General features: G+C 66.7%; 49 protein-coding genes, 3 tRNA genes and 1 pseudogene (1 of these 53 running past the window's edge). 25 read left to right on the top strand and 28 right to left on the bottom strand.

What is annotated here, in order from left to right; all coding sequences use genetic code 11:
- Together purF and purM are read left to right on the top strand one after the other, a co-directional pair.
- A protein-coding gene (gene purF / locus IHE57_RS11175) for an amidophosphoribosyltransferase (RefSeq protein WP_209325701.1) crosses the window boundary here: on the top strand, positions 1-136 show its 3' end. It extends 1,346 nt beyond the left edge of the window; 136 of the gene's 1,482 nt are visible here — the last part of the coding sequence; its start codon lies off the left edge, out of view; its stop codon occupies positions 134-136.
- Between the two features lies 1 nt (position 137).
- On the top strand, positions 138-1,235 hold the full coding sequence (purM, locus tag IHE57_RS11170; RefSeq protein WP_209325700.1) for a phosphoribosylformylglycinamidine cyclo-ligase: 1,098 nt from the start codon (positions 138-140) through the stop codon (positions 1,233-1,235).
- A gap of 265 nt (positions 1,236-1,500) precedes the next feature.
- On the opposite strand, the gene IHE57_RS11165 is transcribed toward purM, so the two are convergent.
- A complete protein-coding gene (locus tag IHE57_RS11165) occupies positions 1,501-1,713 on the bottom strand; it encodes a DUF3073 family protein (protein ID WP_209325699.1) in 213 nt (70 codons plus the stop codon).
- Between the two features lie 128 nt (positions 1,714-1,841).
- On the opposite strand from IHE57_RS11165, the gene IHE57_RS11160 reads away from it, so the two are divergent.
- From IHE57_RS11160 to IHE57_RS11150, 3 genes are all read left to right on the top strand, one after another.
- Positions 1,842-2,657, top strand: coding sequence for a DUF8083 family protein (locus tag IHE57_RS11160; RefSeq protein WP_209325698.1), 816 nt, complete (start codon positions 1,842-1,844; stop codon positions 2,655-2,657).
- 62 nt (positions 2,658-2,719) lie between these two features.
- On the top strand, positions 2,720-3,271 hold the full coding sequence (locus IHE57_RS11155) for a hypothetical protein (protein WP_209325697.1): 552 nt from the start codon (positions 2,720-2,722) through the stop codon (positions 3,269-3,271).
- Complete coding sequence (locus IHE57_RS11150) at positions 3,268-4,200, top strand: HTTM domain-containing protein (protein WP_343071900.1); 933 nt, start codon at positions 3,268-3,270, stop codon at positions 4,198-4,200. The genes IHE57_RS11155 and IHE57_RS11150 overlap by 4 nt, the downstream gene beginning before the upstream one ends.
- Positions 4,201-4,219: 19 nt before the next feature.
- Here IHE57_RS11150 and IHE57_RS11145 read toward each other — a convergent pair whose 3' ends face one another.
- Positions 4,220-5,116 carry an AraC family transcriptional regulator gene (locus IHE57_RS11145; protein WP_209325696.1) on the bottom strand — a complete coding sequence of 299 codons (897 nt, stop codon included), beginning with the start codon at positions 5,114-5,116 and terminating at the stop codon, positions 4,220-4,222.
- Between the two features lie 116 nt (positions 5,117-5,232).
- On the opposite strand from IHE57_RS11145, the gene IHE57_RS11140 reads away from it, so the two are divergent.
- Positions 5,233-6,498 (top strand): hypothetical protein, encoded by a 1,266-nt coding sequence (locus IHE57_RS11140; RefSeq protein WP_209325695.1) that lies wholly within the window; start codon positions 5,233-5,235, stop codon positions 6,496-6,498.
- Positions 6,499-6,512: 14 nt separating this feature from the next.
- Here the strand turns inward: IHE57_RS11140 and IHE57_RS11135 are convergent, their stop codons facing one another.
- On the bottom strand, positions 6,513-7,994 hold the full coding sequence (locus IHE57_RS11135; RefSeq protein WP_209373023.1) for a phytoene desaturase family protein: 1,482 nt from the start codon (positions 7,992-7,994) through the stop codon (positions 6,513-6,515).
- A 74-nt stretch (positions 7,995-8,068) separates the two neighbouring features.
- Here IHE57_RS11135 and IHE57_RS11130 point away from each other — a divergent pair, with 74 nt between their 5' ends.
- Positions 8,069-8,431, top strand: a complete 363-nt coding sequence (locus IHE57_RS11130; RefSeq protein WP_209325692.1) for a VOC family protein — start codon at positions 8,069-8,071, stop codon at positions 8,429-8,431.
- Positions 8,432-8,446: 15 nt separating this feature from the next.
- On the opposite strand, the gene IHE57_RS11125 is transcribed toward IHE57_RS11130, so the two are convergent.
- Entirely contained in the window at positions 8,447-9,880 is a 1,434-nt protein-coding gene (locus IHE57_RS11125) for an MFS transporter (protein WP_343071899.1), read from the bottom strand.
- A 251-nt stretch (positions 9,881-10,131) separates the two neighbouring features.
- Between IHE57_RS11125 and IHE57_RS11120 the strand changes: the two genes are divergently transcribed.
- The 4 genes from IHE57_RS11120 to IHE57_RS11105 all read left to right on the top strand — a co-directional run bounded on the left by IHE57_RS11120 (position 10,132) and on the right by IHE57_RS11105 (position 15,477).
- Positions 10,132-10,677 carry a HutD family protein gene (locus tag IHE57_RS11120; RefSeq protein WP_209325690.1) on the top strand — a complete coding sequence of 182 codons (546 nt, stop codon included), beginning with the start codon at positions 10,132-10,134 and terminating at the stop codon, positions 10,675-10,677.
- A 199-nt stretch (positions 10,678-10,876) separates the two neighbouring features.
- The gene (locus IHE57_RS11115; protein WP_209325689.1) at positions 10,877-12,193 is read left to right on the top strand and encodes a hypothetical protein; all 1,317 of its coding nucleotides are present in this window, start codon (positions 10,877-10,879) and stop codon (positions 12,191-12,193) included.
- A gap of 199 nt (positions 12,194-12,392) precedes the next feature.
- Entirely contained in the window at positions 12,393-13,877 is a 1,485-nt protein-coding gene (locus IHE57_RS11110; RefSeq protein ID WP_209325688.1) for a catalase, read from the top strand.
- Between the two features lie 121 nt (positions 13,878-13,998).
- Positions 13,999-15,477 carry a peptide MFS transporter gene (locus IHE57_RS11105; RefSeq protein WP_343071898.1) on the top strand — a complete coding sequence of 493 codons (1,479 nt, stop codon included), beginning with the start codon at positions 13,999-14,001 and terminating at the stop codon, positions 15,475-15,477.
- A 12-nt stretch (positions 15,478-15,489) separates the two neighbouring features.
- On the opposite strand, the gene IHE57_RS11100 is transcribed toward IHE57_RS11105, so the two are convergent.
- The gene (locus IHE57_RS11100; RefSeq protein ID WP_209325687.1) at positions 15,490-17,433 is read right to left on the bottom strand and encodes an aconitate hydratase; all 1,944 of its coding nucleotides are present in this window, start codon (positions 17,431-17,433) and stop codon (positions 15,490-15,492) included.
- A gap of 154 nt (positions 17,434-17,587) precedes the next feature.
- Here IHE57_RS11100 and IHE57_RS11095 point away from each other — a divergent pair, with 154 nt between their 5' ends.
- Positions 17,588-18,433: a DNA-formamidopyrimidine glycosylase family protein gene (locus IHE57_RS11095; RefSeq protein ID WP_209325686.1), complete on the top strand. Its 846-nt coding sequence runs from the start codon at positions 17,588-17,590 to the stop codon at positions 18,431-18,433.
- A 64-nt stretch (positions 18,434-18,497) separates the two neighbouring features.
- Here the strand turns inward: IHE57_RS11095 and IHE57_RS11090 are convergent, their stop codons facing one another.
- Complete coding sequence (locus IHE57_RS11090) at positions 18,498-19,205, bottom strand: TetR/AcrR family transcriptional regulator (protein WP_209325685.1); 708 nt, start codon at positions 19,203-19,205, stop codon at positions 18,498-18,500.
- 48 nt (positions 19,206-19,253) lie between these two features.
- Here IHE57_RS11090 and IHE57_RS11085 point away from each other — a divergent pair, with 48 nt between their 5' ends.
- From IHE57_RS11085 to IHE57_RS11070, 4 genes and pseudogenes are all read left to right on the top strand, one after another.
- Positions 19,254-20,618 (top strand): flavin-containing monooxygenase, encoded by a 1,365-nt coding sequence (locus IHE57_RS11085; RefSeq protein WP_209373021.1) that lies wholly within the window; start codon positions 19,254-19,256, stop codon positions 20,616-20,618.
- Positions 20,615-21,475: an SDR family oxidoreductase gene (locus IHE57_RS11080; protein WP_209325683.1), complete on the top strand. Its 861-nt coding sequence runs from the start codon at positions 20,615-20,617 to the stop codon at positions 21,473-21,475. The genes IHE57_RS11085 and IHE57_RS11080 overlap by 4 nt, the downstream gene beginning before the upstream one ends.
- Before the next feature lie 118 nt (positions 21,476-21,593).
- Positions 21,594-21,794 (top strand): annotated as a pseudogene (locus IHE57_RS11075) (aldo/keto reductase); the annotation flags it as partial.
- On the top strand, positions 21,760-22,104 hold the full coding sequence (locus IHE57_RS11070) for an aldo-keto reductase family protein (RefSeq protein WP_209325682.1): 345 nt from the start codon (positions 21,760-21,762) through the stop codon (positions 22,102-22,104). The pseudogene IHE57_RS11075 and the gene IHE57_RS11070, both read left to right, overlap by 35 nt.
- A 17-nt stretch (positions 22,105-22,121) precedes the next feature.
- On the opposite strand, the gene IHE57_RS11065 is transcribed toward IHE57_RS11070, so the two are convergent.
- On the bottom strand, positions 22,122-23,315 hold the full coding sequence (locus IHE57_RS11065; protein WP_209325681.1) for a threonine/serine exporter family protein: 1,194 nt from the start codon (positions 23,313-23,315) through the stop codon (positions 22,122-22,124).
- 316 nt (positions 23,316-23,631) lie between these two features.
- On the opposite strand from IHE57_RS11065, the gene IHE57_RS11060 reads away from it, so the two are divergent.
- Complete coding sequence (locus tag IHE57_RS11060) at positions 23,632-25,062, top strand: aldehyde dehydrogenase family protein (RefSeq protein ID WP_209373019.1); 1,431 nt, start codon at positions 23,632-23,634, stop codon at positions 25,060-25,062.
- Between the two features lie 42 nt (positions 25,063-25,104).
- On the opposite strand, the gene IHE57_RS11055 is transcribed toward IHE57_RS11060, so the two are convergent.
- Positions 25,105-25,995, bottom strand: a complete 891-nt coding sequence (locus tag IHE57_RS11055; protein ID WP_209325679.1) for a LysR family transcriptional regulator — start codon at positions 25,993-25,995, stop codon at positions 25,105-25,107.
- Between the two features lie 124 nt (positions 25,996-26,119).
- Here IHE57_RS11055 and IHE57_RS11050 point away from each other — a divergent pair, with 124 nt between their 5' ends.
- Entirely contained in the window at positions 26,120-27,310 is a 1,191-nt protein-coding gene (locus tag IHE57_RS11050; RefSeq protein WP_209325678.1) for an acyl-CoA dehydrogenase family protein, read from the top strand.
- A 100-nt stretch (positions 27,311-27,410) separates the two neighbouring features.
- Here the strand turns inward: IHE57_RS11050 and IHE57_RS11045 are convergent, their stop codons facing one another.
- Complete coding sequence (locus tag IHE57_RS11045; protein ID WP_209373017.1) at positions 27,411-28,310, bottom strand: oxidoreductase; 900 nt, start codon at positions 28,308-28,310, stop codon at positions 27,411-27,413.
- Positions 28,311-28,358: 48 nt separating this feature from the next.
- Here IHE57_RS11045 and IHE57_RS11040 point away from each other — a divergent pair, with 48 nt between their 5' ends.
- On the top strand, positions 28,359-30,050 hold the full coding sequence (locus tag IHE57_RS11040) for an ABC transporter transmembrane domain-containing protein (RefSeq protein ID WP_343071897.1): 1,692 nt from the start codon (positions 28,359-28,361) through the stop codon (positions 30,048-30,050).
- Positions 30,047-31,825 carry an ABC transporter ATP-binding protein gene (locus IHE57_RS11035; protein ID WP_209325676.1) on the top strand — a complete coding sequence of 593 codons (1,779 nt, stop codon included), beginning with the start codon at positions 30,047-30,049 and terminating at the stop codon, positions 31,823-31,825. The genes IHE57_RS11040 and IHE57_RS11035 overlap by 4 nt, the downstream gene beginning before the upstream one ends.
- A gap of 24 nt (positions 31,826-31,849) precedes the next feature.
- Here IHE57_RS11035 and mgtE read toward each other — a convergent pair whose 3' ends face one another.
- The 8 genes from mgtE to IHE57_RS10995 all read right to left on the bottom strand — a co-directional run bounded on the left by mgtE (position 31,850) and on the right by IHE57_RS10995 (position 38,390).
- Positions 31,850-33,217, bottom strand: a complete 1,368-nt coding sequence (mgtE, locus tag IHE57_RS11030; RefSeq protein WP_209325675.1) for a magnesium transporter — start codon at positions 33,215-33,217, stop codon at positions 31,850-31,852.
- Between the two features lie 78 nt (positions 33,218-33,295).
- Entirely contained in the window at positions 33,296-33,796 is a 501-nt protein-coding gene (locus IHE57_RS11025; RefSeq protein ID WP_209325674.1) for a hypothetical protein, read from the bottom strand.
- 67 nt (positions 33,797-33,863) lie between these two features.
- Positions 33,864-34,847: a patatin-like phospholipase family protein gene (locus tag IHE57_RS11020; protein ID WP_209325673.1), complete on the bottom strand. Its 984-nt coding sequence runs from the start codon at positions 34,845-34,847 to the stop codon at positions 33,864-33,866.
- Between the two features lie 78 nt (positions 34,848-34,925).
- Positions 34,926-35,765, bottom strand: a complete 840-nt coding sequence (locus IHE57_RS11015) for an SDR family oxidoreductase (protein ID WP_209325672.1) — start codon at positions 35,763-35,765, stop codon at positions 34,926-34,928.
- 155 nt (positions 35,766-35,920) lie between these two features.
- Complete coding sequence (acs, locus tag IHE57_RS11010) at positions 35,921-37,870, bottom strand: acetate--CoA ligase (protein WP_209373015.1); 1,950 nt, start codon at positions 37,868-37,870, stop codon at positions 35,921-35,923.
- 191 nt (positions 37,871-38,061) lie between these two features.
- A tRNA-Phe gene (locus tag IHE57_RS11005) sits at positions 38,062-38,137 on the bottom strand.
- Between the two features lie 69 nt (positions 38,138-38,206).
- Positions 38,207-38,280: transfer RNA gene (locus IHE57_RS11000), tRNA-Asp, on the bottom strand.
- Positions 38,281-38,317: 37 nt separating this feature from the next.
- Positions 38,318-38,390 (bottom strand) — tRNA-Glu (locus IHE57_RS10995).
- A gap of 164 nt (positions 38,391-38,554) precedes the next feature.
- Here IHE57_RS10995 and IHE57_RS10990 point away from each other — a divergent pair.
- Both IHE57_RS10990 and ybaK read left to right on the top strand, forming a co-directional pair.
- Complete coding sequence (locus IHE57_RS10990) at positions 38,555-38,902, top strand: metallopeptidase family protein (protein WP_209325670.1); 348 nt, start codon at positions 38,555-38,557, stop codon at positions 38,900-38,902.
- A 222-nt stretch (positions 38,903-39,124) separates the two neighbouring features.
- Positions 39,125-39,625, top strand: coding sequence for a Cys-tRNA(Pro) deacylase (ybaK, locus tag IHE57_RS10985; protein ID WP_209325669.1), 501 nt, complete (start codon positions 39,125-39,127; stop codon positions 39,623-39,625).
- Positions 39,626-39,658: 33 nt separating this feature from the next.
- On the opposite strand, the gene IHE57_RS10980 is transcribed toward ybaK, so the two are convergent.
- Positions 39,659-40,270, bottom strand: coding sequence for an IMPACT family protein (locus IHE57_RS10980; protein ID WP_209325668.1), 612 nt, complete (start codon positions 40,268-40,270; stop codon positions 39,659-39,661).
- Between the two features lie 89 nt (positions 40,271-40,359).
- On the opposite strand from IHE57_RS10980, the gene IHE57_RS10975 reads away from it, so the two are divergent.
- Positions 40,360-41,724, top strand: a complete 1,365-nt coding sequence (locus IHE57_RS10975) for an aspartate aminotransferase family protein (protein WP_209325667.1) — start codon at positions 40,360-40,362, stop codon at positions 41,722-41,724.
- A gap of 10 nt (positions 41,725-41,734) precedes the next feature.
- On the opposite strand, the gene IHE57_RS10970 is transcribed toward IHE57_RS10975, so the two are convergent.
- Positions 41,735-43,366 (bottom strand): amidohydrolase, encoded by a 1,632-nt coding sequence (locus IHE57_RS10970; RefSeq protein WP_209325666.1) that lies wholly within the window; start codon positions 43,364-43,366, stop codon positions 41,735-41,737.
- Positions 43,367-43,389: 23 nt separating this feature from the next.
- A complete protein-coding gene (locus tag IHE57_RS10965; protein WP_209325665.1) occupies positions 43,390-45,111 on the bottom strand; it encodes a thiamine pyrophosphate-dependent enzyme in 1,722 nt (573 codons plus the stop codon).
- Positions 45,112-45,284: 173 nt separating this feature from the next.
- Here IHE57_RS10965 and IHE57_RS10960 point away from each other — a divergent pair, with 173 nt between their 5' ends.
- The gene (locus IHE57_RS10960) at positions 45,285-48,098 is read left to right on the top strand and encodes an aminotransferase class I/II-fold pyridoxal phosphate-dependent enzyme (RefSeq protein WP_209325664.1); all 2,814 of its coding nucleotides are present in this window, start codon (positions 45,285-45,287) and stop codon (positions 48,096-48,098) included.
- A 242-nt stretch (positions 48,099-48,340) separates the two neighbouring features.
- On the opposite strand, the gene IHE57_RS10955 is transcribed toward IHE57_RS10960, so the two are convergent.
- Entirely contained in the window at positions 48,341-48,595 is a 255-nt protein-coding gene (locus IHE57_RS10955) for a hypothetical protein (RefSeq protein ID WP_209373013.1), read from the bottom strand.
- Between the two features lie 54 nt (positions 48,596-48,649).
- On the opposite strand from IHE57_RS10955, the gene IHE57_RS10950 reads away from it, so the two are divergent.
- Positions 48,650-48,907 (top strand): hypothetical protein, encoded by a 258-nt coding sequence (locus IHE57_RS10950; protein ID WP_209373011.1) that lies wholly within the window; start codon positions 48,650-48,652, stop codon positions 48,905-48,907.
- Here the strand turns inward: IHE57_RS10950 and IHE57_RS10945 are convergent.
- The 7 genes from IHE57_RS10945 to pcaDC form a co-directional block, all read right to left on the bottom strand.
- Positions 48,904-49,689, bottom strand: coding sequence for an amino acid ABC transporter ATP-binding protein (locus IHE57_RS10945; protein ID WP_216629761.1), 786 nt, complete (start codon positions 49,687-49,689; stop codon positions 48,904-48,906). The two genes, IHE57_RS10950 and IHE57_RS10945, sit on opposite strands and share 4 nt — an antisense overlap.
- Positions 49,689-50,483, bottom strand: coding sequence for an amino acid ABC transporter permease (locus tag IHE57_RS10940; RefSeq protein WP_209325732.1), 795 nt, complete (start codon positions 50,481-50,483; stop codon positions 49,689-49,691). The genes IHE57_RS10945 and IHE57_RS10940 overlap by 1 nt, the downstream gene beginning before the upstream one ends.
- Before the next feature lie 185 nt (positions 50,484-50,668).
- Positions 50,669-51,466, bottom strand: a complete 798-nt coding sequence (locus IHE57_RS10935) for a basic amino acid ABC transporter substrate-binding protein (protein WP_253720179.1) — start codon at positions 51,464-51,466, stop codon at positions 50,669-50,671.
- Between the two features lie 276 nt (positions 51,467-51,742).
- On the bottom strand, positions 51,743-53,185 hold the full coding sequence (locus IHE57_RS10930; RefSeq protein ID WP_209325662.1) for an MFS transporter: 1,443 nt from the start codon (positions 53,183-53,185) through the stop codon (positions 51,743-51,745).
- Between the two features lie 232 nt (positions 53,186-53,417).
- Positions 53,418-54,155 carry a peptidylprolyl isomerase gene (locus IHE57_RS10925; RefSeq protein ID WP_209325661.1) on the bottom strand — a complete coding sequence of 246 codons (738 nt, stop codon included), beginning with the start codon at positions 54,153-54,155 and terminating at the stop codon, positions 53,418-53,420.
- Positions 54,156-54,283: 128 nt separating this feature from the next.
- Positions 54,284-55,495, bottom strand: a complete 1,212-nt coding sequence (locus tag IHE57_RS10920) for an MFS transporter (RefSeq protein ID WP_209325660.1) — start codon at positions 55,493-55,495, stop codon at positions 54,284-54,286.
- A 135-nt stretch (positions 55,496-55,630) separates the two neighbouring features.
- Positions 55,631-56,956 (bottom strand): bifunctional 3-oxoadipate enol-lactonase/4-carboxymuconolactone decarboxylase PcaDC, encoded by a 1,326-nt coding sequence (pcaDC, locus tag IHE57_RS16835; RefSeq protein ID WP_209325659.1) that lies wholly within the window; start codon positions 56,954-56,956, stop codon positions 55,631-55,633.
- Positions 56,957-56,959: the final 3 nt, after the last annotated feature.

Raw genomic sequence — 56,959 nt, 5'->3', positions numbered from 1 at the left:
TGACTCCCTGGGCTATATCTCTCTGGACGGCATGATCGCCGCCACCCAACAGGATCGCAGTCAGCTGTGCACCGCCTGCTTCTCGGGCGAGTACCCGATTCCCGTCAACAACACCCCTGCCGACAAAGGATGCTGAGTTGAGTTCCGACGCGAACCCGAAGTCCACCACCTATGCCGCTGCCGGCGTCGACGTCGAGGCCGGAGACCGTGCCGTCGAACTGATGAAGACCGCCGTCGCGGCCACACACAACTCCCACGTGGTGGGCGGGACCGGCGGATTCGCCGGACTCTTCGACGTCTCCGTGCTCAAGGACTATGACCGTCCGCTGCTCGCCTCCTCCACCGACGGAGTGGGTACGAAGGTCGCCATCGCCCAGGCTCTGGATAAACACGACACCATCGGATATGACCTCGTGGGCATGGTCGTCGATGACATCATCGTCTGCGGCGCCCGGCCGCTGTTCATGACCGACTACATCGCCTGCGGCAAGGTCGTGGCCGAACGCATCGCCGACATCGTGCGCGGCATCGCCGACGCCTGCGCCAATGCCGGTGTGGCCCTCGTCGGCGGCGAGACCGCCGAGCACCCGGGGCTGCTCGGCGTCGACGAATACGATGTCGCCGGCGCTGCCACCGGCGTCGTCGAGGCCGCCGATCTGCTCGGACCAGAGAAGGTGCGCGACGGCGACGTCCTCATCGGCCTGCCGTCCTCGGGCATCCACTCCAACGGCTACTCGCTGGTCCGCCACATCATCGCCGAGGCAGGCTGGGGCCTGGACAGGCAGGTCGAGGAATTCGGCCGCACCCTCGGTGAAGAGCTGCTCGTTCCCACCCACGTCTACACCGGTGAGCTCGCCGCTCTCTTCGATGCTCTGCCCGGAGCCGTGCACTCGGTCTCCCATGTCACCGGTGGGGGACTGTCGGCCAATGTGGCCCGCGTGCTCCCGCAGGGCCTCGTGGCGAGGATGTCCCGTTCGTCCTGGGAGGTGCCGGCGGTGTTCTCGGTGCTCGGCGATCTGGGCGGAGTGCCGCAGGCAGACCGCGAACGCACCTGGAACCTCGGTGTCGGCATGGTGCTCGTCGTCGACCCGTCCGCGGTCGACGGTGTCATCGCCGCCAGCCCCGGGGCCTGGGTGCTCGGCGAAGTCTCCGCCGACGACGGTGCGCTGGCCGCCGATCCCTGCTACGTGCAGGGCGCCAAGGGCGTCGACGGCGGCGCCGCGATCCTCCAGTAGCCGCCGGCAACCGCCGTGCTTCGCAGGGTCTTGCGGGTCCGAGCGGCGTCTGAGCGGCGTCTTCCGGGAGCATCCCGCACCGATGCTTGCACACCCTCGTGTTCCTGCACGAGGGGGTGCGAACAGCGGTGCGGGATGCCCAAGCAGACGACTCGGCAGGAGTCTCGGCAGACGACTGAGGGCGGGAACCGCAGTCCCCGCCCTCAGTGGTGTCGATTCGTCGGCGTCTCAGCACTGTGCGGCTGGTGCCGGATGCGCCCTGCGCTCAGTCGTCTTCGTACTCGTCGTCATCGTCGACGTTGTACTTATCGGCGTAGGCGGAGTAGTCGGGATCATCGTCATATGGATCGGACGAGTCCGACTTGCGAGAATCGGAACCCAGTTCCTGCTGGAGTCGATCAAGGTCGGTATCCGGGCTGTAGTACTTGAGCTTCCGAGCTACCTTGATCTGCTTTGCCTTTGCGCGGCCGCGACCCACTGGCGTGACCCCCTCCGTCGTCATGTGGGGCGGATGGCCCCGGACTAGATCTCTGCTATGCGCTTAAATCCTACCTGTTCGCACTGGGAAGTTCCATTTTGCGAGCCGACCTTGGATAGGCTGAACCCATGGCCTACCGACGCGATTATGTTGTCACCCTGCGGATCTTCGAACCACTCGTGGTGCATTCCGAATTGCAAGACAGACAGGTGGAAGACAACCGCGCGCGCATCGAGGAGCAGATCTCCGAGGACGCCGACAAGCGCTTGATCTCCCTGCCTCCGAACCCTGTGGCCGATTCGTTCCGCCGCACTCCGATCTTCCTTCCCGCGTCTCAGACATCGGACGGAGTCGATCGCTTCTGCCCCGCGCAGGAGGACATCCGCGGATGGGAGGCGCTCGAGTCGCTGACCGAGCACACCTCGAAGGCGACCCTGGACATCATCGCTCCGAAGTCCGCGCGCAGGCGGGCGGCCAGCCGCCGCGCCGAGTGGCTGCAGGACGCGAAGGACACACGGATCTTCACTCGCGTCTCGGCCTGGGACGTGCCGCCGTCGTGGTGGCTGTTCTTCTCCCTGAACGAGGACCAGATCATCACCGACGAGACCGAGACCGGGCTGCGAGTGCTCATCCGCACGGATATCCTGGCCGCCTCGGCGCGGATGGAATGGGCATCGGAGACGATCTCGGACACTTCGAAGGTCGTCGACATGGTCGAGCAGACCGCGACCCTGGCCGAGTGGATCGACAGCTTCGATATGAACTCGATCCTCGAGCTCGACCTCGGCGGGATGAGCGATGTGCTGTGGCCGAGCGAGGCCCCTGAGCTCGTCGACTCCTGGGTGACTGCGCTGAGCAATGACGACACCGAGTCCGCGGTGGCAGCGTTCCAGAAATATGCGGCGGGGTGGGAGCAGCTCAACCTCTACGCGCGCGGCTCCTGATGAGGCGGGGCGCTACGATGGTCTGCGTACGATCGGCCCCGAGAGAATGATCCCCATAGCGCATGGACGAGAAGAAGCATCGGCTGCTGGCGAGGCGAGAGCCCGCAGGCACCGACGATGCCGACGACACCGGCGCGTCCGCTCGGCGGAGCGTGACGGTCCCACGTCACCGACCGCTGACCAGGCTCTCGATCGGGTGGCGGATCGGCGTGACCGCGGTCGCCCTCATCATCCTCACCTGCGGGCAGTTCCTCAACACCAACGACTTCTTCCCGCTCGGTTCGCTCACCCAGTACGCCACGGCCAAGGACCTCGATGGAACCGTGAATTCCACGTGCATCTCAGCCCGGTTCCCGGGTGAGGACGAGCCGCGTCGGCTCGCTTTCAACACCGCGACCGTCGGCATCGAGCGAGGCGACATCGAATCCCAGATCGATCGGGTCGTCTCCCACCCCGAACTCCTCCAGACCCTCGCCGACTCCTACGTCCGCCTGCATCCCGACGAGCCGAAGCCCGAGGAGATGATCCTCTGCCGCACCACCACCCAGCTGGAGAACGGCCGCAGCGTCGGCGAACCCACCCTCACGGAGCTCGCGAACTGGGAGGTCCGGTGAACGATCGGAGCCTGCCCGCGCCGCAGCCCCGCAGCGAAGCGCAGAACCCGTCGGGGACCCCGACGCTGACCACCGCCGAGGCGGGGCGCCGGAACCGCTTCCTGCGCTGGTTCATGCCCGAGATCCCCCTGGCCCGCGTCGCCGTGTTCCGAGTCTTCATCTACGTCTTCATCATCATCGACGTGCTCACGATCTCCGGTGACGTCATCCCGCACGGATGGACTCCTGAGCTCTACCAGCCGCTGTGGCTGGCACGGTTCCTCCACATCCCGCCCGTGAGCGTCCTCGGCGCGCAGATCCTGCTGGCCGTGATCATCGTCTCCGCGCTCCTGGCCGCGATCGGAATCCTCCAGCGCCTCAGCGGCTGGATCGCCGCACTCAGCTTCGGTACCTGGATGCTCTACACCCAGGGGTACGGCTACGTCGCCCACGACCACATGGCGCTCGTCATCGCAGCCCTCGTCCTGCCGACGATCGGAACCGCACGGTTCCGCGATGTGCACTCTGCCTCGGCGCGGGCGGGATGGGCCTTCCGGATCGTGCAGATCTCGGTCGTGCTCACCTACTTCTACTCGGCGGTGATGAAGTGGATCGCCTCGGGCAACATCGCCGACTGGGGCAACGGCGCGGTCATCATCTGGGCGCTCATGCGGCGTGGAGCCGAATGGTCGAAGCCCTTCCTCGACATGCCCGGGTTCCTCATCGCAGGGCAGTGGGCGACGCTCGCATTCGAGTTCCTCTCGCCGATCGCCCTGTTCGTCAAGGGGAAGTGGCTCTACGGAGTCGTCGTCTTCTTCTGCCTCTTCCACCTCCTCACCTATCTGGCACTCGGCATCCACTTCCTGCCGACAGTCATCTGCTGGGCGGCGTTCCTGCCCCTGGAGAAGCTGGTTCCGAAGCGGTTCGCCGGGTCTTCAGCACACGTGTGACGGTCAGCCGAGGCTGCCATCACTCCCGCTCGACCGGCAACCACAGCTCAGTCGCGGCCGTACTGAAATCCTCAGCCCGATCGATGATCGACACGATCGATGGGCCGGGACGCAGTCTCCACGGGTTCGACGGGAACCAGTCGCTCGCGGTGGCCGCCCACGTCTCCTGCAGTTCCGCAGGATACGGCCCAGAGGTCGTGAAGATCGCCCAGGCGCCTGCGTCGACCGCGATGACGTCGAGGTCGTCCGGCACCGCAGCAGTGTTCGAGGCCGCGACCCCGTGCAGGTACGTGAGCTCGGTTCCTTCCCGATAGTCCGGATCGACATCGTCCGTGACCTGCAGAAGCCCCGCAGGTTCGACGGTCGAGAGTGATTTGAGACGGGTGTGCTCGCTCGGCGGCAGAGAGGTCACGAGCTCGCGGATATGTGGATTCTCCCCTTCGTAGATGAGAGGCACGCGCTTGGAATGGCCGATGAGCTTAAAGCCCGGTCGGTCGGTGATTCGAGTGTCCATGGATGAACTCCCTTCGATCGTCAGGCGGAGCCTGAGCTTCGGTTGGCTGCGAAGTGGGCCGCCGTTTCGCCGAACCTGGGACGGGCCTGCCCCATGGACCGATCGGAAGGCTCGGCCGAAAGCTTCGGCCGAGCCATAGCCGTGCCGAACGGCAGCGCTCAACAGGTCCTCACCGCCGATGACGTCGGCGGCGGCGAGGGTCATCCGACGTCGGCGGACGTACTCGGAGAGCGGCATGCCTGCAAGCGACGAGAACATCCGCCGGAGGTGGTACTCGGTGGTGCCGAGCCGTCGCGCCAGTTCACCGACATCGACGGCAGATCCCTCTGTCCAGCCGTCGTCGGAGTGTTCAGACAGCATCGATTCGATGATGTCGATGAGCGAGTTGAGTTCGGCGATCACGGTGTCTCCCTTCGCTCAACCATGTTTCCCCCCTTGAGACACCCACCGCCCGACAATCTGTGCCCGATTCGATCATGTTCCGTGACGCGGCGGACAGAGCGTCTAGTCTGAGACGCATGAGCATCCCAGACGATGATCGAACCCCACCGGATGATTGCCTGACTTCTGAGGATCTGCTGGCGTCCCCGCGGGGACGTTCGCTCGTGTTCAGGATGGCTCAGATCGGTCGTGATGACGAATTCAACGAGCAGGCTGAGCCGCTCACTGCTGACGCGCGGGCTTTGGACGAGTTCCGCCGTGCTGTCTTCATCGGCAGCTGCCTTGCCGATCAGGCCCAGGGCGCGATGACGGCCGCCGAGGTCGCCGAAAAGCTGCGAGCGGTCACACCCCGGGCCCCGGATCAGGCCGATCTCGAAGACGCAATGGCGGAGGTCATCAGCGGTGCCATGTACTGGCAGCCCCCGCACGGGGACGACCAGATCGCTGCCGACTCCGAAGTGCGTGAGGCTCTGCGTCCCTTCGCCGAGGCGCTCATCGCCACGGGTCTGCTCGATGCGTGGTCCGAGCCGCTCGAATTGGAGAACCAATGGGCTCTGGCCTGGGACGATGCGGACCATCGCGAGGGGCCGCCGGCGGTGTTCGACCGTTCGCTGGGCGCCGTCGACACGTCGAGCGGTAGCTCTGCGATCGCGCTGACCGATCTGTTGCCAGCTTCGACCGGGGACGGAGTCGAACCGTCCTGGGGCCTGGACGAATGGCTCGGACATGTCCTCACGACCGAAACCGAGTACCGTCACGATTTCGCGAAGAACCCCGGTTACGAGATCAGCGGCGAATGGTGGTCGACCCCTCCGCGCGGCCTGTGGGCGTCGACGGGAACCTGGCCGGACGGCACCGTGATCGGCGTCGAACTCGTCGAAGACGATTTCGGTCTCGAACGCGCCCGCGCGTGCCGTCTGCGGCTGCGCCCAGATGCTCGCATCGTCGAGATCCGCCGGCCACAGGATTGGGCAGACCTCTGTCTGACCTATCCGCTCGACGTCACCGCCCAGCGACGTCAGGTGTGGTTCGAAGCGACGGAACGCAGAGGACGCTGGGTCATCCCCGATTGGTCGCGCGTGGCCGAGGAATTCGACGGAGTCCATGTCGGCCTCGCCGGCTATCTGCGCACAGCAGGCGCCGTCATCGATGTCGGAGCGAGCAGCCTCGGCGGTGATTCCGAGACTGTGCCCACGAGAGGGAACACCGATGATCGGACCGCGAGCCTCATGGCCGGGTGGCATCCGGATACGACGTTCTGGCTGAACGTCGTCGTCGACACCGTTACAGAGGTGGCCGAATGGCACTACGACGACGCCGCCGACCGGTGGGTGCGGGACTGAGCCGGTCTGCGTGGTCAGTCGCCCGGCGCCAAGCTGGGTGCCTCGGCGATCCCGAACCGGGTCTTGAGCGCACGTCGGGCGGCGAACCAGCCGTTCATCCCGTGGACGCCGGGCGCCGGCGGGGTCGCCGCCGAGCACAGGAATGCGCCTGGCACCCCGAGGCTGTAGTTGTCCCAGCTCAGGCGCGGCCGGGCCATCATGCGGTAGAAGGAGACGACTCCGGTGGCGATGTCCCCGCCGATGTAGTTCTGGTTGTGCGCTGCCATCTCCGAGGCCGGGATGGCATGGGTCGCCACGACGGTGTCGCGGAAGCCGGGGGCGAAGCGTTCGATCTGCCGGGTGATGTACTCGGTCGGGTCGAGCGGACAGTCGAAGGGCACATGCGCGTATGTCCACAGCGGTCGGAGGCCGCCCACTTCGCGAGAAGGATCGAAGACGGTCGGGTCGGAGACGAGGCACACCGGCCGCTGCGGCATGCGCCCGGCCAACACCTCCGCCTCGGCGGCGGCCATCTGCGCCCGTGTGCCGCCCACGTGAACGGTTCCGGCTCGGCCCACCTCGGGGTCGGACCAGGGGACCGGGCCGTTGAGGACGAAGTCGACCTTGGCCGCGGCATTGCCGTGTGTGAAGCCGCGCAGCGCCTTGTCGACTCGGGCGGGCAGCAGGCCGGAGAAGATCTGTGCGGCGTTCAGCGCCGAAGTGTCGAGCAGATAGGCGCGAGCGGCGGGCAGGTCCGAGATATGATCGATGCGGCAATTCGCTGTGACGCTGCCGCCGTGGGCTTCGAGGTCGGCGACGAGTTCGTCGATGATCGCCTGCGACCCGCCGATGGGAGCCGGCCAGCCCCCGGCATGGGCGACCGTCGACAGCATCGTGGCCGTCGCGGCCGTGCCCATCGCGGGCAGCCCGCCGATCGCATGCGCGGCCACACCGCTGAACAGGGCCTGAGTCGATTCGTGGGACAGGGGAATGTTCCACGCGGGGCTGGCCTGAGAGAGCAGACGCAGCCCGAACTTCACGACGTTCGCGATTCCGGATGCGTCGCGCAGGGTGGCGGGCACCGAACGCTTATCGCCCAGCGACAGCCAGATCGCGTCATCGACCCGGTCGAGCAGCGGCGCGAAGAATCGCCGCCATTCGGGGCCGGCCGCGCCGAGGCGGTCGACCGTGGTCTCGAGATCATGGAAGGCAAGAGCGCCCGGTCGACCGTCGAGGGGCTGGGCGTAGGAGATCTCGGGGGTGGTCAGCTCCATGCCGCGTGCCGGCAGATCGAAGTCGACGAAGAAGGGACTCGCGATCGCCAATGGGTGCACGGCCGAGCAGATGTCATGGGTGATCCCGGGAGCGAGGCCGAGATCGAGGGTGCGAGCGCCGCCGCCGATGGTCGGCTGGGCCTCGAAGACCTGCACCGACAGACCGGCTCGGGCCAGCGTCACCGCCGCAGCCAGGCCGTTGGGTCCGGATCCGACGACGACTGCATCAACCTCAGCGCTCATGAGACCAGTCTACGGGCCCACCCTCTCGGTCCGCGCTCTTCAAACCCGCGTCGGTCCGGCGTAGACTCGAGTGCATGGCTATTGCAAAGCAGCCCGTTGTCGTGCTCGATGCTCCCGACGCCGCCGAACTCGCGGAGTTCTACGGACAGCTCCTCGACTGGAAGGTCACCGTCGACGAAGACGGCACGTGGGCCGAAGTCACTTCCGATTCCTGGCCCCCGATCTGCATCCAGCAGGTCGAGGACTACCACGCGCCCAGCTGGCCGGGGCAGGCCCACCCGCAACAGATGCACCTCGACGTCATCGTCGAAGACCTCGACGCCGCCGAGGCGGCCGTGCTCGAGATCGGTGCTGGCAAGGCCGCCGAGCAGCCCGGTGAGACGTTCCGGGTCTTCCTCGACCCGGCCGGGCACCCGTTCTGTCTGTGCCGATCCTGACACCGCATCCTCCCCTCAGGTCGGTCCGGCCCGGCTGTTGAGCTCTTCGGCGAGATCCTCCGCCTCCTCCTCCGACGCCGCGGACGGGGTCGATCCCCACAGCGGACGACGGTTGCTCTCCGGGACGAAGTGGATCGCGATGAGACCGATGACGCCGGCTGCCATGAGGTAGATCGCCGGCCACATGAGGAAGCCGGTCGCGTTGATCAGCGTCGTCATCACCACCGAGGTGGTGCCGCCGAACAGTGAGATCGAGACGTTGAAGGCGATCGCCAGGGCACCGGCGCGCACCATAGTGGGGAACAGCGACGGCAGAGTCGAGGGCATCGTCGCGCTGAAGCAGATGAGGCTGAGCCCCATGATCAGCAGCCCGAGGAACACGATGACATCGTTGTGACCGCGGATGAGCCACAGTGAGGGGAAGGCCAGGACGATGAGCGAGATCGATCCGGCGCGCACGACGGCCTTCCGCCCGACCTTGTCCGAGAGCTTGCCGATGAGCGGAATGAGCCCCAGACAGGAGGCCATGACGAGGATCTGCAGGACCTGGGAGGTCAGCTCGGAGACCCCGCCGCTGCCCTGGATGTCCTCGACCATCGGGAAGTAGAGCGGAATGAACGAGGTGAGCATGTAGTTCGTGACGTTCCACGCCAGCACGAGACCGCAGCAGGCGAGGAGATTCGGCCACAGCCGGAAGATGCTCTTGAACTCGCCCTTCGAGCGGCTGTCCGACTCGTCCTGTTCGGAGAGCTTCTCCATCTCCTTGTACGCAGGGGTGTCAGCGAGCTTCGTGCGCAGATAGACGCCGACGAATCCCAGCGGCAGAGCGATGAAGAAGGGGATCCTCCAGCCCCATGCCTCGAGGAACTCGGGCGTCGAGACGGTCTGGACGATCGTCGCGAACAGGGCACCGAGCACATAGCCGGTGAACGTGCCGACCTCGAGCAGGCTGCCGAGGAAGCCGCGTCGACGATCCGGGGCGTATTCGGCGATGAAGGTCATCGCATTGCTGTACTCGCCGCCGGTGGAGAAGCCCTGCAGGAGGCGGCAGCCCAGCAGCAGGAACGGAGCCCACAGGCCCACTGTCGCATAGTCGGGCAGGACGCCGATGAGGAAGGTGCCCGAGGCCATGAGGATCATCGTCATCGCGAGCACCTTGTTGCGCCCGATCTTGTCGGCCAGCGGGCCGAAGAACAGGCCTCCGAGCGGCCTCACCAAGAAGGCCACGGCGAAGAGGCCCGCGACGATGACGTGCCCGATCGGCCCCGAATCCTTGGGCAGGAAGATGCCCTCGATGACGACGGCGAGGTAGCCGTAGACGCCGAAGTCGTACCACTCGGTGATGTTGCCGATGGCCGCTGCCCCGATCGCTCGCTTCGTGACATCGGGCTTGGTCACAGTGATCTCGTCCGGGCGCCACCGCCGACGGACGTTGTCAGGTCCGAACACGTCTTCACCTTCCGTTCGCGGGTATGAGAGACATGTGTGGATGCGAGATCGCCGTGCCTGAGAATCACACACAGATGACCTGTGCATGCCCCTCTCCGTTATGCGAGACTTCGGTGCTCCTCGGCGGAAGGACCGTCGCAAAGCACCACCTCAGACTAGTGGCCTCAGCTGACATGGCAAGTCCCTCTGCCCGAGTCGTGAGAAGCCGAAAGCTTGCCGAGGCTGCCCCGAGGCCCGACTAGAGTGATCACATGCGCGCACTCACCTGCTTCGACGATCGCGAAAGTGTGCCCTGGGCCAACGGCGCAGGGAGGACGACAGAGCTCGTCTCGCTGACCGATTCGGTGGCGCTGACACCCGAACTGCGCCGCTGGCGACTGAGCATCGCCGCACTGGAGAGCACCGGGCCCTTCTCCCGCCTGCCCGGAATGGCGCGGACCTTTCTTCCCACCGCCGAGGTGGCCCTGACGATCGGTTCACACCTGCACCGGGCGGGCCCGGTCGCTCCTCTGCGATTCCATGGGGACGACGATGTCTCCCTTGTCGAACTGGCGAGGAAGTGCTTCGCGATCAATCTCATGGTCGCAGACCCCGGCGCCGGCACGGACGGAGAGAGCTCGGACCTCGGGACTGTGCAGATGCACCGCCCGACCCCAACGGAAGAGGCTCACGATCACGGTCGACGGCGGTTCGCCCTCACTCTGGAAACGACCTCGTCCTTCCCCCGTTTCCAGCTGCTCGAACTCGCGGAATCGGACAAGCTGCCGGAGAGCCTCGAAGTCGTCGTTCTGAACTGACGCAGCCCGCCCGTCCCGCACCTGTGGAATTGGTGAGAGTTGACTGTTCCCAGCATCACATGAAGCAGCGAAATAGCTGGTCAGAGGCGGTGGCGGCAGCGATGCCCATCAGTGATCTCCCAGGCTCGGCCCAGGTGCGTCAGGCAGCCCGAACTTTGGTGGTCGATACTGAGTCAAAGCACTGGTTTTGGGAGGATCATTGACGTCGAACCATGGAGAATCGGACAAGCAGCAGAACGCCGCCGAGCGCGAAGACAGCGCGACCACACGGAAGCACTCGCAGACCCTTCCGCTGATCACCGAGGAACTCGCAGCCACCCATTCTGCGAAGGAGCCCGAACCGGCCTCGGAACCTCCCCAGCACGTGACGACTCCGGTGATGCCTCCCAACCCGATTCGCCGTGACACGATACCGGAAGCACCGGCGGAGGACACGACGAGCACCGCTGCCTCACCGGCGTCCGGACTCGCCGCCGACACACGTGCCGCGACTGCGGCCCCGGACGAAACGGAGACCAAAGAGGAGAAAGCGTCCGAGGGCCGGATCTCGGCGACTCAGCTGATCGCCGGTGCCGGAGCGGCAGCCACCTCCTCGGTCATCGGCGGTCAGCTCGGAGTCGCCGGCACCGTCGTCGGCGCGGGTGTGGCCAGCATTGTCACCGGCCTCGCCGTGACGATCTACGGGCGCAGCCTGGACAAGGGCAAAGAGAAGATCAAGGAGGTCGGCTCGAAGCTGGCCCCCGCGGTGAAGGCGCAGATGGCCAAGGGCGGCCCGGGAGCGAAGGGCAGCGCCGCAGCGGCCTCCGGCCTGCGCAGCGACTCCGCATTCGCCTCCGCGCCGGCTGCCGGCGGCAGCACATCCGCCGCTGAGGAGACCCCGGACTCGACGGAAACCGAGGAGACCTCGCAGACCTGGTGGCAGAAGCTGCGGCGCAAGCGCGTGCTCTACCCGGTCACGATCGGCGTCGCCGCCTTCGGCATCGGGCTCGGCGCCGTGGTCATGGCCGAATCCTTCACCGAGGCAGACATCTCCCCGGGCACCTCTCAGATCTCACGCTCGGTCACCGGCAGCACCGACTCCGGTGAGGAGACGGGCACGGACGGCGGTGGCAGCGACGGCTCCGCGGACTCGGGGTCCTCGGATCCAGGTTCCCAATCGGGCACCGACTCGAACTCGGGCACGGCGAATACGGGTTCGAGCACGAGCGAAGGCGGCTCCACCTCGGCGGGCGAGACCGAATCCGAAGGCACGACGACCGGGTCCCAGACCGACCAGGGCTCGGACACCTCGTCGAGCACGGGCAGCGATGCGAGCGCATCGACATCCTCGGACGGAACCGACACCTCCGACGGATCGAGCACCTCGAGCGGCTCCGGCAGCCAGAGTCAGGGCGGCTCCGACGCCTCAGGCGGCGGTTCGAGCTCCGCCGGAGGCTCCGGCGGCGGAACGAGCTCGGGCGGCGATTCGGGCACGGGCGGCAGCGGCGGTTCGGGCACCTCCTCCGCGGAGGGGTGAGCCGGTCGACAAACCGATCGGGAATCAGAGCAGTGTGACCTTGGTTGTACTGAATGGATAATCTCGCTAGTTTGAAATCAATTCCGACAGCGTTCTGCCGAAGTCGGGAAAGCGAATCGGGCAAGTGGTGCCGCAGTCCTGCGTGGAAGCGCACGCCTGCGGCGGCACAGCACCCGATGCCAAGTGGTTAGGAGATGTGATGACGCAACATACAGATCATGAGTACCCCGGACACGACAGCACCAAGCCCTCGACGACCGAATCCGGTGCGCCCAGGGAATCCGATGCCCATTCGCTGAGCGTGGGGGCCGACGGCCCGCTCATGCTCCACGATGTGGCTCTGGTCGAGAAGCTCGCCCGGTTCGACCGTGAGCGTGTGCCCGAGCGCAGCCCCCACGCCAAGGGATCGGGTGCCTTCGGTGAGCTCGAGGTCACCGAGGATGTCTCCGCCTACACGAAGGCCGACTTCCTGCAGCCGGGCAAGAAGACCCCGATGCTCGCTCGCTTCTCCACCGTCGCAGGTGAGCTCGGTTCGCCCGACTCCTGGCGCGATGTGCGCGGATTCGCGCTGAAGTTCTACACCGAAGAGGGCAACTTCGACATGGTGGGCAACAACACGCCCATCTTCTTCGTCCGTGACCCGATGAAGTTCCCCGACTTCATCCACTCGCAGAAGCGCACCCCTGATTCGGGTCTGCGCAGTAACAACATGCAGTGGGACTTCTGGTCGCTCTCGCCCGAGTCCGCCCACCAGGTCTCCTACCTCATGGGACCGCGCGGTCTGCCCAAGACCTGGCGGAACATGAACGGCTACTCCTCGCATACCTACATGTGGATCAACGCCGAGGGCGAGAAGTTCTGGATCCAGTACCACTTCCACACCGATCAGGGCGTGGAGAACATGACGAACGAGGAAGCCGGTCAGCTCGCCGGCGAAGACGGCGACATCCACCGTCGCGACCTCTTCGAGGCCATCGAGCGCGGGGACTACCCGTCCTGGACCTTCTATGTCCAGATCATGCCCTACGAAGAGGCCAAGACCTACCGGTTCAACCCCTTCGATCTGACGAAGACCTGGTCGAAGAAGGACTACCCGCTCATCAAGGTCGGGAAGTTCACGCTCAACGAGAACCCCTCGAACCACTTCGCCCAGATCGAGCAGGCGGCCTTCAGCCCGTCGAACATGGTGCCCGGCACCGGGATCTCGCCGGACAAGATGCTGCTCGGACGCGTGTTCTCCTACCCGGATGCCCAGCGCAACCGGATCGGCACGAACTTCAACCAGCTGCCGGTCAACGCCCCTGTCACGAAGACGAATTCGTACGACAAGGAAGGCCAGATGCAGTACAACCACTCTGGCAATGCCCCGGTCTACGCCCCGAACTCGTACGGACGTTCCTACGAGGACACCCAGGGCACGATCGACAACAGCTGGGAGTCCGACGGAGAGCTCGTCCGCAGCGCCTACAGCCTGCACGCCGAGGACGACGACTTCGGTCAGGCTCACACGCTGGTCCGCGAGGTCTACACCGAGGAGGAGCGCCAGGGTCTCATCGAGACCGTCGCCGGCGGTCTCTCCGACGGGGTCGAGGAGCCGGTGCTGTCCAATGCGATCAAGTACTGGAAGAACATCGACGCCGAGGTGGGCCAGGCCATCGAGGACAAGGTGCGGTCCCGGGCCTGAGCCTGAACTGAGCTCTCGCACCACCTGACGGCGGCCCTGATACCTCGCGAGGTATCAGGGCCGCCGTTGCGTGCTCACCACCGAAGATGCATGATCGCCGCGACAGTCCTAAGATGACCGGGTGCCACGATCAGAACTGAAGAGCGAACAGACAGCAGCCACGAAGCCACGCAGCTTCTTCGGCCATCCATGGGGACTGGCGAATCTCGCCGGCGTCGAGATGTGGGAGCGGTTCAGCTTCTACGGGATGCAGGGCCTCCTGGCCTACTACATCTACTACTCCGCCACCGACGGCGGTCTGGGCATGTCCGAAGCGGTGGCGACGTCCATCGTCGGCGCCTACGGCGGGCTGGTCTATCTCTCCTCGGTCCTCGGCGGCTGGGTCGCCGACCGCATCCTCGGCTCGGAGAAGACGGTGATCACCTCGGCCGCGGTGGTCATGCTCGGGCACCTGGCTCTCTCGCTGCTGCCGGGCGGTCTCGGCCTCGGCATCGGCCTGGTCTGCATCGCTCTGGGTTCCGGGTCGCTCAAGGTCACCACCTCGGCGACGCTCGGCGACCTCTACGACCTCAAGGACAACCGGCGGGATGCCGCTTTCTCCATCTACTACATGGGCGTCAACATCGGCGGTCTCATCGGCCCTCTGCTGACCTCGGCGGTCTGGGGATGGAAGGGATTCCACTGGGGCTTCGGCCTGGCTGCCGTGCTCATGGCCATCGGGCTCGTCCAGTACATGCTGATGCGCCGCCACACCGTCACGGAGGAGAGCAGCAAACCGACGCATCCGCTCACGAGCCGTGAAGCGACCCGCTGGGCGCTCATCGGTGCCCTCGCCGTCCTCGTCATCGCTGCGGCGGCGATGCTGGGGATTCTCACCGCCGAGAACCTCTCGGACGTCGTCGTCATCGTCACAGTCATTGCGGCGGTGGTCCTGTTCATCGTGATCGGGACGTCCAAGCAGATCACCGCCACCGAACGCAGCCGGGTCATCTCCTTCATCCCGCTGTTCATCGGCTCCGCCGTGTTCTGGTCGCTGTTCCAGCAGCAGTTCACCGTGCTCGCGATCTACGCGGACCATCGTCTGGATCGGACGATCTTCGGACTCGAGCTCCCGCCGAGCGTCGTCCAGTCCATCAACCCGGCCTTCATCATCATCTTCGCCGCCGTGTTCGCTGCGATGTGGACCAAACTCGGCGATCGGCAGCCGGTGACTCCGGTCAAGTTCGCGATCGGCACGATCGTCATGGGCATCGCATTCTTCGTCTTCGTTCCCCTCGCCGGGGGCGGCGCGAACTCCGTGCCGTTCATCGTGATGGTCCTCGTCTACTTCCTCTTCACGATGGCGGAGCTCTGCCTCTCGCCCGTGGGCCAATCGCTGGCGACCAAGCTGGCTCCGCAGGCGTTCCACTCGCAGATGGTGGCCCTGTTCTTCCTCTCGGTCGCATTAGGCACCGCGGCCTCCGGTTCCTTGGCCGGCTTCTACTCCACCGACAACGAGGTCCCCTACTTCCTCACGATCGGTGCTGTCTCCATCGTCGTCGGTGTCCTGCTCTTCGCCTTCCGCAAGCCCATCGTCAGACTCATGGCCGGGGTGCGCTGAGCGACTGAGCCCTCAGGCTGGGTTCTTCTCGTGCTCGGCGCGCTGGGCGATGCGTCCGCCGGCGAGGACCATCTCGACCTGACGGGGTGAGAGACCGTGACGGAACTCGAAGGTCCGACCGTCCACCTCGGCGGTGACGGGCTTGCCCTCGGCCAGCGCATCCCGCAGACCGCGGAAGACGAGCACATCCCCCTGAGACAGTTCCTCATAGCCTGCCTCATCGGTGAATTCGAGGGCGAGGACACCGAAGTTCGCAAGATTCTGCCAGTGGATCCTGGCCAGGGACTTCGCCACGACCACACGCAGCCCGAGGTAGCGGGGGGCGATGACGGCATGCTCACGCGAGGAGCCCTGGCCATAGTTCTCCCCGCCGACGATGGCATGACCGCCCTCGTGCTCTGCCGCACGTGTGGCGTAGGTGTCGTCGACCTGGATGTAGACGAACTCGGAGATCTTCGGAATGTTCGACCGATACGGCAGAACACGCGAACCAGCGGGCATGATCTCGTCAGTGGAGACGTTGTCGCCGACCTTGAGCAGGATCTCCAAGTCGATGTCGTCGGGCAGCGGTTCGAAATCCGGCAGCGTCGAGATGTTCTCACCCTTGACCAAGGTGACCTCGCGAGCCTCCTCGGGCGGAAGCGGAGGCAGCAGCATTTTGCGATTGACCGAGAACTTCTTCGGCAGGCTCACCTCGGGATAGTCCATATCGAGATCACGCGGATCGGTGATCTTGCCGGTCAGTGCCGCCGCAGCTGCGGTCTCCGGCGAGCACAGCCACACGGAGTCCTCATCGGTGCCGGACCGGCCGGGGAAGTTCCTCGGCATGGTGCGCAGACTGTTGCGCCCGATGGCCGGAGCCTGGCCCATGCCGATGCAGCCCAAGCAGCCGGACTGATGGATCCGAGCACCCGATCCGACCAGCGAAGCCAGCCAACCGCCGGCGATCAGGTCGGCGAGGACCTCGCGGGAGGTGGGGTTGATGTCGAGTGAGATCTGCGGATGGATCTGACGGTCGGCCAGGATTTCGGCGACCACGGCGAAGTCGCGCAGCCCGGGGTTCGCCGAGGAACCGACGACGACCTGGAACACATCGTCACCGGCGACCTCGCGGACCGGGGTGACATTGCCTGGAGACGACGGGGCTGCGATGAGCGGTTCGAGCTCGGAGAGATCGATCGCATCGGTGAGATCGTACTCGGCCCCCTCGTCCGCGACCAGCCGTGTGAAGTCGTCACCGCGGTCAACGGCCTCTAGGTAGTCGCGGACGGCGTCATCGGCGGGGAAGACCGTGGCGGTGGCACCGAGTTCGGCGCCCATGTTCGCAATCACATGCCGGTCCATGGCCGTGAGGCTCTTCAGCCCCTCTCCGTGATACTCGATGATCTTGCCGACCCCGCCCTTGACCCCGTGGCGCCGCAGCATCTCGAGGATGACGTCCTTGGCCGAGACCCAGTCGGGCAATTCGCCGGTGAGCTCGACGCCCATCACCTGTGGGGCGCTGATGTAGAGGGGCTCGCCCGCCATGGCCATGGCGATCTCGAGACCGCCGACGCCGATGGCGAGCATCCCGAGCGCACCGGCCGCGCAGGTGTGGGAATCGGAGCCGATGAGCGTGGCACCCGGTTTGCCGAACCGCGACTGGTGGACCGGATGGGAGACGCCGTTGCCGGCCTGTGAGAACCACAGCCCGAACCGCTGCGCGGCCGACTGGAGGAACTCGTGGTCTTCGGGGTTCTTCTCATCGGTCTGCAGCAGGTTGTGATCGACATACTGCACGGACAGATCGGTGCGGATCCGGTCGAGACCGAGCGCCTCGACTTCGAGCATGACCAGAGTCCCCGTCGCATCCTGGGTCAGGGTCTGGTCGATTCGGAGACCTAGCTCGTTCCCGGGAGCGAACTCCCCGGACTCGAGATGCGATCTGATGAGCTTCTGGGCAACATTCTCTGGCATCGTCAGCCTCCTTCTGCAGGACTCTGTCCGTCGACAGCCGCGCTGGATCGACTCGTGACTGTCCACGCTAGACCTCGACCGCGGGGTTCTCAAGACCCTGTCGCTGCGGCGAACTCCCCTGTCAAGAGCGGTGATAGGAGCGCATACTGGTGCCATGCCCGAATTGCCCGAGATCGATGCGCTCGCCGGTTTCCTGCGACCGCGCCTGGTCGGTGACTTCGTCGAGCGCTGTCTCATCGGTGAGCTGAGCATCCTCAAGACCACGGACCCGCCGCTCGAGTCACTCGCCGGCCTCGAGATCACAGGTCTCACCCGTGTCGGCAAGATGCTCATCGTCGACTTCGAGGGGCTGCACCTCGTCTGTCGCTTCGCTCGCATGGGCTGGCTGACTTGGCACGATGAAGTGCCGAAAGGGCCGGTGAAGATGGGCAGAGGCCCGCTGGGCCTGCGCGTTCGCCTGGCTTCGGGCGCCGGCTTCGACCTCACCGAGGCGGGGACGAAGAAGAACGCATCCGTCGCGCTCGTGACCGACTGTGGACAGGTGCCGGCAGTGGCCGGCAGCGGGGTCGACGCGCTGATGATGGGCGCTGAGGAGTTCGCCGCGGTTCTGGCCGTCTCGCGTTCACGGATCAAGACCGTGCTCGAGGACCAGTCCGTCATCGCCGGGATCGGCAACGCCTACTCCGACGAGATCCTCCACACGGCGCAGATCTCTCCGTTCGCCCCGGCGGCGGGGGTCGACGCCGATGCTCTGCTCGACACAGTTCGGGACGTTCTCACCACGGCCCGTCGGTCGCTCGTCGGGCTGCCGCCGGCAAGGATCAAAGCCGCAAAGAAGCGTGGTCTGCGGGTGCATGGAAGGGCCGGAGAGGACTGCCCGGTATGCGGGACCACGATCGCCGAGGTGTCCTTCGCCGACAGATCGCTGCAGTACTGTCCTGGCTGTCAGACCGGTGGGAAGAAGCTCTCCGACCGGCGTATGGACCGGCTCCTCAAATGACGGTCGCAGGTGACCGGGACGAAGCGGAGGCTCGGCTCACGCACGGAGGGTGGAGAGAAGGCCCTCAGGCGGGGAGAGCGTCGAACTGACAGTCGGGGATCCCATGCGCGCGCAGAACCACCTCGGCGATGGAGCCGAGGAAATCTGAGGTCGCGGAACGGGACTCGGTCGAAGTGCCGACTCTCTGCACGAGCGCCTCGGTGATTCCGCCGACGATGATCAGGCTCGTCAGGTCCTCACCGGACTCTGACGACGCGGCGATGCGGTGGATCGTCCGGTCCTCCAGGTCATAGGAGCGTGCGAGTTCGACGAAGGCGCCGTGCACGGAGTCGGCGAGCAGCCGCATCGTGGAGCGGCGGCGTTCCTCCATGGACTCACTGATCCCGACGGCCTCGACCTCGAGCACTCGGGCTTTGCGTTCGTCTTTGAGCATTGGAGTCAGGGCAGCGCTGACGAGTTGCCGTGTGGCCTCGATCAGGGCGGAGCCCTCAGTGACCCGCGTCTGAGTGAGAGCGGTGGCGATTTCCGCGTTCAGTGCGACGTAGAGCTGTTCGAGCAGGTCTTCCTGGGTGGAGAAGAGCTCGTAGAAGGAGCGGCTGGAGACCCCGGACTCCTGGCACAGCGCCTGCACGCCGGTCCGACGGAAGCCGCTGGTGCCGTAGAGCTCGAGGGCCGCATCGAGCAGACGCTCCCGCCGCGCCGAATCGCGTTCTGCGCGCAGGGTACCGTGCCACCGGCGCGAGGACGTCTTGAGAGGCGGAACGGAATCCATGGCTCCAGTATAGTGAAAATTGGGATTTTCGATGTAATACTGTGTGGCATGGCTTACATGATCCGACAGAGTCGTCGCGCACCGGCAGTCACCGCTCCCATCGACCCGGACCCCTCGCTGCCGAAGGTCTGCATCATCGGTGCCGGCTCCTCAGGCATCGCCGCGGCGAAGACCCTCTACACCTCGGGCATCCCCTTCGACTGCTTCGAAAAGGGCAGTGAGATCGGAGGCAACTGGCTCTTCGACAATCCCAACGGCACGAGCGCCTGCTACGAGACCCTGCAGATCAACACCTCGTGCCCACGCATGGCGTTCTCGGACTATCCGATGCCCGAGGACTACCCGCCCTATGCCAGCCATGAACAGGTGTTCGCCTACTTCCGCGATTACGTCGAGCACTTCGGCTTCGCTCACACGATCACCTTCGACACCGAGGTCACAGACGTCCGCCGGAACAGCCGCGGCGGTTGGGAAGTCGACATCACCGCCCGGGCAGGTGCGGAGACCCGGCACTATGACGCCGTGATGGTCGCCAACGGTCATCATTGGGACGCCAAATGGCCCGACCCCGAGTACCCGGGACGATTTGACGGAGAACAGATCCACGCCCACGACTATCGCAGCGGCGATCAGCTCGTCGGGCGCGATGTGGTCGTGGTCGGAGCCGGCAACTCCGCTATGGACATCGCAGTCGAAGGCTCCCATCGGGCACGCAGCGTCAACCTCTCGATCCGACGCGGCCAGTGGGTGATGAAGAAGACCGTCTTCGGCCGGGCTGCCGACCAAGTCGTGCTGCCCGGTTGGGCACCCTGGTGGATGACCTCCGCACGGCTGCGCCTCGGTGCGATGCTGTCCGGCGGGCTGAGGAAGTACGGACTGCCGAAACCGCCGCACAAGCCCGGTCAGTCCCATCCCGTCCAGTCGGACGCCATCCGCGAACGGCTCAAGGCGAATGCGATCATCGTGCGACCCGGCATCGAACGGCTCGAGAGTGATCGAATCGTGTTCACCGACGGCGCTGTGGCACCGGCTGACCTCATCGTGTGGGCCACCGGCTACAAGGTGTCCTTCCCTTTCCTCTCCTCCGAGGTCGTCGACGTCGAGAACAACGACCTGCCGCTGTGGAAGCGAATGGCCCACCCCGACCGTCCGGGTCTGTTCTTCATCGGTCTGCTGCAGCCGGTGGGAGCGGTCATGCCTCTGTCGGAGATGCAGGCGAAGCTGGTCGCGAAGATCCTCCTCGGCGATTGCGAGCTGCCGACCAGACAGGACATGTTCAAGCAGATGGCCAAGGACGACCGGCGGAACAAGAAGCAGTTCTACGATTCGCCTCGGCACACTATGGAAGTCGACTTCGACCACTACTTGTGGGAGATGCAGCGGGAAATGGACAGGGGAGCGGTCGGGGAATGAGCAGGTCACAATCCACACGCGGCGCGGTCGTGGCCGTCACCGGCGGGGCACACGGAATCGGGCGGGCGATAGCCTGCCGGTTCGCCGCCGCCGGCGCGCACGTTGCCATCGGCGACACGGACCTCGCCGCAGCCCAGGAGGTCGCCGACCAGCCAGGGCTGCATGCGTACGGACTCGACGTCACCGACACCGGATCCTTCACCGACTTCCTCGACGCTGTCCGTCGAGATCTGGGCCCGGTCGATGTCCTCGTCAGCAACGCGGGACTGATGTGGGTCGGATCCTTCGACGAAGAGCCGGAATCGGCGGCTCGCGCGCAGCTGAGTGTCAATCTCCTCGGCGTCATCAACGGCATCAAGGCGGCTGCTCCGGCCATGCGCAGGGCCGGCCACGGGCACCTCATCACGGTCGCCTCGGCCGCGTCGCTTCTGCCGACCCCTGGCGAGGCGACCTACGCGGCGACCAAACACGGGGTGCTCGGCTATCTCAAGGCCGTGCGCATGGAGCTGCGCGGCAGCGGAGTCGAGGTCACCGCCGTCATGCCGGCCGTCGTCGACACGACTCTGGCCGCCGGCACCGGCACAGGTTCCGCTCCGCTGCTGCAGCCGACTGATGTCGCTCGCGCTGTCGTCGCCGCCGCGGATCGCCCGCGCTTCGAGGTCACCGTGCCCGCCTACATCGGGCCGCTGACGCGGATGGTCAACCTCCTGCCGCAGGCGATGCGGGATCGTCTCTTCGGCACTATGGTGCCCGACCAAGTGACCGAGGTGCGCGCGGAGGCCCGCGCCGGGTACGAAGGCTCATTCACGACCTCGCGGCCGGCGCGACCGGCGGCCGGGTCCGCCGCGGCGGAATAATCGCGGCCGTGCCGGCGCTGTCCCTGGTGAGGGCCCTGCGCAGGCCGGGCCCACTGGCTCGCATGCCGTCCTCGACGCCTTCGTCGCCGTCGGCGGCAACTTCCTCGACGCCGCCGAACCCTATCCGGCGTGGGTGCCCGGGAACGCCGGTCGCGAGTCCGGGACCATCATCGGCACCTGGTTGGCCGACCGAGGCAGTCGCGATGACATCGTCCTCGCCACGAAGGTCGGCGACCACCCCGACCACCGCACACAGGACCCCGAGCACATCCGCACCGCCATCGATGCCTCGGTGGATCGTCTGCAGACCGATCAATGAGATCGTCCGGTCCGGCAAGGCCAAGCACATCCAACCGCAGTACAGTCTCGTCCGCCGGCAGGAATTCGAGACCGAGATGCGGCCGGTTGCCAAGCGGCACGAGCTAGCCGTGTTCTCCTACTTCGGCCTCGCGCCGGGTTCCTCACCGGCCTGGCTGCTGGCCAGGGGCGTGACCGCACCGATCGCCTCGGCACGTGAGCCGCAGCTGCTCGAGGCGATCATGGCCGCTCCGACGCTCGAACTCAGCGACGGTGAGATCGAACGCCTCGACCGGGTCTCGGCCCCCTTCGCCGACGAGGAATCCGCCTGAGGGAAGCCGGCCCGCGCTCAGGCGACGACTTCGTCCCGGGGTTCGACGGCATGGGCTACAGCCGCGCCGATGACCGTGCCGATGGCGATCGTGAAGAACGTCGCCCCCGCGGCGAGGAGGCTGGCCAGCACACTGCTGCCGTCGCCGAATTCGATCTGTGAGGCGTTGAGCAGTCCGAACGAGCCGGGCGCCACGACGAGGAAGGCGGGCACGAAGCTGATCCGCCAGATCGGGCCGCGCGGCAGACGTGACAGGACGACGGCGACCAGAGAGGCCGTCAGGGCACCGGCGAGACCGCCGATGGCCGCACCGAACTCGGCACCGACTCCCAGTTGCGCCAGAGCCGCGGCACCGATCGTGAGAACAATCGGCAGGGTGTGTTCGAGCGGTGTGTGCAGGTAGATGATGAGACCCAGAGTCGCCGCAGCGACTCCGAGGGAGGACAGCCACCAAGTGGAATCGGTCAGCTGGGAGTTCACCAGCGCCTCGGCGCCGGTGCCGGTGACGACGGCCGCACCGGCGACCCCGGCGATGAACATCGCCAGCTGCACCGTGGACGAGACGAGCCTCGAACTGCCTGCGGACAGAGCGCCGGCCGATATCTCCGTCAGCCCGGTGACCACGGCGCTGCCGGGCAGCAGCAGCGCCAGGGTGGCGACGATCGTGCGCAGGGGACTCTCCAGCCAGTCCAGTCGGCAGCCGATGAGCATGAGGACGCCGACGAAGAACGCCGAGGCGACCGGCAGCAGCGGACCGAGGCTGGAGTGTCGGCTGTTGATCGCCAGAGCTCCGGCCACGACGAGCGAACCGAGTGCGGCGAAGACCAGGTTGACGGGACCGGGTTCGAGCAGCAGGCACAGTCCGATTCCGATGGGCACTGCGCCGAGGCAGGTCAGCCAGCCCGGCCAGCGCGGCGCGGTGGCGAAGACTTCCGCCTCGATCGTCTGCCGGGCCTCATCGACGCTGAGACGGCGCGCGTGGATAGAGTCGACGATGTCGAGCAGCTTCGCGGTCTGGTCGAAGCGCAGATCGGGACCGATGCGTTCGAACCGTGTGGCCCCTCCGGCCCCGACGGTGAGAAACAGGCCCTTGGGCAGGGCCGCGACGTTGATGGCGTCGAGACCGACAGCAGGGGCGAGTCCGGTCAGGGCGTCTTCGACGTCGACGGAGGAGATGCCGCCTGCGAGAAGTCCTGTGCCGATGGTGATCAACAGTTCCTGTGCAGGAACCGTCGATGCCTCTGCCTCGTGCACTCCACACCCTCTCGATTGCGGGCTCGCCGATAGAATCGAAGATACCAGCCCGCGATCCCGGAGCTGGAGGCATCGGCTCCAGCTGGGAAGGGTGGTGCGCGAATCGTCAAGAACTTCGCCTGTGAAGCCAAGACACGGCCTCAGCGTCTCAGCCAGACTGGCAGCATCCTCACTCGAACTCTATGCAGGAATCGGATCCGGTGGAAGTCTGGGATGAGAAAGCCAGTCCACCCAACCGGCAACACGAACATCAGTCCCCGACCGAAGGAGCATCATGACCACCGACGCATCCACCACTGACCTCACGACCACAGCTGGGCTTCTGTCTGCGATCGAAGACCCCCATGGGCGTGAGATCCACGATCCCGCCACGGGTGAGGTCGTCGGCCGTACCCGCGAAGGCAGTCCCGCCGAGATCGAGGCTGCCGTGGCAGCGGCCCGGAAGGCGCAGCCCGCCTGGGCGGCGACGTCCGCGCAGGAGCGCAGCGAACTTCTCAACCAGGCCGCCGATGCGATCGAGGCCTCTGCCGAGGCGCTGGCCGAACTGCTCTCCCGTGAGCAGGGCAAGCCGCTCAACGGGCCGAATGCGCGTTTCGAAGTCGGGGCCTGTGCTGCCTGGCTGCGTGCGAATGCGGCCTTCGAGCTCGAGCCCGAGGTCCTCGTCGAGGATGGGGAGACCCATGCGGAACTCCACTACAGGCCGGTGGGCGTCATCGGTGCCGTCGGTCCCTGGAACTGGCCGATGATGATCTCCGTGTGGCAGTTCGCGCCCGCGCTGAAGATGGGCAACACCGTCGTGCTCAAGCCCTCGGAGTACACGCCGCTGTCCGTGCAGGCGCTCGTGGCCGTGGTCAACCAGGCGCTGCCCGCCGATGTGCTGTCCGTCGTGCCCGGCGACGGTGCCGTCGGTGCCGCCCTGACCGGTCACGCGGATATCGACAAGATCATGTTCACCGGCTCGACGAAGACCGGACAGGCGATCATGCGCTCCGCTGCAGACAGCCTCGCGAGACTCACGCTCGAACTCGGCGGCAATGATGCGGGCATCGTGCTCGAGGACGCCGACCCTGCCGCGATCGCCGGCGACCTGTTCTGGGGCGCCTTCATCAACACCGGCCAGACCTGCGCGGCGATGAAGCGGCTCTATGTGCCCGAATCGCTGTACGACCAGGTCTGCCAAGCCCTCGTCGAGGTGGCCGGAGCGTCCCCGATGGGCGTGGGCCTGGAGGAGGAGAACGTGCTGGGGCCGCTGCAGAACAAGCAGCAGTACGACATCGTCGCCGGCCTCGTCCAGGCCGCGAAGGATGGGGGAGCGCGAGTGCTCACCGGCGGCGATCCGGTCGCCGAGCAGCCCGGCTACTTCTACCCGACGACACTCGTCGCTGACATCGACAATGACAACCCGCTCGTCTCCGAGGAGCAGTTCGGCCCCGTGCTGCCGATCATCAAGTACACGGACCTCGACCAGGCCATCGAATGGGCCAATGGACTCGAAGTCGGCCTCGGCTCCTCGGTGTGGGGCACCGACCTCGATGCCTGCCGCAAGGTCGCCGCTCGCCTGCAGGCCGGTTCGACGTGGATCAACAAACACGGTGCCGTGGATCCGCGGATTCCCTTCGGCGGTGTGAAGAAGTCCGGCTTCGGCCTCGAATTCGGCCTCGAGGGTCTCAAGCACGTCAGCGTGCCGCACGTGATCAGCTGGTAGGGGGCGCCAGAACCGAGTGCCTGGGTCTGACTCTCCAGCGGCTCACTGAGCCTGCGGCAGGGCTTCGCGGACGATGTCGACCACGCGGGCCAGAGCCTCGGAGGGGTTGTTCCGCCGCCATCCGAGCGCGAGTGTGAAGGCGTCCCCACCCTCGGCGAGGGGAACATAGCTGACACCGTCGATGCGGATGTGATCCGAGGAGGCGACGACGACGGCCATGCCGACCTGCGCTCCCACCAGTGCCAGGAGGCTGTAGGGGTCCGGCGCTTCCTGGACGACGTGGGGGAGGAAGCCGGCGTCATCGGCCAGACGCATCATCACCTCTCTCACCTGGGAGCCGTGGGACGGGGCGTAGGAGATGAACGGCCGACCGGCGAGTTCGGCGATGCTGACCATTTCGCGGCCGGCCAGCTCATGGCCGGAGGGCATTGCGATCATGACGCTCTCCTGGCGAATGGTGTGGACCTCGACACCGGCCGGCGCCGGGGGACTGATGATGGCGAGGTCCATCTCCCCATCGCGCAGAGCGATCGCTGCCTCCCCGCAGTACATCTGCGGACGCAGGTCCAGGCTGATCCCCGGGTGCCGTTCGCCGACCTCTCGCGCCAGTCGCGAGAGGATGGAATAGCCGCTCGTGCCGCCGAAGCCGATGCGCACCCGGCCGGCCAGCCCCTGCTGAGCGGAGCGGGCGATGCGCCTGGCGCCGTCGACCTGAGTTCCGATCGCCGCCGCGGGTTCGAGCAGCGCCTCGCCGGCAGGCGTCAGTCTGACGCGCCGGGTCGTCCGTTCGAACAGATCGACATCGAGGTCGCGCTCGAGAGCTCGGATCATCTGGCTGAGGGCAGGCTGAGCGATACGGAGCCTCTCGGCCGCCCGCCCGAAATGCAGCTCCTCGGCGACGGCGAGGAAGGCCGTGACCTGTCTGAACTCCATGCTTCACCTCGAGGCTCGTCATTGATAAGAAAATTGAATCAATCAGTGTGATATTACCTCTTGGACTCCGTGTAATTCTGGTGGCAGGGTTGAAGACGAATCCGACCGCATCTGAGGAGCCGATATGACCGACGCCGACACCACCACGCCCACCGCCGACCCATCCGACCTCCTCGACTTCGCCGGTCTCCTCTCGGCCGAGGAACTCGAGATCCGCGAGCGTGCCCGCACATTCGTGGACGCGAGGATCCGCCCGAACATCGCCGATTGGTATGAGAACGCGATCTTCCCGACCGAGATCGTCAAGGAGATGGGGGAACTCGGCCTGCTCGGCATGCACCTGAACGGTTACGGCTGCCCCGGGCGCTCGGCCGTCGAATACGGCATCGCCGCGCTCGAACTCGAAGCCGGCGACTCCGGGCTGCGCACCTTCGTGTCCGTGCAGGGCTCGCTGGCGATGTCGGCCATCCACAAATTCGGCTCCGAGGAGCAGAAGAACCGATACCTGCCCGGTATGGCGGCAGGCGAGATCATCGGCTGCTTCGGACTGACCGAACCGACCGCCGGCTCCGATCCCGGATCCATGGCCACCTCAGCCACTCGCAGCACAGACGGCGGCTGGGTCCTCAACGGCGCCAAACGGTGGATCGGCTTGGCCTCGATCGCCGATATCGCAGTCATCTGGGCCGCCACCGACGAAGGGATCCGCGGCTTCCTCGTCCCCACCGACACCCCTGGCTTCACCGCCACCCCCATCGAGCAGAAGCTGTCGATGCGCGCCTCCATCCAGTGCGATATCGCTCTGGAGGACGTGGAACTGCCCGCCGAGGCGGTGCTGCCCGATGTCACAGGACTCAAAGGGCCGTTCTCCTGTCTCAACGAGGCCCGCTACGGAATCATGTGGGGCGCCATGGGTGCGGCCCGAGACTCGTTCGAAGCCGCTCTCGACTATGCGCAGAACCGTCTCCAGTTCGACAAGCCGCTGACCGCGTACCAGATCACCCAGCAGAAGCTGGTCGACATGGCCCTCGAGATCCAGAAGGGCACCCTGCTGGCCATTCAGACCGGCCGTCTCAAGGACGCGGGCACACTCGACCCGGTGCAGATCTCGGTGGGCAAACTCAACAACTGTCGCGAGGCCATCGCGATCTGCCGCGAGGCCCGGACGATGCTCGGCGGCAACGGCATCACTCTTGAGCACTCACCGCTGCGGCATGCGAACAACCTCGAATCCGTCCGCACCTATGAGGGCACCGATGAGGTCCACACCCTCATCCTCGGCCGGCACATCACCGGACAGCAGGCATTCCGCTGACCGCGGTCAGGGCGCAAGTCGACGAACACCCCGGCGGGAGCGGCCAGCGTCGGAGGCGTGTGCGGGAGGATGTCGACCATGATTGCGAGTGCCCCGAGCCTCACACTGAGGATCCGAGGAAGCCGATGCCCGTCAGCGACTCCGACGCCTCCCACAGGCGACGAGCCACGTCCTCGTCGAGCGAGACCGGTGCTCGACTGGCGAAGACGGGTTCGCCGCGGGTCTCGAAGGCTCGTCCGGGACCGAGATAGGAATTGCCGGGGACATCGGCCACGGCTGCGTTGAGCATCGGCGCGGCACCAGCAGTATCGCTCTGGCTGAGCAGACGAGTGAGCGCCTTGCCCAGATTATCGCGCAGCCGCCGCCGGTCGCCGGGGCCGAACAGGTTGGTCGCGGCCAGACCCGGATGGGCTGCGGTCGCGATCACGTCGGAACTCCGCTTCGTCAGCCGTCGTTCGAGTTCGGTGGTGAACAGCAGGTTCGCGAGCTTCGACTGTGCATAGGCGGCCATCGCTCGATACCGCCGGCGCCGCCAGTTGAGATCGGTGAAATCGATGGTCCCCTGCTTGTGGGCGAGCGAGGAGACGGTGACCACCCGAGACCCGATCTGCGGCAGCAGGAGAGCCGTCAGTGCGAAGTGTCCGAGGTGGTTGGTGCCGAACTGAGACTCGAAGCCGTCGACGGTCCAGCTCAGGGGAGGGGTCATGATGCCCGCATTGTTGATGAGGACGTCGATCGGGCCCCCGAGGCCCGCGGCGAACGACCGCACGGAGCCGAGATCGGCGAGGTCGAGCTCTCTGACCTCGACCGAACCCGTCATGGTCGCCGCTGCCTCCGCTCCCTTCTTCAAGTTGCGCACCGCGAGGACGACATGCGCTCCGTGGGCGGCGAGAGCACCGGCGGTGACCCGGCCGAGACCGGAGTTTGCCCCGGTGATGACGAACGTCTGACCGTCGAGGGACGGGAAACCGCGGTCGAGCGCGGTGGTGATGGGCAGCATGGTGGCAGTGTAGTCTCCGTCACCACCCGAGATGTTAGGGTAGCCTTCGTGCCGCGCATTCCCTCTTCCGGTTCGACCCTCCTGACCAGAGCCGCCCGTCGGCGCTTGTCGCTGTTGCTGCCCGGAGCCGTCATGCTCTCGCTGTGGCAGGTCTGCGAAGCGCTCGTTCCCGTGGCGATCGGAATCGTCGTCGACCGCGCGATCCTCCCGCTGTCTCTGCCGATGCTCATCGTGTCGATCCTCGGCATCGGAGTCCTGTTCACCGTCCTCAGCCTCGGATATCGCTTCGGTTCGCGCTTGTGCAACGCCGCCCGCGAACACGAAGCGCACGCCCTCCGCGTCGAAATCACCCATGCGGCGCTGACCTCGGCGGACCTGCCGGCCGACCGGACGTCCGGAGAAGTCCTTTCGATCGCGTCCGCCGACGCCGACACAGCAGCGATGTCCTTCCAGCAGGCCGGACGCGGCATCGCCTCGGTGCTCGGCATGATCACCGCCGCAGTCTTCCTGCTCGTCGCCGACCCGGTGACCGGCCTCGTCGTCCTCGTCGCCGTGCCCATCGGGCTGATCATCGTCGCGCTGCCCGGCCGCTCGGTGTCCGCGAAGGCCACCGCGCAGCTCGACGCCGTCGCCCGCGCCGGCCGCTCGGCTTCCGACCTCATGCACGGACTGCGCGTGATCAAGGCGATGGGAGGCGAGGACTGGGCAGTCCACCGCTACCGGCAGACCTCGGACGATGCGGCCGCGGCCGGGATCGCCACCGGCGAACGCACCGGACGGCTGGCCGGTCTGGGAGCCCTCGTGATGTCCGCGGTCCTCGCGATCGTCCTCATCGTCGCCGGCCTGCGCCTCATCGATGGACAGATGAGCGTCGGCGCGCTCATCGGCATCCTCGGCATGACCGCCTTCCTCACCGAACCCATGCGCGCCCTGGCCGAGATCGTCGGCCTCTTCGCCCAATCCCACGGCGCCGCCGAGCGGATCGCGCGGCTGCTCGCCGACATCGCCGCCGAGGCGGAACCCGAGACCCCGGAGGCGGCGGCCCCGCTGCCGACGGTGACCCTCTCCGAATCCGCCGTCATCGTCGCTGGCTGGCCGGATGGAGACGATGAAATCATCACGACATTCGGGGAGCTGACCTGCATCGTCACCGATACCGCCGAGCACGGAGCCGAACTGCTGGCGGCACTGTCGACCCACGCGCGCGGACTCGGACCCGAGACGATGATCGTCGCACCCCACGACACCGACCTGTTCGAAGGCACCATCCGCTCGAACATCACCATGGTCGTGGGAGCCGACGACCAGGTCCACACCGATGATCGGGTCACCGCCGAGGTGCTCGCAGCTTCGGGCACCGATGAACTCCTCGGCCTCGTCGACGGCGGTCTCGACCATCGGATCCAGGAACTCGGCGGAAACCTCTCCGGCGGCCAGCGTCAGCGCGTCGCCCTCGCCCGAGCCCTGAGCGCCGACCCCGCGGTCCTCGTCCTCGTCGAGCCGACCACGGCTGTCGACGCCGTCACCGAGGCCCGCATCGCACAGGGAGTCAGCAGGCTGCGCCGGGACGCGGGGCGCAGGGCCACCGTCATCCTCACAAGCTCCCCGGCCTTCCTCGCCGCGGCCGACATTGTCGTCCACGTGCCCGCGACGGGCCCGATCCTCCGCGGCCGCCACTCCGAACTCCTCGCCGGCGATGACGCAGCCGCCGCAGCTTACCGGCGGGCGGTGACCCGATGATGCACCGCACCCTGTCGATCGCCTCACGCCGTCGATCCTTCGCCCGCCTCGCCCCGCTGCTGCGCCGCCGGGCAGGTTGGATCGTCCTCCTCGCCATCGCCGGTCTGGCCAACGCCGGCGCCGGTCTCGTCGGACCGTGGGCGATCGGCCACCTCGTCGATCGGCTGCCCGCCGGTGCCGGACCCGAGGTGGTCTGGACCTGTGCCGTCGCCGTGATGGTCGCCGGCATCGTAATGGCGCTGGGCACCTGGATCGGGGCGTGGGCGCTGGCCCATATCGCCATGCCCGTCGTCGCCGAGCTGCGCACAGAGGTCGTCGATTCCGCGCTGGCGTTGGAATCCCAGCGCATCGAGGCCACCGGTACCGGCGATCTCGTATCCCGGGTCGCCGACGACTCCCGCAAGATCAGCGAGGCCGCCGCGCAGGTGCTGCCGCTCGTCGTCGAATCACTCCTCGTCGTCCTCGTCTCCGCAGCGGGACTGGCCGCGGTCGACTGGCGATTGGGCATCGTCGGCCTCGTCGCCCTGCCGATGTACTGGCTGACCCTGCGGTGGTATCTGCCGAGGTCGGAGCCCATCTACAAGGAGGAGCGCGCGGCGTTCGGCCGACGTGCCGGCCGGCTTCTGGGCGGCCTCACGGGCGCCGCGACCCTGCGCGCCTATCGTGCAGAGGGCGGAGAGATGCGCCGCATCGACGCCGCCTCCGGCCAGGCCCGAGACCTGTCGATCAACGTGTTCCGCTTCCTCACCCGCGCCTTCGGCCGCAACAACCGCGCCGAGGCCGTCGTACTCTCGCTGCTCCTCATCGCAGGCTTCGCGCTCGTGTGGTTCGGTGAGTCCACTGCCGGAGCGGTGACCACCGCGGCTCTGGTCTTCCACCGGCTGTTCAACCCCATCGGCGCACTCGTCGGACTCTTCGACCAGGTCCAGTCGGCTGGTGCGTCACTGACCCGCATGGTCGGCGTCATCGATGAGGCGCACGCGGCGCCGAGGCGGACGACCACACTGGGCGCGGTTTCCCCGTCCCTGGTTCTGAAGGACCTGTGGTTCAGCTACGACGACGACCCGGACTCTGACAATCACGTGCTCAGAGGCGTCAGCCTGCGCATCGAGCCCGGTGAGCACATCGCCGTCGTCGGCACGACAGGAGCCGGGAAGACGACGTTGGCCCGGATCGCGGCGGGTCTGTCGGCACCGACACACGGACACGCTGTGCTCATGGGAGCAGGTGCCGCCTCGGACCGGGCAGCGGAGCTGACCGCGCTGGGGGAGCCCGAACTGCGGGTACACATCGCGATGATCGCTCAGGAGGTCCACACCTTCTCCGGAACCCTGCGCGAGAACGTCTCACTGCCGCATCCGGCCGCCGCCGACGAGGCGGTCATGGCCGCCCTGGACGCGGTCGGAGCCAGGTGGGCGCGATCCCTGCCGAAGGGCCTCGACACCGAGATCGGCGAAGGCGGGGCCCGCCTGTCTGCGGTCCAGGAGCAGACGATCGCCTTGGCCAGGCTCGTCCTCGCAGATCCGGACTTCGCGATCCTCGACGAGGCGACCGCCGAGGCGGGTTCGGCCGGTGCCCATGTCCTCGAGGGCTCGGCACAGGCAGCCCTCGAGGGCCGGGGCGCGCTCATCGTCGCCCACCGGCTCAGCCAGGCCGAGAAGGCCGATCGAATCCTCGTCATGGAGCACGGGCAGGTCATCGAGGAAGGCAGCCACGACGAACTCGTCGCAGGCGGTGGCCGCTATGCCGCGCTGTGGCAGGCGTGGTCGACCTGAACCACCGTCGCGGAGAGGCCGGACTCAGCGCAGACCGAGCACCGTGGTGGCGATGGTGAAGTAGATGATGAGACCCGTGGCATCGCAGAACGTGGAGATGAACGGGTTGGAGAACACCGCCGGATCCGCTCCGACCCGCTTCGCGATGATGGGCATCAGCCCGCCGACGGTGGCGGCCATCATGCACACGGACAGCAGCGTCAGCCCGATGACCAGACCGATCTGCCAGCCGTAGACGAAGCCGGCGATGGCCAAGCCCAAGACGCCGAGCACGGAGCCGAGGACCGCGCCGACACGCAGCTCTCGCCAGATCACCCGTCCGAGATCCCGGATGCGCACCTCGCCGACGGCCAGGGCCCGGGTCACCGTCGTCGCGGCCTGGTTGCCGGTGTTGCCGCCGGTGCCGGTGAGCAGCGGGATGAACAGTGCGAGGACGACGACCTGGTCGAGCCGGTCCTCATAGACTTCGAGGACCTGGACGGTGAGGATCGCGGATATGGCGAGGACGAGCAGCCACACGATGCGGCTGCGGACCAGACGCAGGATCGTCGAGGACAGATAGGACCGGTCGAGCGGCTCCGTACCGCTGCCGCGGGCGATGTCCTCGGCGTCCTCCTCGTCGATGATGTCGAGGACATCGTCCATGGTGAGGATCCCGACGAGGCGGTCTTCCTGGTCGGTCACCGGCATGGCGATGAGTCTGTGAGAGAGGAACTCACGTGCAGCCTCCTCGCGGTCGGTCAGCGCATGCGTGCTGATCGAGTCGCGGACCATGTCGGCGACGACGGTGTCCGGGCCGACGGCGATGAGGTTGCGCAGGGACACCACTCCCCGCAGCACCCGGCCGGGGCCGACCACGGGCAGGAGATAGACGGTCTCGGGTCCGTCGATGCGGGCGCGCACGACCTCCATCGCCTCGGCCGCGGTCCAATCCTCGTGGAGACCGAGCACCTCGGGGGACATGTACCGGCCGATGGCGGACTTCGGATAGCCGAGGACCGCGGAGGTCATCGCCCGTTCCTCGGTGCTCAGCCCCTTCATCAGACGACTGACCACACTCGCCGGCAGTTCGCCGAAGAGTTCGGCACGGTCATCGGGGTCGAGGCCCTCGACGATGTCGGCGACCTCGGGCTCGCGGAGGTTGCCGATGAGTTCGGCCTGGTAGGCCGGGGGCAGATCTTCGAAGACGTCGAGAGCCTCGGCCTTCGTCAGCACCCGGAAGAGCATCGCCGACTGCAGTGGAGTCGAGGTGTGCACGAGGCGACCGATCTCCGCGCGCGGCACGTGTCGGGCCAGGGTCGCGATCTCGTCGAGGGTGCGGGAGTCGATTCTGCCGGTCAGTGCGGATTCGAGTCGGTCGGCCGCCTCGGTGCCCTCTGTCGTCTCGGCCACGAATTCCCCCTCTGCCTCGCCACGGTCTCTCCCGCAGTCCACCCTAGGCCATGGGCGGCGGACGATCTGGGCGGAGGGTCAGTCCTCCTCGTAGGAGTCGTCGATGACCTCCGGCATGCCGTCGATGACCGAGACCTCTTCGGTGCCGTCATCGGCGAGGGCATCGACGTTGAGGTCGTCACCGTCGAGCGCGGCGACCTCGGAGTCGTCATCGCCTTCGGAGACCATCTCGTCGCCGTCTCGATTTCCCTGCTCCGCGGCCGGCGACTGGTCGGTGTTGAACTCGTCCGAGAGGTCCGGCGCATTGTTCTCGTCCTCCCGACCGGCTCCTTCGAGGAGCTCGTCGTCGGCACCCTCGACGCCTGTGCCCCCGGGCCCGTCGGCGCCGGGCTCGACAGAGGCCTCGATGGGCTCGTCATCGTCGATGTCGGAGTCGACGTCGACCTGGTCGGCTTCGGCCTCGGCGGCAGAGAGTTCGGGGTCGTCCAACTCATCGGCCGTCGGCTCGTCGAGATCGGGGTCGTCGAGGATGGGGTCCTCGTCCAGTCGGTCAGCTGCGTTCGCTTCGAACTCGCTCATGATCTCTCCTTCGCTGGGCATCAGGCTCGGGCCCTCATTCTTGCACGTCGATCGGCCCCAGGCCAGATCACTTCCGGTCGAAGCGGTCCTTCCATTCCTGCCAGTCCCAACCGGCCAGGAACTTCTCACCCGCGGTGCGTCCCGAGGCGATGAGATCGTGTTTGGCGGCCGCGGACAGGTCGAAATCCGTGCTGCTGTGCCCGGTGGTGTCGACGAAGATCGTCCGCTCGGTCACCGAGGGGTCGTCGATGTGTCGGCGGTCGTGGGCGTTGAGCATCGTCGAGAGGAGAGATCGGGCGTATTCGAAGGTGCTGGCGTTGGGGCGCCATTGGGCAGCGGGAGTGCGCCGGGCCGAGAGCATGACGCCGAATGTCGGCCACCGTGCCGGTCGGGAGTCCTTGCGGTCGAAGACGTCGACGGGGAAGTTCGAGAGCAGACCGCCGTCGGCGCCGAGCACGGACGCGCCTCCGGCCGTGCTCGGCCGTGCCGGCAGCGACCGCGGGCGGAAGAAGAAGGGACTGGCCGCCGAGGCGCACACCGCCTCGGCGACGGACTGACCGTCCGCTTCGACTCCTAGGGAATCCTCGTAATCCCAGGGCAGACGCAGCATGCGACCCCGGGAGACGTCGGAGACGATGACGACGAGTCGGTAGGAGCGTTCCGGCGGGATCGCGGAGCCCGGGTCGGGCAGCCTGAGGTCGCCCCACGTGCGCACGCCCTGCTCGGCCAGCGTCTCGGCGAGGAAGTCGCGGAGCGCGTCACCGAGGTACATGCCCTTGTGGAACAGCAGGCCCTGCACCTTGCCGAGCCACGGCGTGATCCGGAAGGCGGGGGAGAGGTCCTCGAATTCGGCGAAGTCCTGCTCGAACACCCTCCGCCTCACCTCGTCGGCAGAGATCCCCGACGCCGCCAGCGCACCGACGATCGCTCCGGCCGAGGTCCCGGCGATGCGGTGGAAGTCGTACCCGGCCGCGGCCAGAGACTCTACGGCGCCGACGAGTCCGGGCAGTTTCGCCCCGCCGCCTTCGAGGACCAGATCGGTCGTGGCCATGCCCGCTCCCTTTCGCTCGTCTCCGCTTCCATTGTGGACCCGAGCCGAGGCGGCGCGAGGTGATCGTCGACGGCCGATTCAGTTCGCCTCGGTCGGCTGCCTGTTCGCACCGGTCCTGCCGGTGAAGTGGTCCATCGTCTGATTGACTCCGAGGAAGTCCATGACCTTGTCGAACGCGCGAGTCGGCAGCAGTCGCAGGCCCGGCACCAGACGCACGAGCGAGGGCATGACCAGCTGTTCGCGACCGGCTTCGATGGCGTCGAGGACGCGTGCGGCCACATCGGTCTCCTCGAGGATCGGCAGCAGGCGGGGGAACTTGGTGCGGACACCGTCGAACATGCCGGTGTTGATGTAGTAGGGGCAGAAGGCGAGCGTGCCGACCCGGCTGCCCTCGGTGCGCAGTTCGCTGCGCAGCGATTCGGTGAAGCCCACTGCCGCCCATTTGCTCGCCGAGTAGTCGGTCTGCCGGGCCACTCCGGTCAGGCCCGCAGCACTGGCGATGGTGACGACCGAGCCTCGGTCCCGTTCGAGCATTCCGGGCAGGAACGCCTTGGTCGTCCAGTACAGAGCCAGCGTATTGACGTCGAAGACGCGCCTGATCGCTGCCTCGTCGGTCTCGAGGAGCTTCTTGCCGGTGACGATGCCCGCGCAGTTGACGAGGATGTCGATCGGCCCGGTCCGTTCGGCCACGGCTTCGACCTCGTCGGAGTCGGCGACGTTGACGGCGAATGCCCGAGCTGCTGCGCCGGTGGCCGTGATCTCGGCACACACGGCGTCTCCGCTGTCGGCGGACAGATCCCAGATGATGACCTCGGCGGCACCGCGGGCCGCGGCGTCGAGGGCCATGAGTCGTCCGATTCCGCTGCCGGCTCCGGTGATGAGCACCCGTGCGTCGTCGATTTCGGTTCCACGCTTCATTCGTTTGCATCCTTGCAGTCGAGGTCGGTTCAGCGACTTTCGGGTGCGCGGCACGCCTTGCGGCGACCCACCCGAAAGTTACCTAACAGTACATCAGTATGACGTGGGTCACCGCAAGGGCGGAACCGAGGACGGCGTGGTCCCAGAGGCGCGGATCAGCTTTCGGCGATGCCTTTCTGGATGAGATCCATGACCGAGGAGTCGGCGAGCGTCGTGACGTCGCCGACCTCGCGGTTCTCGGCCACATCCTTGAGCAGGCGGCGCATGATCTTGCCCGAACGGGTCTTCGGCAGGTCGGGGACGAGCATGATCGACCGCGGCGTCGCGATCGGTCCGATCGAACTGCGCACATGGCTGCGCAGCTCGCTCACGACGTCGTCCCCGCCGTCCGCGGCGCTCTCGCGGAGGATGACGAAGGCTTCGATCGCCTGCCCGGTCATCTCGTCACGCGCCCCGACCACGGCCGCCTCGGCGACCTTCGGGTGGGCGACAAGAGCGGATTCGATCTCCGCGGTCGACATCCGGTGGCCGGAGACGTTGAGGACGTCGTCGACGCGGCCGAGGACCCAGAAATCGCCGTCCCGGTCGATCTTCGCTCCGTCACCGGCGAAGTACACCTCGGGGTACTGCGACCAATAGGTCTTCTCGAAGCGCTCCTCGTCGCCCCACAGCGTGCGCAGCATGGACGGCCACGGCTCCTTGATCACGAGATACCCGCCGTTGCCCGGTTCGACGGATCGGCCCTCGTCGTCGAAGACATCGGCGACGATGCCGGGCAGGGGGCGCATGGCCGATCCCGGTTTCGTCGAGGTCACGCCCGGCAGCGGACTGATGAGGATGCTGCCGTTCTCCGTCTGCCACCACGTGTCGACCACCGGGCAGCGGCCTCCGCCGATGTGCTCGCGGTACCACATCCAGGCCTCGGGGTTGATGGGCTCGCCCACACTGCCGAGCAGACGCAGGCTGGAGAGGTCGAACTTCGCGGGGATGTCGCGTCCCCATTTCATGAACGAGCGGATGGCCGTCGGCGCGCAGTAGAGGATGGAGACCTTGTACTTCTCGACGATCTCCCACCAGCGGCCGCGATGAGGTGTGTCGGGGGTGCCCTCATAGAGCACCGAGGTGGTCGCATTGGCCAGCGGTCCGTAGACGATATAGGAGTGACCGGTGACCCACCCGATGTCCGCCGCCGTCCAGTAGACGTCGGACTCCGGTTTGATGTCGAAGACCGTCCAGTGGGTGAAAGAGGTCCCGACGAGGTAGCCGCCCGTGGTGTGCAGGATGCCCTTGGGCTTCCCGGTCGTGCCGGAGGAGTACATGATGTAGAGCGGATGTTCGGAATCGAAGGCCTCGGGCGTGTGGGTCTCCGACTGCCGATCGACGACATCGTGCCACCACAGGTCGCGCCCTTCCTTCCAATCCACGTCCTGGCCGGTGCGGCGGACGACGAGGACATTGCGCACCTCGGGGCAGTCGACCATGGCTTCGTCGACGACGGACTTCAGACCCGAGGGCTTGCCCTTGCGGTAGCCGCCGTCGGAGGTGATGACGAATTCGACGCCGCAGTCCTTCACTCGATCGGCGATCGCCGAGGCCGAGAATCCGCCGAAGATGACGGTGTGCGGGGCGCCGAGGCGGGCGCAGGCGAGCATGGCGAACACCGTTTCGGGGATCATCGGCATATAGATCGCGACCCGGTCGCCGGTCTTGACTCCGAGCTCCGTCAGCGCATTCGCGGCCTTGGAGACCTCGCGCAGCAGGTCGGAGTACGTGATGGTGCGGGTGTCGCCGGACTCGCCTTCGAAGTAGTAGGCGACGCGATCGCCGAGGCCGTTCTCGACATGGCGGTCGACGCAGTTGTAGGCGGCATTGAGCTTGCCTCCGACGTACCACTGGGCGTTGGGCTTGTCCGACCAGTCGAGGACCGTGTCGAACGGGGTGTCCCAGGTGATCCTCTTCGCCTGCTCCTCCCAGTAGCCGATGCGATCTGCCGCAGCCTTGTCGTATTCTTCGGCTGTCGCGTTCGCATTGGCGGCGAACTCCTCTGGGGGCGGGAAGGTCCTGTCCTCGTGGCTGAGTTCCGTGATCGTCGGATTGTTCGTCATCGTGTGCTCCTTTCGCCATGCCTCACAACGACGTGGTGCATGGATTCGAACTCCCCTTCAACCTACTCCAGTTGATGTGGATTTCAAGGGTGTCCGAGGCCAGGAGGCCGTGCGGTCAGGGCCGCTCGGGAAATCGGGGAACGACGAAGCCCCGCTCCCCAGCGAAAAACTGGGGAAGCGGGGCTTCCTTCTGGTGGCTCCGACCGGCGTCGATCCGGTGACCTTTCGATTTTCAGTCGAACGCTCTACCAACTGAGCTACAGAGCCTGGTCGCCGACACACTGCAAGTATGTCGAGAGAAACAAAGGCTCTTCCGAAGAAGAGCCTTGTGCTCCGCGACCCTGACGGGACTCGAACCCGCGACCTCCGCCGTGACAGGGCGGCGCGCTAACCAACTGCGCCACAGGGCCTTGCTGTTGTGGTTTCAGACCTTTCGATCTTACACCGTACCCCCAACGGGATTCGAACCCGTGTCGCCGCCGTGAAAGGGCGGTGTCCTAGGCCTCTAGACGATGGGGGCCTAGTTTGTCCTCGGATTCTCCGTGGGCAACGACGTTAAGCTTATCCCACCCGATTTGCCGAATGCAAAACGAGAGGGAGTGTCCTCGGTCACAGACCCGGGAGGCTGTTCTCGAGCCGCTGCCGGCCGGATGGAGGGGCTCGCGTGGGGCTAGGGTGGAGAGTATGGAGTCCCTGGGTGATGACGAGTTCGAAGCGATCCTCGACGAGGCTCTCCAGCTGCTGCCGACCGGGGTGACCGATCAGCTGGACAACGTCGCCCTGTTCGTCGAGGGCCGGCCGGAGAACGGGGACCGGCACCTGCTCGGCCTCTACGAGGGGACCCCGATCGGCGAACGCGGGATCTCGGGCCTCGAGCTGCCCGACACCATCTTCATCTATCGCGACAACCTCATCGACTTCGCCGCCGACCGTGACCATCTGCGAGACGAGATCGTCGTGACGATCGTCCACGAGATCGCTCATTTCTACGGCATCGACGATGAGCGGCTGCACGAACTCGGCTGGGGCTGAATTCGCGGTCGAGGCCCCGCTCCCGCAGGCTACCGACAGGTCACTTCGTGTGGTCGGAATTGGCGCTCGCGCCGACACTTCGCCTATTGTGGGCGGGTAAACCATCAGCACCGATACAACAATTCCGTCCGTATCGACGCGGGAACACGGGATCGCCGACGGTCCTGGGCAGCAGCGCCCATTGTGTCCTGCGAACTTGCGGGCAGGAGGCACTACCCCCTTATGACAGTTGCATCCAAACCCACAGGCGTGGCTACCCCGGCCGTGCGAGTGCTCAACCTGGCAGGCATCGATTACAGTCTGCGCAGCTTCGATCATGACCCTTCCACTCGCCGCTACGGCTCGGAGGCCGCCGACAAGCTCGGCGTCAGCTCGGACCAGGTATTCAAGACCCTGATGATCCAGGTCGACGGCTCTCCCGTGACCGCGCTCGTCCCGGTCTCCGGACAGCTCGATCTCAAGGGCCTGGCCTCCGCGCGCGGAGCGAAGAAGGCCCAGCTGGCAGGTGTGGCCGAGACCGAGCGTCGGACCGGGTACCCCGTCGGGGGAGTCTCCCCCTTCGGGCAGCGCCACGCCGTGCCCGTCGTCATCGACCGCACCGCCCTCGATCATTCCGCTGTGTTCGTCTCGGCCGGCCGACGCGGCCTCGAGATCGAGATCCGTCCCGAGGACCTCGTCATGCTCACCAATGCGCAGGTGGCCAAGATCGCCACACTCGACTGAGTCGCGGCTTCGCCGCACGATGGAGCCTGCGGCTCACACCCATTCGACCTCACCGACGGCCGGCTCTGCCTGCCCGGCGGTGAGGTCGGCGTACATCTCGAGGGCCGCGTCCACCTCGGCGAGGGGCACGAGGACGTCGAGTCCCACCTCACCGCCGTATTCGGCTCGTGTCGTCCAGCCCCGATTGCCGGCCGCCCGCTCGAGGGCGTTGGCCTGGGCGTAGTCCACATCCGCCCGCACCGGCACGAGTTCGTGCCGAGTGATGATCCGTGCCCGCTCCACCGCCTCCGAGGCGGCCTGCCCGTAGGCGCGCACGAGTCCGCCCGCGCCCAGCAGGGTGCCGCCGAAGTACCTGGTCACGACCGCGACGACATAGGTCAGCTGGTGTCCGGAGACGACGTCGAGGATCGGGGCGCCGGCGGTCCCGGCCGGTTCGCCGTCGTCGCTGAAGCGCTGCGTGCGCGAATCCGGGTCGAGGACGAACGCTGAGCAGTGGTGTCGGGCCTTCGGACGCACGGCGCGACAGTCTGCGATGACCGCGCGGGCCTCGCCCTCGTCGGCGGCGGGGGAGAGGCGGGCGAGGAAGCGGGACTTCTTGATCTCGATCTCGGCCTCGACACTGGTGGCGATGGTCCGGTACGACATGCTCGTCACTGTAGTCGAATCTGTTCTACGATGAGCTGACAGGCGCGGATCTCACGCTCCGCCAGCCCCTCCTCGGCGAAAGGGTGACAATGGTGCACCAGCTCAGCGATGTCGATCTCGCAGCGATCAAGGACGAAGCCGCCCGAGCCCACGAGCTCGACCGCGCGCACGTCTTCCACTCCTGGTCGGCGCAGCGTCTCATCGATCCTCCGACCGTGGTCAGAGCCCAGGGGTCGACGATCGTCGACGGTGACGGGCAGGAGTTCCTCGACTTCTCCTCCCAGCTGGTGAACACGAACATCGGTCACCAGCACCCGGCCGTCGTCGCCGCGATCAAGGACCAGGCCGATCTGCTGTGCACGATCAGCCCGGCCACTGCCAATGCCGCCCGCTCGGAGGCCGCCCGGCTCATCACCGATCGCACGCCGGCGGGACTGGACCGCGTGTTCTTCACCAACGGCGGGGCCGATGCGAACGAGCACGCCATCCGCATGGCCCGCCTGCACACCGGCCGGACCAAGGTGCTCTCACGCTACCGGTCGTATCACGGCGGAACCCAGACGGCCGTCAACGTCACCGGCGATCCCCGCCGCTGGGAGAACGAACACGGAGATGCCGGCGTCGTCCATTTCTTCGGCCCCTTCCTCTACCGGTCCGAGTTCCACGCCGCCACCGAGGCGGAGGAGACCGAACGCGCGCTTCACCACCTCGAACGGACCATCCAGTTGGAGGGTCCGGCGACGATCGCGGCGATCATCCTCGAATCCATTCCCGGCACTGCCGGCATCATGGTTCCCAGCCCCGAATACATGCAGGGCGTGCGGGCACTGGCCGATGAGTACGGGATCGTCCTCATCGCCGATGAGGTGATGGCCGGATTCGGGCGGTCGGGCAAGTGGTTCGCCTTCGAGCACTTCGACATCGTCCCCGACCTCATCACCTTCGCCAAGGGGGTGAACTCCGGATATGTGCCGCTGGGCGGTGTGGTCATCAGCGACGCGATCTTCGAGACCTTCGCCGAGCGCGTCTACCCCGGCGGGCTGACCTATTCGGGCCATCCCCTGGCCTGCGCGGCCGCCGTCGCCACGATCAACGCGATGGCTGATGAAGGGATGATCGAGCACGCCGCCCGCATCGGCGAGACCATCATCGGGCCCCGGCTGCGGCAGATCGCAGAGAACTCGAAGCACGTCGGGGAAGTCCGCGGCACGGGTGCGTTCTGGGCGATCGAACTCGTCTGGGACAAGGAGACGAAGGAGCCGCTGGCTCCCTACGGCGGCGGATCGCCCGAGGTCGCCTCGGTCGTCGCGGCACTCAAGGAGCACGGCGTCGTGCCGTTCAACAACTACCACCGACTGCACGTGGTCCCGCCGATCAACATCAGCGAGGAGGACCTCGAACGCGGACTCGGAATCTTCGAGAAGGTGCTCACCGACCTCGACTTCTCCCGCTGACCCCGCGGGGTCAGCGGGCGTCGTGGGTGAAGTTGCCGCCGAGGACGGTGGCGCGGATCGGGATCTGTGAGATCTCGGTCGGGCCCACCTGCCCGGGGTGGGTGTCGAGGGCGACGAAGTCTGCGAGCTTCCCGCGGCTCAGCGTGCCCTTGTCCGCGCCCTGGCCCGAGGCCGCGGCGGCGTTCACGGTGTAGGCCGCGAGAGCCTCGTCGGCGGTGAGGCGCTCGGCGGCCGAGCCCATGACGTCGCCGTCACGGGTGGCGCGGGTGACGAAGGCTTCGATCCCGCGCAGCACATTGCCGTCGGCACAGGGCCGATCCGAGCTGCCGGCGAGCAGGACACCGGCGTCGAGGAAGGACTTGGCCCGGTAGAGCAGATGTCGGCGCTGCGGTCCCAGGGAAGCATTCATGCCGTCGCCGATGCCCTCGGCGAAGGCCGACTGCGGGGTCACGACGATGCCGTTCTCGGCCAGCGTGGCCAGGTGCTCGTCATGGACCATGGCGGCATGTTCGATCCGGTTGGGCACCGCGCGGCGGCCGAACCGTTTCTGCGCATCGACGATGTTGGCCACCGCCGCGTCGACGGCGGCATCGCCGATCGCATGCACGGCGACCGACCAGCCCGAGGCGTAGGTGTCGAGGATCTGCTGCCGCAGCACCTCGGCGTCGGCCTGGAGATAGCCGGGATGGTCCTTGCCCGCATAGTTCTCCCGCAGCGCCGCGGTCTCGCCGGACAGGGCCCCGTCCATGAAGAACTTCACCGGGCCGATCGAGATGAGATCATCGCCGAGGCCGGTGCGCAGTCCCGCATCGAGACCGATGCCGAATCCGTCGGCCGAGTTCGCCGCGATCGTGTGCAGTCCATCGGCCTGCGGCATCAGCTGGGCCCGGGCTCGCAGCCGGCCCTCTTCGCGGGCACGCAGATAGGCGCTGATCTCGATGGGGGAGTGGCCGATCCACCCGTAGGCGATGCCGCACTCGCCGAAGGAGGTGATGCCCTCCTTCGCATAGTAGGCCGTGGCGAGGTCGATCGCCTCGACGAGGGTGTCGAGGGAGTAGGGACGGATGAGGTCCTGGACGAGCGCCTGCGCGGTCTCCTCGAGCAGACCGGTCGGGTGGCCGGCCGGGTCGGTGACGACCTTGCCGCCGACCGGTTCGGTGAAACCGGGGTCCAGGATGCCGGCCCGGCGCATCGCCTCGGTGTTGACGATCGCGGCGTGGCCGGAGGTCTGGCGCATGAACAGCGGGCGGTCGCCGGTGATCTCGTCGAGGCGGGCCAGCTCGGGGTACTGACCGTCGTAGTCGCGATGGGCGTATCCGGTGGCGTTGATCCACTCCCCGGCCGGCGTCGCGGCCGCCGCCTCCTCGAGCGCGGAGTAGACGTCGGGCAGCCCGCCCGGCAGCGCCGTGACATCGACGGAGGCCAGAGTCAGACCGAACCAGGCGGTGTGGCAGTGGGCGTCGGTGAAGCCCGGCAGCACCGTCGCCCCGCCCAGCGATTCGATCCGGTCGGCATCGACGCCGTCGAGGTCCTCGTCGAAGCCGATGATTCGGCCGTTGAAGACCCCGATCCTGCTGGCCCTCGGCCGCTCGGGGTCGAGGGTGTGGGCATCGAGGTCGGTGAAGATCGCGTCGATTCTCATGAGGCCACCTTAGTCAGGACGGTTCATGCCCGGGGCAGGCGGGCGCCGCGGATGCTCGGATCGGTGAGGCAGTGGACGAGGGACAGGCCCTTGTGCGCCAGCGCCCGGTCGAACGCCTCCCGGAAGTCGGCGGTCCTCTCGACCCGGATTCCGAGTCCGCCGAAGGCCGTGGCCATGGCTGCGAAGTCCGGATTCTGCAGCGCCGTGGCCGGGGCCCGACCCGGGTACTCACGATCCTGATGGCCGCGGATCGTGCCGTAGACCGAATTGTCGTTGATGACGATGGTGATGTCGGCACCGTACTGAGCCGCGGTGGCCATCTCCTGACCGTTCATGAGGAAGTCGCCGTCGCCGGCGATGCAGAACACGGGCCGTTCGGGATGGACGAGACCGGCGGCGACCGCGGCCGGCAGCCCGAAGCCCATCGAGCCGTTGCGCGGTCCCAGCGCCGAGGGGAACCCGTGGGTGGGCAGGAACCGGGTCGCCCAGCCGGAGAAGTTCCCGGCCCCGTAGGTGATGATCGCATCACTCGGCAGCAGCTGCCTGACGTGCACGAACGCCTCGTCCATATCGACGAAGCGATCGCTGGAATCGGGTCCGGGGACCTGCGGAGCCCGCCAGTCGTCGAGTTCGGCCCGGGCCTCGCGCACCCATTCGGGCAGCGGCACCGCATGGCCGGCCGCCTCGGAGAGGGTGTCGCCGAGCGGCGGTTCGTCGATCGATCCGTCGGAGGAGACCGAATAGGTCCGCGACCCGTCCTCGGTGAACAGGGATTGGGCGAACCGGTTCACCGAGGTCACGATGTGCTGGTCGAGACGGCCGAAGTGTCCGTGAGCATCGGCGTCGGGGCCGATGACGACGGTGCGCTGATCGGTGCCGAGGGTGAACCCGGCTGTGGCCACATCGGTGCGGACGCAGCCGAGGAAGATGTGCAGGTCCGCCTCGTCGAGGACCCGCTTGGCCACCGGGGCCGCACCGTAGCCGAGGATGCCGAGGAAGTTCGGGCTGTCGTGATCGATGCCGTCATAGGCGCGGAACGTCCCGAGCACCCCGAGACCGCGATCGCGAGACCATTGGGCGATGCGTTTGGACGTCGACGGCGACCAGTCCTCACCGCCGATGATGAGGACGGGTCGGTCGGCGGCGGTGATGCGTGCCCGCAGCTCCGTGACATCCCCGGCGTAGGGCGACGCCGAACCGAGCACGCGCGGCGGCAGCACGGTCCCGGCGCTGGCACGGACCAGCACTTCCTCGGGCAAACCGACGACGACGGGGCCCGGCCGGCCGGATACGGCGGTGTGCATGGCGTCGACGACGACCTCGGCGGCTTTGTCGGGGTCGTCGAGGGTGAGCACTTTCTTCGTCGTCGTGGAGAACCAGCCGTTGAGGTCGAACTCCTGGAAGGACTCCCGGCCGCGATGGTCGGTGGGGATGAGGCCGACGAACACGACGAGCGGGGTGGCGTCCTGAAAAGCGGTGTGGATGCCGACCATGACGTTCGAGGCGCCGGGGCCGCGGGTGACCATGGCGATGCCGGGCACCCCGGTCATCCGCCCTTCGGCCACGGCCATATAGGCCGCCCCGCCCTCCTGCCGGCAGACGATCGGGGCGATGGACGAATCATGGAGGCCGTCCATGACGTCGAGGTAGGACTCACCGGGCACCAGATAGGCGCGGCGGACCCCGTGGGCTTCGAGCTCCTCGACGATGAGATGGCCGGCGGAAAGCGACGCGGAAGTGTCCATACCCCATGCTTATCATTCTTTTGTCTCATGTGGTCCCCGCCGGGCGCATCGAACAGTGTGAGGTCGTATGATCTTGCAACAACGGAATCAGTGCGGCGCTCCCGCCTGAGCCCGTGAGCAGGAATCGTCGTCAGTCGGCGACGAATGACTACTGACAGCCAGGAGGCTCACGCATGACCGGCATCGACTCCGACCATCCATCGGCGCAGGCGATCGGAATCACCGAAGCCGATGCCGTCGCCAGGCGAGGTCGAGCGGGATTCCAGTCGACGCCGCGCAAGGCCAACCTCGAACGGGACCCGGGCATGCCCGCGAGCACCTGGCGGCTGCGCTCGGACGCCTGGGAGTATCTGAAGTTCGCGATCAAGCGTCTGGCTGCCAGCGGCGGGGACTTCTCGATGATCGCCGAGGACGGCGAGGTCTGGCGGTCCCTGCGCTCGCTGCGGACCATGGAGCTCTACTGGGGCGGCTTCGGTCAGCGCTATGTCGAGGAGATCACGGACCTGCTCTCGAACGGCGAATTCGACCGGGCCCATGACATGATCACCCGGGCGGTCAACCGACTGCGCGGGACCACCGTGCCCGACACCGGTGAGGACGAGCTGACCGAGGACGAGCGCGCCGAACTCAAGGACCGGCAGGACACCCGCCCCCGCTTCGAGGTGCTCATCGTCGACGAGACCACCGAAGGCGGCCGCGACGAGCTGCACTCCGACCTGCTCAAGCTGCGCAACCCCTCCGACCAGTTCATCTACGACTACGTCGTCGTCCCGACCGCCGACGACGCCGTCGCCGCGGCGCTGACGAACCCGAACCTGCTCGCCTGCGTCATCCGGCCGGGCTTCACCGACCGCACGCGCGAGGTCCTCAGCCGCGATCTGCGCGATGCCGTGGAGTTCGCGCACCGGTCGACGAAGGAAGCGCCGACGGGCCCGATGAGTCCGCTCAACTCGGTCCGTCGGGTGCTCCGGCTGGCCGACACATTGGCGGGTCTGCGCCCGGAACTCGACCTCTACCTCATGGCCGGTGCGCACATCGAAAGCCTCGCCGGGGCCCTGACCCACCGGTTCCGCCGTGTGTTCCGCCGCGAAGACCAGTTCGAACTGCACCTGTCGCTGCTGCGTCGCGCCCAGCACCTCTACGACACCCCGTTCTTCGACGCGATCCGCGAACACGCCCGCCGTCCGGCCGGAGTCTTCCATGCCCTCCCGGTCTCCCGCGGAGGCTCTGTCGTCGGTTCGAAGTGGATCGGCGACTTCGTCGACTTCTACGGACTCAACCTGCTACTCGCCGAATCCAGCGCCACCTCCGGCGAGCTCGATTCCCTGCTCGCCCCGGTGAACACGCTGAAGAAGGCGCAGCTGCTGGCCGCCCGCGCCTTCGGCGCCAAACGCACCTACTTCGTCACGAACGGCACCTCGACGGCGAACAAGATCGTCCACCAGGCCGTCGTCGCCCCCGACGAGGTCGTCATGGTCGACCGCAACTGCCACAAGTCGCACCATCACGCACTCATGCTCACCGGCGCCCGCACCGCCTACCTCGAGGCCTACCCGCTCAACGACGTCGCTTTCTACGGGGCGGTGCCGCTCAGCCGGATCAAGCAGCTCCTGCTCGACTACCGGGCTGCCGGCCGCCTCGACGAGGTGCGGATGGTCACTCTGACCAACTGCACCTTCGACGGGATCGTCTACGACGCGTACAAGGTCATGGCCGAGTGCCTGGCCATCAAACCCGACCTCGTCTTCCTCTGGGACGAGGCCTGGTTCGCCTTCGCCCGATTCCACCCGGTCACGCGCAAGCGCACGGCCATGTACGCGGCCGAACGCCTCGAGGACACCCTGTCCACCGACGCCCACGCCGCGGCCTACCGGGAGCAGCAGAAGCGCCTCTTCGATCCCGAGACCGGTCAGCCCGCTCCCGACGAGGTGTGGCTGGCTGAGGATCTGCTGCCGCCGCCGGACGCCACGATCCGGGTGTATGCGACCCAGTCGACCCACAAGACGCTGACCGCTCTGCGGCAGGGATCGATGATCCACGTCTACGACCAGGAGTTCGCCTCCGGTGCGGAGGAGGCCTTCCACGAGGCGTACATGACGCACACCTCGACATCTCCGAACTACCAGATCCTGGCCTCCCTCGATCTCGGTCGCAGGCAGGTCGAGATGGAGGGCTTCGCGCTCGTGCAGAAGCAGCTCGATCTGGCGATGAGCCTGTCCGCGGCGATCGCGCGGCACCCGCTGCTGAAGAAGACGTTCAAGGTGCTCACCGCCGCGGACCTGATCCCCGCCGACTACCGGGTCACCGACCGGACGATGCCGCTGCGCGACGGTCTGGCGACGATGTGGAACGCCTGGGTGACGGACGAATTCGTCGTCGACCCCAGCCGCATCACCGTCGAGATCTCCGGCACCGGCGTCGACGGAGATACGTTCAAGCACGAGCACCTCATGGACCGCTACGGCATCCAGGTGAATAAGACGAGCCGCAACACCGTGCTGTTCATGACGAACATCGGCACTTCCCGGTCGGCCGTGGCCTACCTCATCGAGGTCCTCGTCAAACTGGCGGGGAGGTTCAACGACCCGCACGAACAGCAGGAGCAGGACGCCTTGAGCGAGCCCGCCGCGGTGATGCCACCGCTGCCGGACTTCAGCGCCTTCGCGCCCGAATACGCCGCCGAGGTGCCCGCCGACGATCCGTCCAAGCAGCTTCCCGACGGTGACCTGCGCACCGCCTACTATGCCGGTCTGCGGCGGCAGAACATCGAGCACGTCCTCCCGCACGAGCTGCGCCGCCGCGTCGAGAACGGTGAGCGGCCGGTCTCGGCCGGGTTCGTCACCCCGTACCCGCCGGGCTTCCCCGTGCTCGTGCCCGGCCAGATCATCACCGCCGAGGTCCTCGACTTCATGTCGGCACTCGACACCCGCGAGATCCACGGATACGAGGCCAAGCTGGGCTACCGAGTGATCCTGCCGCAGGAGTAGCGCCCGCCCCGAACCTTCGCCGAGCGGACCACTCAGCGTCGGGAGGACCAGTTGTGGCTGGTGCTCCCGACGCCAAGCTGCGTCGAAGCTGTTCTCAGGCGCGGCATGAACCGCTGCGGCTCGTCCATGAAGCCTCTGCGACCGGGCATCCGCGGACCTATGGCGATATTCGGGACAATACGGAGAAGCTCAAGATCCTCATCCGCTCCCACGCAGACGAACTGCCGCAAGGCGCGGTGTTCTCACACATCTCTGCCGCAGTGATCCATGGATTGGACCCACCGTTTCCCGCCGCTGACGTCGCCGAGGTGATCCGAGAGGGATTCCACCGAATAGCCGACCATCCGGATCCGGGAACGACAGCATCCCGCCGAGGATGCCGATGCAGTCGCCGATCTCCCGGTGACGACGATCAGGCGCACGCTGCTCGACATCGCCCACGACTGCACGCTGGAGACCTCGGCGCCGATCATCTCGTCTGCGACGAGGCGATGCATCGATCGAAGAGCTGTCGCGAACGGCATGAATCGCCCGGCGAATCACTGTGCGCGGTGAAGTTCTTCAGGTTCGGCATCACAGGGGTGCAGCCGCAGGCCGACACATTCGACGAGTCAGGGACGTGGATCGCGCGCAACGACTTCAGGCACGAACGTCTGCCGGTGATCGCGGAATTCCACGGTGTCGGCAAGTACTATCTCAACGAAAAGGGGCCGGACCGGGCGAGCAGTGAGAACCACGAACGGCACATGAGACTCCTCAACGCCGGCTTCCGGATCTTCAACCTCGTGTGGGAAACCCGCCAGGCCTAGCCCAGCTGCCCGGGATGGAGGACGCGGGCGAGGAAGTCCTTCGTCCGCTGCTCCTGCGGGTCGCCGATGACGTCCTTGGCCGGGCCCGATTCGACGACGACTCCGCCGTCCATGAAGACCACCCGGTCGGCGACCTGCCGGGCGAACTCCATCTCGTGCGTGACCACGACCATCGTCATGCCCGCCTCGGCGAGGTTGCGCATGACCTGGAGGACATCACCGACGGTCTCGGGATCCAGCGCCGAGGTGGGCTCGTCGAAGAGCATCACATCGGGATCCATGCTCAGGGCCCGTGCGATCGCCACACGCTGCTGCTGACCACCGGACAGAGACGAGGGCTTGGCATCGATCTTCTCGGACAGTCCGACTTTCGCGAGATTCTCCTCGGCGACCCGGTCGGCCTCGGCCTTCGACCGGCGCAGGACCTTGATCTGGGCGACCGTGAGGTTCTCCCTTACGGTGAGGTGGCCGAAGAGGTTGAAGGACTGGAAGACCATGCCGATGCGGGTGCGGGCGGCATCGATGTCGAGGTCGAGGTCGGTCATGTCCATGCCGTCGACGACGATCGACCCTCCTGTCGGGTCCTCGAGGACGTTGATGCACCGGAGCATCGTCGACTTTCCCGATCCCGAGGGCCCGATGACGCAGACGACCTCGCCCTTGTCGACGTCGAGGCTGATATCCGTGAGCACCTGATTCGATCCGAAGCTCTTCTGCAGGTTCCTGATCGCGATGATCGGGGTTCCGGTCTCCCGCAGCGAGGCGGTTGCTGAGGTCGTCATCATTTCACTCCTGAATCGGCGGAACCGTACTTCTTCTCGAGCACTCGTGACAGATACGACAGCGGGATCGTGATCACGAGGTAGCAGAGCGCGACGACGATGAACGGGGTGAGGTTCGCGGTGTTGACGATCTCGGCTCGCGCGAGTGCTGTCAGTTCGCGGCCGTCGACGGAGGAGCCGAGGATGTAGGCCAGCGAGGAGTCCTTCGTCAGCAGGATGAGCTCGTTGGTCAGGGGCGGCAGGATGATCCGCATCGCCTGCGGCAGGACGATCGTGAACATCGCGCGTGAGGAGGACATGCCCAGCGACCTCGCCGCCTCGACCTGGCCTTTGGGCACGGCCTGGATGCCGGCGCGGATCGTCTCGGCCATATAGGCGGAGGAGACGAGCGCCAATGCGATCATGATGATGATGAGCTGAGGGAGGTTGAAGCCCTTGAACGCCAGAGGGAGGCCGAAGCCCATGACGAGGAAGACGACGAGCGCGGGCAGGCCGCGGAAGAACTCCGTGTAGACGAACGCCAACCAGCGGTAGACCCCGACCGAGGACAGTCGCATGAGCGCGAGCACGATCGCGATCGCCAGTCCCAGGACGAAGCCGAGGCCGGTGAAGACGACGGTGTTCTTCAGTGCCTTGGTGATGACATCGGGGAACATGCCGATCGCGATGTCGATGCGACCGAAGGTGTCGATGAGCGTCGGCCAATCGGCGACGACGGCGATGACGACCGCGATGACGATGAGGATCGCGTACTGGATGCCGCGGGAGAGCTTGGCCTTCTGCCGTTTGCTCATCTTCGCTTTGGGTGTGGCATCAGCTGTGGCGGTGGGAGCCGTGGGGCCGGTCGGGCCGCGCTGCTGGCTCGCAGGAGGTGTTGACATGAGGTGCTGTCCTTCTGACGCGGTGGGGCAGTGGTGAGAGCCGAACGCGCGGCCGACCGCGGGACAGAGCCCGCAGCCGGCCGCCTCGTCAGCGGTGATCACTTGGGTGCGTCGCCGAACCACTTCTCGTAGATCTTGTCGTACTCTCCGTTGTCCTTGATCTCGGCGAGGGTGTCGTCCACGGCCTTCTTCATCTCCGCGTTGCCCTTCTTCATGCCGATGCCGTAGTGCTCGCCGGTGTCGATGTCGAAGCCGACGGCGAATCCGTCGTTGTTCGCCGCGTAGTCGTAGAGCACGCCGTTGTCGTTGATGACCGCGTCGGCCTGACCGTTCTTGAGCGCTTCGAGCGAGAGCGGGAGATCCTCATAGGTGACGACCTCGGCGTCCTTGAAGTGCTCCGTCGCGTAGTCGAGGCCGGTGGTTCCGGCCTGTGCGGCGACCTTGAAGTCCTTGAGCCCGTCTTCGTCCTTGGCCGTCTTGTCCTCACGGGTGAGGATCGCCTGATTGGCAGGGAAGTAGGGTTCGGAGAAGTCGATGGCTTCCTCGCGTTCCGGCGTGATCGTCATGGCCGCGGCCGCCACATCGCACTGATCCTGCGCGAAGGAGGCGCCGGCCGTGATCGGCTCGAAGGGAACGTTGACGATCTCCTGCTCGACGCCGAGCTTCTTCGCCACAGCATCGACGATGTCGACGTCGAAGCCGACGACCTCGCCGTCCTCCTCGAACTGGAAGGGCTGGTAGGACAGGTGGGTGCAGGTCGTCAGCTTGCCCTCCTTGACCAGGGGAACTCCGCCCTCGGCGGTTGCTGCGGGTTCGGAATCGCCTCCACCGCCGCAGGCGGACAGGGCGAGCATGGCGCCGACGGCCACGATGGCCAGGGTCGAGCGTCGTTTCATGGTTCCTCCAGAGGATCGGTGACGGGATGTCACGCAAACGGTCCGCGCAGACGTCCGTGTCTGAGCAGTGTCTGTGAAGGAGCCTATCGTGAACTGAGTCACATTGTGTCGCTGCGGGCCGCCGTCGCCGCGGTTGTGACGCAATCGTAGTCATTCGCGGTGGAAGCGATGACCGCCAAGGCGGGCCTGCGGGGCATGAAGCGAGCGACCCCGCTCGCAACCGTTGTCAGCGGTCGTCGAGCGGGGTCGATCGGCGGATGTTCAGGCTGCGGGGGCTCAGCTGAGCTGGTCCTCCATGTCGATCTCCGAGGTGTCCTTGGCCAGCCACAGAGCGACGAACGTGAGGATCGCCGCCGCGATGATGTAGAGGCCGCAGTAGAAGATCGTGCCGCCCTCGGCTTGCCACAGCGCGACCATGGCGAAGGGAGCAGGGCCTGCGCCGATGACGCTGGACATGTTGTACGACACCGCCGAGCCGGTGTAGCGGACGTTGGCCGGGAAGAGCTCCGGAAGGTAGGCGGCCATCGGCCCGAAGGTCAGCCCCATGAGGATGAAGCCGATGATGAGGGCGAGGACGACGCCTATGGTGCCGGCGTTGAACAGGGCGTTGACGACGAGGCCGTAGGCGGCGATGAGCACGGTGACGCCCAGGAGCATCTTCCGTCGGCCCAGCTTCTCCGCCAGCGGCCCGGAGACGACGGTGAAGATGCCGAAGAACACGACTCCGATGATGAGGTAGGTGAGGAACTCGCTCTTCGAATAGCCCAGCCCTGCGACGAACCCGGCGGGATCGAAGGTCTTTCCAGCCGCCTCAGCGGCGGTCTGCGCCTGTTCCGGGCTGGCCGGGGAGGTGCCGTAGGTCAGCGTGAACGCGGTCATGAAGTAGAAGATGACGTAGGTCGCGAGCATGATGAAGGTGCCGAGGACGAGCGGCTTCCAGCTCGTGGCGAAGACGCGACCGATCGGGGCCTTGGAGATCTGCTGCTTCTGTGCGACCAGCTGGAAGGCCGGGGTCTCCATGAGGGAGAGGCGGACGTAGAGGCCGACGGCCACGAGGAGTGCGGAGAGGAGGAACGGGATGCGCCAGCCCCAGGCGAGGAACGCCTCGGGCGAGGTCCATTCGCTCAACCCGACGAAGAGCAGGTTGGCGATGATGAAGCCGACCGGTGCGCCGAGCTGAGGGAAGGTGCCCCAGATGGCGCGTTTGCCCTTCGGGGCGTTCTCGGTGGCCAGCAGGGCCGCGCCGGACCATTCGCCGCCGAGTCCGACGCCCTGGCAGAAGCGCAGGAGGACGAGGCACAGGGGAGCCAGCACGACCCAGCCCGGCGTCGAGGCGGTCGGCAGCAGCCCGATGAGGAAGGTGCCGATGCCCATGATGAGCAGGGAGGCGATGAGCGTCTTCTTCCGGCCGACGCGGTCGCCGAAGTGGCCGAAGATGATCGAGCCGAGGGGGCGGGCGACGAAGGCGACGCCGAAGATCGCGAAGGAACTCAGCAGCTGCGTCGTCGAGGTCTGGTTGGGGAAGAAGAGCGCTGGGAAGACCAGCGACGAGGCGGTCGCATAGGCGTAGAAATCGAAGAATTCGATCGTCGTGCCGACCATCGAGGCGGTCAGCACCTTGCCTCGGGTGTTGTTCTTCCGGGTCGCTGCGATGGCGTCGGTTCCGGTCGCTGCCCCAGGTGCTGCGTCGGGGCTGCCCGGCTGTGTTTCGGTGGACATGGTGTCGTTGTGCTCCGCTGGTTCGTGTGTCTGCAGGCACGGGCGGGTGGTGCTCGTGTCAATGGAAAGGGCCGTCGGCGCTGTGCTGGGACAGCGTCGACGGCGACGAGTAGACACTACGCCCGTCTCAGAAAGCCCGCCCTTGGAGTCTCAACCAGTGAGATAGAGGGAGGGCTCGAGCAGGGCGGTTCGACCATTGCGGAGCGTTGATCGTCGTGACCGCAGAGCAGCTTCACTCGCCGACGGTGACTGCCTCGATGGTCACCTTCTCCTTCGGTGCGCCGTCTCCGGCGCCGGAGTCCGTGCCCTTGGCGGCGATGTCCGCGACTGTCTTCGTGCTGGCCTCATCGAGGGTCCCGAAGACGGTGTAGTCCGGCGGCAGCGAGCTGTCGTCATAGACGACGAAGAACTGGGAGCCGTTGGTGTCGGGACCGGCGTTGGCCATGGCCAGGGTGCCGGCGGGATAGCTCTCGGAACCGTCGAGCTCATCGGCGAACGAGTAGCCCGGGCCGCCGCTGCCGGTGCCCGTCGGGTCCCCGCATTGGAGGACGAAGATGCCTTCGGTGGTCAGGCGGTGGCAATCGGTGTCATCGAAGTACTTCTGCTCGGCCAGGGACAGGAAGCTGTTGACGGTGCAGGGCGTGCCCTCGGCGTCGAGGGTGATGGCCAGGTCGCCGGCGCTCGTGGCGATGGCGGCACCGACTTCTCCCGTCGCCTGAGGCGTCTCATCCGGAGCCGCGACGTCCTTGGCCGCGGCCCCGGAATCGGAGGGGTAGGAGCACGTTCCCGCGTCGGCCCCGGCCGAGGAACCGGAGCCGGCCGAACCGTCTGCGGAGTCGCTCGAATCGGAGGACCCGCACCCGGTCAGGACGATCAGTGCGAGAACGGCCATTGCGGCCAGGACGAGGAGAACGGACGATTGCGGGCGTCGGGTCAGGGCGTGCGAGCGACTCTGCGCGGGATAGTCCATGCCTTCATCGTATAGTCAGCCGACTACTGGTCATGTTCGGATACTTTCCGGGGGAAGAAAGTATCCGAAGGTGACCACAAGTTGCCGGAAGGCGGGAGCTGTGTGGCGCGAACGCGGTCGCGGCGGGCTCAGGTCTCGATGGAGGAGCGGCCGCGGGAATCCGGGGAGCCGCCTCGGCGGAGGACGATGGCGACGGTGATGACGACGAGGCCGGCCAGGCACAGGCCGACGCCGACCCAGGCGGGTGCCCGGTAGCCGAGTCCCGCGGTGATGACGATGCCGCCGAGCCACGCGCCGAGGGCGTTGGCGAGATTGAACGCGGCATGGTTCATGGCCGCGGACAGGCTCGGGGCGTCATGGGATTCGCGGAGCAGACGCATCTGCAGCGCCGTGGTGATCATGGATCCGGCGATGCCGATGAGGAAGAGCGCGATGATGGCGATCGCCGCGATGTGGGTGAAAGCGCCGAAGGCGGCCAACACGAGGGCGGAGAGGATCATGCCGCCGGTGGCCGAGCGTTCGATGGACTTGTCGACCAGCGGTCCGGCGATGAGGGAGCCGGCGGTCATGCCCAGGCCGTAGACGGCCAGCACCCAGGGGATCGCGGTTCCGGGGACGCCGGCCACATCGGTCATCGTCGGGGCGACATAGGTGTAGACGGCGAACATGCCGCCGAATCCGACGGACCCGGCGAGCAGCGTGAGGATGATCTGCGGCCTGGCGATCGCCTTCATCTCTCCGCGGGCCGACGGTGCGGATCCGAGCTGCACGCGGGGAACGGCGATGGCGACCATGATGACCGTGAGCACGCCCAGTGCCGCGACCAGCGTGTAGGCGCTGCGCCATCCGAGCAGGTTGCCCAGCGCCGTTGCGAACGGGACTCCGAAGATGTTCGCGATGGTCAGCCCCAGCATCACTCGCGACATGGCGCGGCCTCGCCGATTGACCGGTACGAGTGAGGCGGCCACGACCGCACCGATCCCCAGGTAGGCGCCGTGGGGCAGGCCGGAGACGAATCGTGCGATGTTGAACAGACCTGCGGTCGGGGCGAGCATCGAGGCGAGGTTGCCGAGGGCGAAGAGGCCCATGAGGCACAGGAGGAGCAGCTTGCGGTCCATGTGCGCCGCGATCGTCGTGATCAGAGGAGCGCCGACGACGACGCCGATGGCGTAGAAGGACACAGCGTGTCCGGCCTGGGGGACGGTGATGCCGAGTTCCGCGGCGATCATCGGCAGCAGACCCATCGTCGCGAACTCGGTCACGCCGATCGCAAAGGCACCGATCGCAAGCGCGAACACGGCGAATTTGTAGACTCCGCGGGAGACCGGGGCTTCGCTCATAGGACTCCTTCGGAAGACGGCAGGTTCGGAGGACGACCGCACCAGCCTATTGCCCATCGAGCTTCCTCGACAGCTCTGGAGCCCTCAATGTGACGATTCGAACAGCCCGGGCGGGCTTGCGGCAACCCTGCCGGCTCAGCTCTCGGCGGGGCTTTCGCCGGTCTCCTCCTCCATCTCCGCCAGGGCCTGCGCAGCCACGGAGAAGGCGGTGTTCGCGCTCGGCACCGAGCAGTAGATCGCCGATTGGAGGAGCACTTCCTTGATCTCGTCGCGGGTGAGCCCGTTGCGGACGGCGGCCTTGACATGCATGGCCAGCTCCGCTTCGTGGCCGCCGGCGATCATCGCGGTGAGCGTGATGGCCGACCGCATGCGGCGATCGATGCCCGGACGCGTCCAGATCTCGCCCCAGGCGTAGCGGGTGATGAGGTCCTGGAAATCGGAGGTGAATTCGTCGATCTTCGCATTCGCCCGGTCGACGTGGGCATCGGAGAGCACCTGCCGCCGCACGGTCATGCCCGCCTCGCGCACCTCGTCCCGACTGGCCTCACGCGGTCCCGAAGCCGTCGGCAGCGGGGACGGCGCACCGGAGTCGGCACCGACAGCACCGGTTCCGCCGGCCCCGCCGCCGAGCCCCTTGCCGCGCAGGAAGTCGTCCAACAGGCCCGCGGTCACGGCGGGTGCCTCGGCGGGAACGAGATGGGCGGCGCCCTCGATGACCTCGAGCAGAGCTCCCGGCACCTCTCCGGCGATCTCGGCGAGCTTCGCGGCAGGCGTCGGCTGGTCCTCGGAGCCGGCGACGGCCAGCAGCGGAAGGGAGATCTCCGACAGGCGCTGCCGGACGTCGAAATCGGCCAGCGCGAAGCACAGCGCGGCATAGGAGAACCGGTCGGCGTCCTGAAGCGAGTGCAGCAGAGCCGCCGAGGCCTCGGGCTCGCGGTCCATGAAGCCTTCCCCGAACCACCGCTGGGCCGAACCGATGATCTGCGTCGGCGTGCCCGAGGTCGCCACCGTCTGTGCGCGCTCCTCCCAGGCTGCGGCTTCGCCGATCTTCGCCGCTGTGCAGAACACGGCGACCCGTCCGAAGCGCGCGGGGCGGTCGAGGGCCAGCTGCAGGGCGATCGCCCCGCCGATCGAATCGCCGGCGAGGTCGACCGGAGTGCCGGGAGGGGCCGCATCGGGAAGGACGCGGTCGAGGGTGGCGAGGACCGCCTCGGCGAGGTCGCTCATCGTCACTCTGGGCGCGACCGAGGTCCCCGCGGGGACGTCGATGGGAGCCGACCGACCGTGACCGGGCAGGTCGATGCCGATGACCGTCGACTCCGGGCTCAGCGCCGCGAGCTGGGTGGCCGTCTGCTGCCACAGTGCGGCGACCGAGGTGCCCAGCGAGGGGAGGACGACGAGGACCCTGGCCTCGGTCGCCTGGGTTCGGGGTGCGGCGAGAACGGATGCGGTGAGCTCCATGGA

This window comes from Brevibacterium renqingii (assembly GCF_017808105.1).
Taxonomy (GTDB): Bacteria; Actinomycetota; Actinomycetes; order Actinomycetales; family Brevibacteriaceae; genus Brevibacterium; species Brevibacterium renqingii.
The sequence above is the reverse complement of the archived record's forward strand: the minus strand, read 5'-3'. Positions and strand labels throughout refer to the sequence as shown.

What these genes read in the sequence shown, in the direction of transcription:
- ybaK (WP_209325669.1), top strand. Translation starts at nt 39,125, where the DNA reads ATGACAGTTGCATCCAAACCCACAGGCGTGGCTACCCCGGCCGTGCGA.
- IHE57_RS10925 (WP_209325661.1), bottom strand. Translation starts at nt 54,155, where the DNA reads ATGGACTATCCCGCGCAGAGTCGCTCGCACGCCCTGACCCGACGCCCG.
- IHE57_RS11060 (WP_209373019.1), top strand. Translation starts at nt 23,632, where the DNA reads ATGACCACCGACGCATCCACCACTGACCTCACGACCACAGCTGGGCTT.
- IHE57_RS10945 (WP_216629761.1), bottom strand. Translation starts at nt 49,689, where the DNA reads ATGACGACCTCAGCAACCGCCTCGCTGCGGGAGACCGGAACCCCGATC.
- IHE57_RS10980 (WP_209325668.1), bottom strand. Translation starts at nt 40,270, where the DNA reads ATGTCGTACCGGACCATCGCCACCAGTGTCGAGGCCGAGATCGAGATC.
- IHE57_RS10975 (WP_209325667.1), top strand. Translation starts at nt 40,360, where the DNA reads ATGGTGCACCAGCTCAGCGATGTCGATCTCGCAGCGATCAAGGACGAA.
- IHE57_RS10930 (WP_209325662.1), bottom strand. Translation starts at nt 53,185, where the DNA reads ATGTCCACCGAAACACAGCCGGGCAGCCCCGACGCAGCACCTGGGGCA.
- IHE57_RS11135 (WP_209373023.1), bottom strand. Translation starts at nt 7,994, where the DNA reads ATGAGCGCTGAGGTTGATGCAGTCGTCGTCGGATCCGGACCCAACGGC.
- IHE57_RS11110 (WP_209325688.1), top strand. Translation starts at nt 12,393, where the DNA reads ATGACGCAACATACAGATCATGAGTACCCCGGACACGACAGCACCAAG.
- IHE57_RS11130 (WP_209325692.1), top strand. Translation starts at nt 8,069, where the DNA reads ATGGCTATTGCAAAGCAGCCCGTTGTCGTGCTCGATGCTCCCGACGCC.
- IHE57_RS11020 (WP_209325673.1), bottom strand. Translation starts at nt 34,847, where the DNA reads ATGGCCACGACCGATCTGGTCCTCGAAGGCGGCGGGGCGAAACTGCCC.
- IHE57_RS11120 (WP_209325690.1), top strand. Translation starts at nt 10,132, where the DNA reads ATGCGCGCACTCACCTGCTTCGACGATCGCGAAAGTGTGCCCTGGGCC.
- IHE57_RS11095 (WP_209325686.1), top strand. Translation starts at nt 17,588, where the DNA reads ATGCCCGAATTGCCCGAGATCGATGCGCTCGCCGGTTTCCTGCGACCG.
- IHE57_RS11025 (WP_209325674.1), bottom strand. Translation starts at nt 33,796, where the DNA reads ATGAGCGAGTTCGAAGCGAACGCAGCTGACCGACTGGACGAGGACCCC.
- IHE57_RS11155 (WP_209325697.1), top strand. Translation starts at nt 2,720, where the DNA reads ATGGACGAGAAGAAGCATCGGCTGCTGGCGAGGCGAGAGCCCGCAGGC.
- IHE57_RS10970 (WP_209325666.1), bottom strand. Translation starts at nt 43,366, where the DNA reads ATGAGAATCGACGCGATCTTCACCGACCTCGATGCCCACACCCTCGAC.
- IHE57_RS11140 (WP_209325695.1), top strand. Translation starts at nt 5,233, where the DNA reads ATGAGCATCCCAGACGATGATCGAACCCCACCGGATGATTGCCTGACT.
- IHE57_RS11085 (WP_209373021.1), top strand. Translation starts at nt 19,254, where the DNA reads ATGGCTTACATGATCCGACAGAGTCGTCGCGCACCGGCAGTCACCGCT.
- IHE57_RS11045 (WP_209373017.1), bottom strand. Translation starts at nt 28,310, where the DNA reads ATGCTGCCCATCACCACCGCGCTCGACCGCGGTTTCCCGTCCCTCGAC.
- IHE57_RS10990 (WP_209325670.1), top strand. Translation starts at nt 38,555, where the DNA reads ATGGAGTCCCTGGGTGATGACGAGTTCGAAGCGATCCTCGACGAGGCT.
- IHE57_RS10920 (WP_209325660.1), bottom strand. Translation starts at nt 55,495, where the DNA reads ATGAGCGAAGCCCCGGTCTCCCGCGGAGTCTACAAATTCGCCGTGTTC.
- IHE57_RS10935 (WP_253720179.1), bottom strand. Translation starts at nt 51,466, where the DNA reads ATGAAACGACGCTCGACCCTGGCCATCGTGGCCGTCGGCGCCATGCTC.
- acs (WP_209373015.1), bottom strand. Translation starts at nt 37,870, where the DNA reads ATGACGAACAATCCGACGATCACGGAACTCAGCCACGAGGACAGGACC.
- IHE57_RS11070 (WP_209325682.1), top strand. Translation starts at nt 21,760, where the DNA reads ATGCCTCGGTGGATCGTCTGCAGACCGATCAATGAGATCGTCCGGTCC.
- IHE57_RS10965 (WP_209325665.1), bottom strand. Translation starts at nt 45,111, where the DNA reads ATGGACACTTCCGCGTCGCTTTCCGCCGGCCATCTCATCGTCGAGGAG.
- IHE57_RS11055 (WP_209325679.1), bottom strand. Translation starts at nt 25,995, where the DNA reads ATGGAGTTCAGACAGGTCACGGCCTTCCTCGCCGTCGCCGAGGAGCTG.
- IHE57_RS11090 (WP_209325685.1), bottom strand. Translation starts at nt 19,205, where the DNA reads ATGGATTCCGTTCCGCCTCTCAAGACGTCCTCGCGCCGGTGGCACGGT.
- IHE57_RS11080 (WP_209325683.1), top strand. Translation starts at nt 20,615, where the DNA reads ATGAGCAGGTCACAATCCACACGCGGCGCGGTCGTGGCCGTCACCGGC.
- IHE57_RS11015 (WP_209325672.1), bottom strand. Translation starts at nt 35,765, where the DNA reads ATGAAGCGTGGAACCGAAATCGACGACGCACGGGTGCTCATCACCGGA.
- IHE57_RS10960 (WP_209325664.1), top strand. Translation starts at nt 45,285, where the DNA reads ATGACCGGCATCGACTCCGACCATCCATCGGCGCAGGCGATCGGAATC.
- IHE57_RS11035 (WP_209325676.1), top strand. Translation starts at nt 30,047, where the DNA reads ATGATGCACCGCACCCTGTCGATCGCCTCACGCCGTCGATCCTTCGCC.
- IHE57_RS11050 (WP_209325678.1), top strand. Translation starts at nt 26,120, where the DNA reads ATGACCGACGCCGACACCACCACGCCCACCGCCGACCCATCCGACCTC.
- IHE57_RS11160 (WP_209325698.1), top strand. Translation starts at nt 1,842, where the DNA reads ATGGCCTACCGACGCGATTATGTTGTCACCCTGCGGATCTTCGAACCA.
- pcaDC (WP_209325659.1), bottom strand. Translation starts at nt 56,956, where the DNA reads ATGGAGCTCACCGCATCCGTTCTCGCCGCACCCCGAACCCAGGCGACC.
- IHE57_RS11100 (WP_209325687.1), bottom strand. Translation starts at nt 17,433, where the DNA reads ATGCCAGAGAATGTTGCCCAGAAGCTCATCAGATCGCATCTCGAGTCC.
- IHE57_RS10955 (WP_209373013.1), bottom strand. Translation starts at nt 48,595, where the DNA reads ATGCATCGCCTCGTCGCAGACGAGATGATCGGCGCCGAGGTCTCCAGC.
- IHE57_RS10940 (WP_209325732.1), bottom strand. Translation starts at nt 50,483, where the DNA reads ATGAGCAAACGGCAGAAGGCCAAGCTCTCCCGCGGCATCCAGTACGCG.